Below are 57,671 nucleotides of genomic sequence, written 5' to 3' on the forward strand. Positions count from 1 at the left end.
GATCTAGTTGCGGAAGCAGGCACGGTGACGGTCAACAACATCACTGAAGATGACGTAATCAACGCCGCTGAATCTGCTCAAACCATCGCGGTAACAGGTACGGCAACTGGTGGCGATATCGCAGAAGGCGATACGGTTACTCTGGTCATCAACGATACCGAATACACCACAACAGTTGGTGCAGATGGCACTTGGACCGTTGATGTGGCCGGTTCTGATCTTGCTGAGGATACGGTTTTTGATGCTGTGGTAGCGTCATCCGACACGGCTGGTAATACAGTAGATAGTAAGGCGACATCAACACATTCTGTTGATTTGACATCTAATGCAAGTATTGATGTTGATGTAATCACAGGCGACAAGGTCATTAGTGCAGCGGAAGCAGAAGAAGGAAACTATGTTTCCATTACTGGTTGGGTTGGTGGTGACGCACAACCTGGCGATACTGTGACAATTGAGCTTGAAGGAAATGTCATTGGAACGGCTCAGGTAAGTTCTGAACAAGATTCGAGTGGTAGATATTTATACAGTGTTGAAGTACTTGGTTCTGATCTTGCGAATACAAGTCTTGCAAATCCATACATTACCGCCAAAGTATCGGGAACTGATGAGGCTGGAAATGCGTTTGTTGCTTCTAGTACTGAGATCTACAAAGTCGATCTGGTCGCAGATATTGATGCTTTTGTTCAGGATGAAAGCGGCGATATGGTCATTAATCTTGATGAGCAAGGTAATGTAACCGTCGGTGGTTGGATTGAATTAGGTGGTGATGTGCAATCTATTACCATTACGGACGAAGAGGGTAATAGCGTCACTATTACTGAGGGGATCACTATTGAAGACGATGGCGGCTATGGCTATTTTGAAATTGGAGCGGATGTCTCTAGTTTACTTGATGGTGAATTAAGCGTTGTCGTAAATGCTTCAGATGCAGCCGGTAATACAGTTCAGTCTGAAGTGATGAGCATTGAGAAAGATACTTCTGCTGAGTCCGGTGAAGTAACCGTTAATGCAATTACGTCAGATGACATTATCAACATAACAGAAAGTGAGCAGACGGTAACTGTGTCTGGTAGTGCTTCTGGTGGTGATATTTCAGCCGGTGATATTGTCACCATGACCATTAATGGCACTGAATACTCAACCAATGTTCAGGCAGATGGTACTTGGTCCGTTGACGTTGCTGGTACTGACCTTGCAGCTGATACTGAATTTGATGTGGTAGTTTCTTCTACTGACAGAGCAGGAAATGAAGTTAAGTCTACAGTAAGTTCAACACACACAACTGACTTAAATATCGCTACACCATCTATTAGCTTCGAAAGTACGGGTGACGATGATGTTTATAATGCCGATGAAGTTGGAGATGACGGAACGGTAACGGCGACGATTTCAGTGTCTGGTTCTGAAGTAGGTGACAAAGTTACCTATCAGGTAAACAATAATACGGCTGTTACCATCACTTTGACGGCCGCCCTTATTGAAAGTGGTATTGCGGTTGAAGTGGCGCCAGAAGATAGCATTACTGTGAGTCTCTCTGATGATGCGGGTAACCGTTCAGTTGAAGTCAGTGGTACTGCGCCAGCAGGGGATCTAGAAGCAGAATCGGGAACCGTTACGGTTAACCCAATCACCTCTGATGATCACATTGATGGTACGGAATTGTATGACACTGTGACTATTTCAGGTCAAGCTTCAGGTGGTGATATTACTGTGGGTGACCAAGTCAAGATGGTCATTAATGGTACGGAATACACAACGACCGTTAATGACGACGGCTCTTGGTCGGTGAATGTTGCTGCCAGTGAATTAGCCGAAGATACTGAGTTTGATGTTGTGGTTAATTCCAGTGATGCCGCAGGCAACACAGTAGAAAGTCGAGGTACTTCAACTCACACCGTTGACCTTTCAGCAGAAGTGACCTTGTCAGCTGGTGAAGGTCAGCAGGTTGTGTTAACGGATTTACCAGAAGGCTTCGCTTTCCCTGAAGGAGTAACAGAAGTTACTACCGACTTTGGTGCCACTATTAGTTTGGTTGAAGGTGAGTATCTATACCAAGCGCCAGTCCGAGATCACAGTGACTCTCAGGGCGATCAAGATAGCGTCACAGTGACGCTAGAAGATGGTCGTAGTTTTACCGTCAATATTGATGTAGAAGATTCTGCACCAGTGGCGATTGATGATGAAGCAGACATCTTGGTTCGTCGTGAGACCTTTGAAGTGTCAAATGTTGAAGCTAATTGGGTGAGTTCTTCAGGTGGTAATAACATCAAGAAATTTGATGGTACATCATCAAACGGTGGAACCGATAATGATGATGGTAGAGATCAAATTCGCTGGGGTGAATCCCCAGATGATCATGGACGACAGTCAGGCTACGGTTTTATTGATAATGACTCTGAATTAGACGGTAAATTCGAGCTAAATGAAGACATCATTATAGGAACATTCACTCACTACAATTACCCAGTTTATTCTGGCGGGGCAATTGATGCAGCTTCAATGGAAATTGATTTCTCTGTGACAGACAACTCAGGTGTTTCTGAGCCTGTGAAATTGACGGTGAATTTCTCTCACAATGAAACCACAAACATTGATGGTGATGCTGAAGCTTCTCGTGACATTGTCACAGTGGAAAATACCTTTGTTACCTTTGAGTGGGAAGGCGAAATCTACACCTTACAAGTGGTTGGGTTCCGTGAAGTGGGCAACCCTGATGGTGAAGTAGTTACCTCTATCCATACTTATGAGAATGCATCCACTAGCTATGAGCTTGTGGTTCGAGTTGTTGAAGGGGAGGGCTATAGCCTGCCTGAAACAACTGGTAATGTATTGGATGACAATGGTCTAGGCGCTGATGAGTTAAGTGAAGATGGTGCTATCAGTGTCACTAATGTGGCATCTGGTGACTCAGTCAATAATTCAGATGCAAGTGCAGGCCAATCAGTGAAAGGAACATATGGCAACTTGATCCTTAATGCTGATGGTTCTTATGTCTATCAGGCAACAGCAAGTGTTTCTACCATACCAGACGGTGCTACTGATTCTTTCACCTATATGATTCAAGATGAAGATGGCAGCTCATCTACAGCTACCTTGAGTATTAATGTTGCAGCAGAAGCTCCTAGAGAAGATCCAACTTTCTTTGAGAATGTTTCCGCTAATTTGGACTCTGATCTTCAGTGGTTCGAGACAAATACGGGCGATGAAAGAACAAAATATAGTGATGGTTCTTCGGATTACAGGGATCATAGGGATGATCTTCATATTACAGGTACTTCTAATAATGATCGCATTATTGGTGGCCGTGGTGATGATCATATTGAGGGGGGCAACGCCCAAGATATTTTATATGGTTATGAAGGCTCTGATTGGCTTGAGGGTGGAGAAGGTGATGACACATTGTATGCTGATGGTCGTCGTGCTAGAGACCAAGATGCTGAGGATTCAAACCGTGTAGACGGTGGTGCGGGTCAAGACACCCTTTACGGTAGTATCGGTGATGATTTCCTCTTAGGCGGCTCTGGCGATGATAATCTTTATGGCTTTGATGGCGATGATGTTCTTATCGGCGGTCAAGGTCAAGATACCATGACTGGTGGTGATGGACGTGATTTGTTTATCCTAACGGATTACTCGCAGGGTGTTGATACTATTACTGACTTTAATGCTTCAGATGATGCTTTGGACATTTCCGAATTGTTGGATGTGCCAAGTTCAGCAGCAGAAGAAGAAATTCAGGCTTACCTAAATGAAAACCTAACGTTAACAACGAATCAGGATGGTTCAGGCAAGTTGGAAGTCGCTGACAGTGACAATGCCAATCATACTGTTGCCAATTTTGGCTCGGATTCTCAGTTGGGAAGTGGCAGTATTACCGTCATCTTTAATGATAAGGAATACGACATTAATATCGACGGTTAATAGTGGACAGTCAGAAAGCAAAAAGCCGAGTTTAATACTCGGCTTTTTTCGTTTCAGATGAGTGTTATTTTATGCGTTTAAACACTCAGTCCAATAGGGCAGCTAACGCCTGTACCGTTTAGACCACAATAGCCATTTGGGTTCTTGTGAAGATACTGTTGATGGTATTCTTCTGCCAAATAATAGGTTTTGAGTGGCTCGATTTCTGTGGTGATCATACCATGACCATTTTGGATAAGTGCTTTTTGGAATGCGTCTTTGCTTTGCTCTGCAATGGCTAAATCAGAGTCTTTTGTAGTGTAAATAACCGAGCGATATTGGCTGCCAATATCATTGCCTTGTCGCATGCCTTGTGTCGGGTCATGGTTTTCCCAAAAGGTTTTTAGAATGGTGTCTAAGTTGGTTTGTCTGGTGTCGTAAATCACTTGAACAACTTCGCTGTGACCTGTTTGCCCAGTACAAACTTCTTCATAGGTTGGATTTTTCGTGTACCCGCCAGCATAACCAACAGAAGTGACAAGAACGCCAGGAATATTCCATAACTTTCTTTCCGCACCCCAGAAACATCCCATACCAAGAATGACTTCCGCTTCGTATGTATTTTTTTTGCGGAGAAAACTTTCACCGTTAACTGCATGAATGCCAGTAACTTGAATAGGGGTGTCTCGACCCGGAAGCGCATCGGCTGCGTTGGGAATGGAGGATTTTTTTAATATCTCTTCAGTTGAACTTGTCATATAGGATTCCTTACTAAATCAATTTTGGAATACTTTGACAGACCCACACTCCTGTCTTCAAGTTTTTTCTTGAAAGTCTATGAGGTAAAATGTGCTTAAAGTTTGCAAATTATCTCTTATTCAACATTATCTGAAATAGAGTGTTGACTCTGTATTTAATCTACCTATAATACGCACCTCGTTGTCGCGGGATGGAGCAGTCTGGTAGCTCGTCGGGCTCATAACCCGAAGGTCGTTGGTTCGAATCCGGCTCCCGCAACCAGCAACGAAACTGAAATTGTTAGTGATAGTAGATAAATTAATTTGTCGCGGGATGGAGCAGTCTGGTAGCTCGTCGGGCTCATAACCCGAAGGTCGTTGGTTCGAATCCGGCTCCCGCAACCAGTTTGGTTATTTTCAAGTTAGTTGGTTCACTAAGAAAGTTGTTAACTATATTAATAGTTTATTTGTCGCGGGATGGAGCAGTCTGGTAGCTCGTCGGGCTCATAACCCGAAGGTCGTTGGTTCGAATCCGGCTCCCGCAACCATTTCAGAAAATTCGTTGGTTTTCATTATAGTTGAAAAGTGGTTTATGCAACCAAATAGCATTAATTTTTTGGTGATATGATCTCACTTTAGTTTCTGCATATAGACTATTCAAATAGTTTAATCTGTCGCGGGATGGAGCAGTCTGGTAGCTCGTCGGGCTCATAACCCGAAGGTCGTAGGTTCGAATCCTGCTCCCGCAACCATTTCAGAAAAGTCGTTGGTTTTCATTATAGTTGAAAAGTGGTTCATGCAACCAAATAGCATTAATTTTTTGGTGATATGATCTCTCTTTAGTTTCTGCATATAGACTATTCAAGTAGTTTAATCTGTCGCGGGATGGAGCAGTCTGGTAGCTCGTCGGGCTCATAACCCGAAGGTCGTAGGTTCGAATCCTGCTCCCGCAACCATTTCAATTCTCTCTTTTTTTGAAGACAATAGTCGCTTTTGTTCAAAAAGTAACTCTGCCTCTATTAGCGTTATTCAGCCCCAATTTAATCCTTCAGCCATTTAATGAACGTTTATATATTGCTTTCATCATAAGCTGTTTCAGTCGTAACTCATTATTACTCTTTACTAGGTGATTTAGCGGATTTTTTCATCGAAGTGCAGAATAATCAAAGGGCAGAAGCGTGAATGAGTCGGTAAATTCACCCGGCGAATGATATGTCACTCGCCGAGTAAGGTTAATGTGAAGGGGTTATGCTTACGTTAAATCAACCGTTAGATCAGCAAAAGCTTGGTCGAGTGTTGTTAAAATTTGCTGAATTTGAGCTTCAGTGACACATAAAGCTGGGCTCATGTTCAAAATATTATTGAATTCGGCAAAGCTACGATTGGTTCGTCCGATTAGTAACCCTGCTTGTTTGCATTTAGCAAAAATTCTGATAGCTACGGATTCGTCAACGGGTTGTTTGCTTGTTTGATCGGTGACCAGTTCGATGCCCACTAGTAAGCCTTTGCCTCGCACATCACCGATAATGGGGTATTTTGATTTAAGGACAGCTAAACCCTGTAATAAAATCTCGCCCATTTTAGCGGAGTTATCGATTAAATTTTCCTTTTCAATGATATTCATATTGGCTATGGCCGCTGCTGGGCCAGCTAAGCAACCACCATATGTTGAGATGTCTCTAAAATACCCCAGTTTATCTGTGTTGTCGGACTCTTGAAGGTCTTTATAAACGGCTTCTGTTGTCACAGTGCATGAAATAGCCGCGTAACCTGAAGCAACACCTTTGGCCATGGTGACTATGTCTGGCTGGATATCGTAATGTTGGTATCCGAACCATTTCCCTGTTCTGCCCAGTCCACATACGACTTCATCTAGGATCAAAAGAACATTGTGTTTTTTACAGATCTGCTCAACCGCTTTTAAATAGCCTTCAGGAGGGGTAATGATGCCTCCACCGGCCGTAATAGGTTCAATAATGACGGCGCCTACCGTGTCAGGACCTTCCTGTAGAATGACGTCTTCCATTAATTTTGCTGCTTTTAGACCATAATCTGTACTGTCTTCAAATTGACTACGATATTCAAAGCAGTGAGGAAACTCGACAAAATCTGGCACAAAAGGACCGAATTGATCTCGTCTTTGTGATTGTCCGGTAGCGCTCAAGGCGGCAATGGTGGTGCCATGATAATCTCGTTCTCTGTAGAGAATTTTACTTTTTTTACCTGCGTACTTTTTGTGTGAAATTTGTCTCACCATTTTGAAGGCTTTTTCGTTGGCTTCTGAACCAGAGCTTGAATAAAAAACACGATTCATACCGGGCATTTTATCGATTAAGTGATTCGCAAATACAGCTGCAGGTTTATTACCCATGGCGCTGGCGAAGAAATTCAATTCAAGCAATTGTTCACTAATGGCATCGACGATTTCTTTGCGGCCATATCCAGTGTTGGTAACCCAAACACCGCCTGCTGAGGCATCTAAGTATTGATTGCCATCGATATCCCACAAATCGAGACCTTGGCCTTTTACAAAAACAGGTAAGCCATTGTCAGCGGCGCTACCCGGTGTTAAATGGTGCCACACATGATCTTTATCAAAAGCTTTGATTTCATGGTTGGAGTATTCATTAATTAAAGACATATGTTGTTCCTCAGCATAAAAAAGGTGATTAATGACGGTGTACTGCAAAAGGTGACCAGCTTTGGCTTACTGGCATGATTTCCAACTGATTGATGTTTAGATGAGCTGGGAGTTGAGCAATCCAAAGTAGCGTTTCCGCAATATCATCAGGTTGTATCGCGTCGGTGCCTTTATATAAGGCGTTATAGGCTTGTGTGTCTCCACCTGTTCTCACAAGGGTGAATTCACTTTCGGATAAGCCTGGTGCTAGGCAAGTCACCCGAACACCTGTGCCTGCAAGGTCACAACGCAACGCCAATGAAAATTGCTCGACAAAGGCCTTCGTTCCGCAATAAACATTGCCGCCGGGATAAGGCCATTGACCGGCAATGGAGCCAATGTTAATGATGCTGGCCGATTTACCTGTGCTAATGAGTTGTGGTAACAGCGCATGAGTAACACTGGTTAGGCCTTTGATATTGGTATCGATCATGGTGTGCCATTGAGTTAAATCGGATTCTTGTGCTGGCTCTGTACCAAGAGCTAATCCAGCATTATTAATAAGTAAGTGAATGGCCTGAAATTCGGATGGCAGAGAGTTAAAGGCCGTTTTAACTTGTTCGGTATCACAGACATCTAGTGTCATCGTGAGTATCTTGGTCTGTGATGATAAGGCCGCTTCGATTTGCTCGAGCCGGTCGCTTCTTCTTCCTGTGAGGATGAGATTCCAACCAGATTGAGCAAAGAGCTTGGCGGCTGCTAGGCCAAACCCAGAAGTGGCACCTGTAATAACGGCGGTTTTATTCATATCTCTCTCCTTAATGAACATTGTATAAGTTGAAATAAAGACTCAGTGCAGACAGAGAAATCAGCACTGGTAGGGCGATATGTCGAAACGATTTTGGGGGATTCCGATGGAATAACCATTGGCCGACTAGGACGCCGACAAAAGCTGGCCCCAGTAAGATCAAAGTGGGCAGCCATAGTGAGATGTTAATAACCTTGTTTGCCACCATAAGAGCAACCGATGCTAAATCCGTTGCGCTGAGAAACAGTACGAGCGTGGCGCGTTGCACGTGGGCAACGTATGGGGTTAACAGTAAATAGCAAACCACAGGCAGACCACCAATAGAGGCGGCGGCAGTAAAACCACCAGAAATAGATCCAATCATTCGTGTGAGCCATTTATTCGGTGTTAGATGATTTGAATGCGGTTTTAATAACCAAATCGACATGGCTAACACGCTTAAGCTGACACTCAATTTGAGGAGCTGATCTGGTACTTTAATTAAGATCACAAGACCAATAGGGATGCCAATAAAAGCGCCAATGCTCAATTGCTTTAACAAGTCGATATTTGCGTAACGCCAGGCTTTTCTGATTAAGCCAATTGAACAAATTAAATCCAATATTAAGATCACTGGCACACTCACTTTGGCTGGCCAAATAAAGCTTAATCCTGAGATCGCAATAGCGGCGAAGCCAAAACCGGTGTAACCGCGAATGATGGCGGCCATAAAGATCAGTAACATGGCGAATTCAAAATGAGGCATTCAACTTGTCTCCGTTATCACTGGCCCGAAGTGATATGAAATATGGGCGCAGTGATACGGTATAGGGGAATCGAGATCAGCCTATAGGTCCAGCTGAAAGGGAATATGGTGCCAGCTAGGGAAGGCGAATAAGGTTACTGTCAGAGGTGTTTGAACTTTGTTTGTGTCTTCCCTAGATAAAATGGTCAAAGACGTTTTTCAAGGCGGCTATGCCAGGCTCAATTTTATGAGATTCTATGGCTGAGAAACCTAAGCGGAAATAATTCTGTGGGGGATTTTCGGCCGTAAAATGGACCGCACCGGGTTCCATTAGAATGCTACTTTGTGCGGCTAACCAAGCCACTTCCTCGGTATTGACGTGTTCTGGTGCTTTTAACCAAACAGAGGTGGCGCCTGCACTGACATGTTCGCTGGTGCGCATATTAGGAAGGTGTCGATCAATGGCGGCGTTTATGCGTTGCAGTTTAGAAGCGTTAATGACTCTGAGTTTCCTTAGATAGGTGTCGTGGTAACCCAAGGATAAAAACAGGGAAAGCTGGCGCTGAATGTTCACTGGGGGATGGCGATACATGAGTCGTCTAAGGGCACGAACTTCTGTAATTAATTCCTCATCTGCCACCATAAACCCGACCCTTAAACCAGGGGAAATGGATTTTGACATGCTGCCGATGTAAATCACTCGATTGTTTTTATCGAGTGCTTTTAAGGCCGGTTGCGGATTGTGTTTCATGTTCACTTCGGCATCATAATCGTCTTCAATGATGATGCAATCGTGCTTTGTCGACAGGTTTAGTAGTCGTTGTCTTCTCTCTTTACTGAGCTCGACGCCAGTGGGTACTTGGGTGCTTGGGGTGACGTAGAGGTAATCACACGTCTTTAAGTCGTCATTTACGATGAGGCCATGCTGATCGATTGGTTGTCGGTGAATCTTGGCATTAAAGAGCGAAAAGATGTTCAATGCGTCTCTAAATCCAGGGTTTTCCAATGCCACTTTTGTGGTTTGATTGCAGAGTAAATTGGCCAGTAGGTATAAGGAGTTTTGAGTACCAATGGTGATTAATATTTCACTTGATTCGACGTAAATACCACGCCTTGGTAATAAGCGAGTACGAATTTGCTCGATCAGTAACGGATCATCTGAATCCACCAGATCATTAATCCAATATTTGTTCCATTGTCCAGACATGCTCTTTCTGACGCAGTCACGCCACTGCTCTAATGGAAAGAAGTCTTTTTGTACTTGACCATAGATAAAAGGGTATTCGAATTTCTGCCAATCATAAGGTTTGACGATGTTGATTTCATTACTAGGCTGTTTTTGAAATCGAGCTGACCAGTCAGGCGAGCTGGCGTTTTCCTCTTGCACTAAATTGGTGCTGAGTGCTTCTGTGTTGTGGAAGGTGTGGTTTACAAAGAAGCCTTTTCGGGAACGCGCTTCAATGAAACCACTGTCTACTAGGCTTTCATATATCAATACAATGGTATTTCTAGAGACCCCTAGCATCTTGGATAGGTGGCGAGAGGAGGGGAGCGGTTCATCCAGTGGTAGGCCTCCAGTTAGTATCAAGTTGACGATAAATTCTCTGATCTGATCCTGCAATGTTCTTTCAGGGTCAAACTCTATGTGAAAGTACTGTTCTAACACGATGAACCTCTAAATCATCAATTTGATGCTCCAATCTAATGCAATATTTGCTCCACAAATCACATCTGGACTAATGCTTCTGGGCAACTGGATCTATCGCTTCATTATCGACAACTTTTAATGTGGGAAAGGTAGCAACCAATTCCATCCTCAGGAGAACGAAAATGAACGTGAACCAAATAACCAAACTGGCCCAAAAAAGTCTCGGTTTATCTGTATTAATGAGTAGTTTGTGTCTGTCGCAATTCGCAAATGCTGAAACGATTACTATTGGTTACCAAGGTATGATGAACCCTTGGAAGTCAGTGATAGCGGAGAAAAAGCTAGAGAGTACGACCGGAATGGAAGTGGAATGGCGTCGTTTTGACTCAGGCGCTAAGGTGATTACCGCCATGGCATCTGGTGACATTGACATTGCCACTGCAGGCTCTAGCCCAATCGCTGCTGCAGTTAACCGTGGATTGGACATCGAATTGGTATGGATTCTTGAAAATATTAATGACGCCGAAGCGCTCGTTGTTCGTGATGGTTCTGGTATTGCAGCGCCACAGGATCTAAAAGGTAAAAAAATCGGTGTGCCATTTGTCTCTACAACACATTTCCATATGTTATTTGCTTTAGAACAATTTGGCTTATCGGACAAAGAGGTTAGCCTCATTAACATGCAGCCAAATGCTATTGCGGCAGCCTGGGAGCGAGGAGACATAGATGGTGCTTTTATTTGGGACCCTGCGCTAGGGCGTATTAAAGAGTCAGGTCAAGTATTGATTAGTTCAGGAGAGCTTAGCCGTTGGGGTAAAGCAACCTTTGATGGCATGGTAATCAATAAGTCATTTGGTGAAGAAAACCCTGAGACGGTCGCTCAATTGATCAAGTTAATTGCGGATGCGGATGCGGAATATCGTGCTTCTAAAGGCGCCTTGACTGCTGATTCTCTTATGGTGAAAAACATTGCCAAGATGACGGGAGGACAAGCCGAAAATGTCCCTGGTGTATTGGCTCTCTATGAATTTCCGAGTTTGGCTGAGCAGACTAGCTGTGTCTGGCTTGGATGTGGGAACGAGGGCGGTGCTGCGAAGGCATTAATGTTTACCTCCGAATTTCTTAAACAAGAAGGCAAAGTCCCCGCTCTTGCCGATGACTATAGCGTTTTTGTGAACCCTTCTTTTGCTGAAGCCGCTGCAGAACTTTAATAAAAGCGCTTCCTTTTGGCGATGTTAGATTCAAAAGGAAGCTGCCGTCAGTGTTATATCGTTGGAGAAGAAGGCAATGAGCCGATTACAGATTCATGATGTGTCCGTTCGCTACCCTGGAATGAACGGTGGTGATACGGTCACCGCTTTATCAGGCATTAATTTTCAAATTGAGCCAGGCGAATTTGTCGTCGCACTAGGGGCGTCAGGTTGTGGTAAGACGACCTTGCTCAACTTAATGGCGGGGTTTATTCAACCGAGCGATGGTTATTTAACTCTTGGTGATAGCCAAGTGTCCGGTTTGCCTCGCGTTGCCGTCGGGGTAGAGCTAAATGATCAAATTACAGGTCCCGGCAAAGAGCGTGGCGTGGTGTTTCAAAAGCACGCTTTGTTGCCTTGGCTAAATGTATTGGAGAACACTGCTTTTGGTTTAAAACTACAAGGTGTTTGTTTAAAAGAGCGCCAGGCCAGAGCGAGTGAGTACCTTAAGTTAGTTGGACTAGAAGATTTTCATCATCATCCTGTGTATCAATTATCTGGAGGTATGCAGCAACGTGTTGGGATTGCCAGAGCGTTAACCAATGACCCTAGGATGCTGTTATTAGACGAGCCACTAGGGGCATTAGATGCGTTGACTCGAGAGGTGTTACAGGAGTTGCTATTGGAAGTGTGGCAGCAAACCCAAAAAATGATGTTCTTCATCACTCATAGCGTAGAAGAGGCGTTATTTATGGCTTCCCGCCTCATCATTATGTCACCTCGCCCTGGTCGAATTACTCATGATTTCTCTTTGGATTTTAATAAGGTATTTCTGGAAACAAGAGATGCTCGAAAAGTGAAGTCTATGCCTGAGTTTATTGCCATGAGAGAAAAAGTGTTAGGCATTATTCATGGTGATGAAGCCACAAATGGAGGAGCTCACTAATGACAAAATCATTTGATCCAATGGATTCTGTTGACCAGCTTAGTCGCCGCTCTCAGCAAAATGACAGAGCGAAAACGACGGTGTTGCATCGTTTTGCTAATCTGTTTGCTGCAGGCCCAGTGAAACCGGGTGAGTCATATGGTGCACCGGGGCAAGGAAAAAGCTTGGCGATTAGCTTATTAACGACATTTATATTGATCTTTATATGGTACATCGCGACTCAGTTACAATGGGTGAAGCCTTTATTCCTGCCTTCTCCCGTGGCCGTAGTTCAACGATTTTGGGAAGTTGCAACGCAAGGTTTTGCCAACGCGACCCTAATAGAGCATACCGGCTGGAGTATGATGCGGGTCTTTTCTGCGTTTGTTCTTGCGTTACTCACGGCCGTTCCAATTGGTATTTTTATGGGAGTAAACCGTATTGTTCGCGGGTTATTTGATCCTATTATCGAATTTTATCGCCCATTACCGCCACTAGCCTATTTGCCATTGGTCATTATTTGGCTCGGTATTGGGGAAGTTTCAAAAGTTGTGTTGATATACCTAGCGATTTTTGCCCCTATGGCGCTGAGTGCCAGAGCTGGTGTGAAATCGGTAGCGATAGAACAGATCCATGCCGCTTATTCGATGGGAGCCACACGCTGGCAGGTCATTCGTCATATTATTTTGATTAATGCGCTACCAGAAATTTTAACTGGAATGCGCATCGGGATTGGCTTTGGCTGGACAACACTGGTGGCGGCAGAAATGGTCGCGGCCCAAGCTGGATTAGGCTTTATGGTACTTAACGCAGCGGAATTTCTGGTCACGGATGTGGTCATCATGGGGATTATCGTCATTGGTATTATTGCTTACTTATTCGATCTATTTATGCGTTATTTAGAGCGTAAATTGGTGCCTTGGAAAGGGCGTTAATCGTTTCCGCTACATTTTCTGAATTCGCTAACAAGATAGTTAGGTAACCTAGCTATTTTGTTAGCAATCATTTGATTGATCATAATGCACCGTCAACATATGACATACAGTGATGGTGTATCATAGAAACAGAACCCCAATCACATAACAGGTGTTAGCTCTTCTGATTACTTCTACATCGACACTTCAACAGCAAATCAGCTTGTTCCAATACCTTTCTGCATAGACTCTGTAGCTTCTAAAATAAAAAGAAAGACTGCTAAATTTCTGAGAAAGTCTAGAGAATAGAAACAAATTGTTCTATTTTAAGGGGTGGTTTTTGACTCTCCGTGTTTTGTTAATGGCCCTTAAAAGAAGATAAGGCGAAGGGAATGAAGGCGTTTATTATCAAAGTGATTCGTCATTATCGTCGAGCACTGCTACAGGGTTTTGGCGATAGAGAGTATTCTTATCAACGTTATTTGGCAGCGCTGTTTGGCTTAATTGGCTCTGTTATTGCTCTTGTGATGGGCATTAACTCGATTTTAATTGACTTATATGTTCTGGCAGGGGCTTTATTGGCAGCCAGTTTTCTATTGTTTTTGTCCTTTTCGCTATTAATCTCAGCTAAGTATGTTCGTTATCACAATATGATGAAATACATGGCGTTAACGGCGTTACTGTCTTTGGGTGTATATCTTATTTATTCTGGAGGTGTCAGTAATAGTGGGCCTTTGTGGATATACATTTTTCCATCTGTGATCTTTGCATTTTGTGGTCTTAAGGTTGGGATTATGATCAATTTGATCTTTAGTGTCATTTTGATGGTGATGCTTTATACCCCTAATGGTTATTTCCTAGCAACGCTTTACCCTGTGGCGTTCAAATCAAGATTGGTATTGGCTTTTTTAACAACGGTTGCTTTGTCAGCTTTTTATGAAGCAGCACGTCATAGTTCGTATTTAAACATGGCGCGTTTAAAAGCCAAATTTGAACAAGAGTCTCAGATAGACGAGCTAACACGTTTGCCAAATCGAAGAGGCATGCGTAAAAAATTAAGGGCGGCTTATCATAAAGCCATTACGACCAATCAAGTGTTCACTCTCGCTGTCTTCGATATTGATCACTTTAAAAATGTGAATGATTGTTTTGGTCATGAAATTGGCGATGAAGTGCTGAAGCATGTCAGCGATGTATTGAGAAATGGTCTTCGTAAACAAGATGTCCTCTCTCGTTGGGGGGGAGAAGAGTTTTTACTGCTATTGCCCGATACCAATGGTGAAGAGGCATTTTTATTATTGGAAGAAATGCGTAAGTTAATTGCGGCATCCCATTATGACCAAGCAAATGAGGCCATCACCATTACCTTCAGTATTGGGTATTGTGAAATGTCGGATGCAGCGAGTTTATCTGAGATGATTCATTTGGCGGATATCAGTTTATACAAAGCAAAGCAAACCGGTCGAAATAAAGTCTTAGCGTACGGTTAATTCCCAACTCTTGATACTAAGAAATGAAACGTTGCGAGTTTGACCGGTGAAACTCAGACCAGGAAGGTGACTTCCCCTAAGTTTTATAAAAAAGGCTAAGGCTAAACTAAAAAAGATAATATCCCTCAGAGTGCGATCATTTTACATTCCTTTTACTCCTCTGGAGTTCCTTCATGAATAAAAATAAAAAGGAATGCGAAGATGAAAAGAATCTTATCTGTAAGTTTACTGGCCACAGCTTGTGCAGTGGCATCCATACCAACTTGGGCTGCTGGTGAAAAAATCGGCCTGCTCATGTCTGATTTACGTCTTGAACGTTGGCAAAAAGACCGAGATTTGTTCACGGCTGAAGCTGAAAAGCTGGGAGCAAAAGTCTACACCCAGTCGGCCAATGGCGACGTCAGCACACAAATCTCCCAAGTCGAAAATATGATTTCTCGCGGTGTTGATGTGTTAGTGATTGTGCCTGAGAACGGTGAAGTCTTGAGTAATGTGCTCGCCGAAGCGAAAGCAGAGGGGATCAAAGTATTGGCTTATGATCGCTTGATTAAGTTTGCTGATATTGATCTGTATGTGTCTTTTGACAATATTCGTGTTGGTGAGATGCAAGCCGAAGCATTATTAGAGAGAAAACCAACAGGACGTTACTTTTTGATGGGCGGTTCGCCAACAGACAATAACGCGAAGATGTTTCGTGAGGGGCAAATGAACGTGCTTCAACCTGCTATTGACGCCAAAAAAATTCAAATCATTGGGGATCAATGGGCCATGGGCTGGTCGGCCGAAGCCGCTCTCAATATCATGGAGAATGCTTTAACAGCTAACAGCAATAAGGTAGATGCTGTGGTGGCGTCTAACGATTCCACCGCAGGTGGTGCAATTCAGGCATTAGCAGCACAGGGATTGAGTGGCAAGGTGATCATTTCGGGCCAAGATGCTGACCTAGCGGCCGTACGAAGAATTGTTCAAGGCTCGCAAACCATGACGGTATACAAACCGATTTCGAAGTTGGCGGAGACCAGTGCTGCAATGGCCGTGAAATTAGCTCGCGGTGAGTCTATTCAGGCAGATGGTTATGTGAATAACGGCAAGAAAGAGGTAGAGGCCGTACTATTGACGCCAATTGCAGTGACCAAAGAGAACCTTGACGATACAGTTATTGCGGATGGTTTTCATAGCAAAACAGACGTTTATAACCCGTAATTTATCCAGATAATGGCGCTGTAAGGCGCCATTTGCTTTTCATAAGGTGTTTAAAATGAAGCAAAAACTTTTGGATATGCGCGGCATTGTTAAAAGTTTTTCCGGTGTGCGTGCATTAAATGGCGTGGATATTAGCCTTGATGCTGGTGAAGTGCTCTCTATATGTGGCGAAAACGGATCCGGCAAATCGACTTTAATGAAAGTGCTGAGTGGTGTTTGGCCTTACGGTAGTTATGAGGGGCAAATATATTTTGCAGGTCAACAAATTAAGGCCACCAGCATTCGTGATACTGAAGCGCAAGGCATAGTAATCATTCATCAGGAGTTGGCTTTAGTAAAAGAGTTAACCGTGATGGAAAACATCTTTCTGGGGAATGAGCTGGGTCATGCTTGGCGTATTAATGAAGAAAGCATGTATCGACAAACCTTGGCTTTGTTGTCGCGCGTCAATCTTTCCATTTCACCAGATACTCAGGTAAGTGAGTTGGGAGTTGGTCAGCAGCAACTCGTTGAGATAGCGAAAGCATTGAATAAAGACGTTAAATTGTTGATATTGGATGAACCTACGTCTTCTCTTACCAACCAAGAAATTCAAATCTTACTGGATATCGTTCGCAGCCTTAAAGAGCAAGGCATTGCCTGTATCTACATTTCGCATAAATTGGATGAAGTGTTGGCGCTCTCGGATTGGGTATGTGTTATCCGAGATGGGGATCATATTGCCACCCGTGCTGCCGCAGCGCTCACTCAAAACGACATTATTAGCATGATGGTCGGCCGAGAAATGGATCAGCTTTTCCCGCGTGAAGAGCATGAAATCGGTGAGGTTATTTTAACCGTCAACAAAGCTTTCGCGCGTCTGTCAGGGGCCAGTCGTCCTCAAGTAGACGGTGTAAGTTTTGAGTTGCGTGAGGGAGAAATTTTGGGCATTGCAGGCTTAATCGGTTCTGGTCGGACGGAGTTGATGCAGTGTTTATTTGGGTCTTATCCCGGAGAGTATTCAGTAGAAATCGAATTGGCGGGTCAATCGCAGGTAATCCGTTCACAGCAAGCGGCACTTAAAGCCGGCATTGCAATGGTGCCTGAGGACCGTAAGCGACATGGTATTGTGCCGATTATGGGGGTAGGCCGAAACATGACGTTACCCATATTAGATAAATATCAAACTTGGTTTGGTGCGATCGATGAGCAGCAAGAGCATCAAGATATTGAGCGTTACCTTGAACGATTAAAAGTCAAAACCGCCTCCGCCGATTTGGCCATTAAACATTTAAGTGGTGGTAATCAACAAAAGGCCATCATTGCTAAATGTTTATTAACGCACCCAAATATTTTGATTCTAGATGAGCCAACACGGGGAATCGATGTGGGGGCCAAATATGAGATTTATAAGCTCATGTATGCACTGGTCAAAGACGGTGTCTCCATCATTATGGTGTCGTCCGAATTGCCTGAGGTGATAGGTATTAGTGATCGAGTGTTGGTCATGCATGAGGGGCGTTTAAAAGGTCAATTTGAACATCAAGGATTAACTCAAGAAATGATTATGAACTGCGCGATTAAAGAAGGTGTTTCCAATGCTTAAAACAATAAAAGCGAGTCAGTTGCAATTACTTGCCATGATCGCAGCACTATTACTAATTTTAGTATTCTTTTCCATTGCAACGGAAGGGGCGTTTATCTCGCCACGTAATATTTCCAACCTGATCCGGCAGACGGCCATTGTGGGGATTTTAGCCATTGGTATGGTGTTCGTGATCATTAGTGCCGAAATTGATTTGTCCGTCGGTTCTATGATGGGGCTGCTTGGCGGCATTGCTGCGATACTCGATGTTTGGTTTCATTTTCCACTCATACTGAGCATTGTGATTACCATGTTCGCAGGCTTAGTGTTGGGTTTATTTAATGGTTGGTGGATTGCTTATCAAAAAGTCCCTTCTTTTATTGTTACCTTGGCTGGTATGCTCGCATTTCGTGGAATTTTAGTTGGTTTAACGGATGGTGTTACCGTGGCACCAACGTCCAGCTCACTGGCTATTATAGGTCAGAGTTATTTGCCTTCAGGTTGGGGCATGAGTGTGATTGCGCTGTTATGTTTAGGGCTGATAGCTCGGGTATTTTCGCGCCGACAAGCCAGACAAAAACATGGCGTGGTGAATCATGCTGCCAAGTTTGAATATGGTAAAGCGTTAATTGCAGTAATCGCATTACTGTCTTTACTCGCGATACTGGAAAATTACCGAGGCATTCCCACCCCTATCTTTATTATGGGAGTGTTGATTTTAGTGGCGACCTACATTGCTAAACGAACTGCATTTGGTCGTCGTGTTTATGCGATTGGCGGCAATATTGAAGCGGCTCGTATGTCTGGGGTTAAGGTTGAAAAAACCAAGATGTTGGTCTTTGGTTTTAATGGTGTGATGGTCGCTGTGGCTGCCTTAATATTAACGTCGAGATTAGGTGCTGGTTCGCCTGCGGCGGGTAATATGGCGGAATTAGATGCCATTGCAGCCTGTGTTATTGGTGGCACCAGTCTAGCTGGCGGTATTGGCACTGTCTTAGGCGCCATCATGGGGGCTTTGATAATGGCCAGTTTGGATAACGGTATGAGCATGCTGGATGTGCCGACTTTTTGGCAATTGATTGTCAAAGGTGCCATTCTGTTATTGGCGGTTTGGCTTGATGTGAAAACCAAGAAACAATAATAAAACGAACGATAGAAAACGATGATAATTAAGGTTGTGGCATGTATATAGGCATTGATTTAGGGACTTCTGGTGTAAAAGCTGTGCTAATGAATAAAACAGGTCAAATTGAGGCCACTAGTACAGTATCCCTGTCTGTTTCTCGGCCACAGGCTCTGTGGTCCGAGCAAGACCCTGAGGATTGGTGGCAAGCGACAGATAAGGCCATGCTCGAACTAGGTCAGCAGGAGGATTTATCTGCTGTGGAAGCCTTGAGTTTTTCTGGTCAAATGCATGGTGCGACCTTACTAGATTGTCATGGACAGGTACTAAGGCCAGCCATTCTTTGGAATGATGGCCGTTCTCATCAAGCTTGTTTGTCTTTGCAACATCGCTGCCCCGATATTCAAGCGATTACCGGCAATTTAGTGATGCCTGGATTTACCGCTCCTAAGCTGGTTTGGGTACAGCAAAATGAAGCAAATATTTTCCGACAAATTGATAAAGTTTTATTGCCTAAAGATTATCTGAGATATCGAATGACTGGGGAGTTTGCGACCGATGTATCGGATGCGTCAGGTACTTTATGGTTGGACATGGAGCAAAGGCAGTGGAGCTCGTCTGTTCTTGAGGCGTGTGGTCTGACCATTGAGCAGATGCCAACCTTGTTTGAAGGTACTGAAGTAACAGGTTATCTAAAACCGGCGTTGGCTGCGCGCTGGTCTATTCCGAACGTGGCTGTTGTGGCGGGGGCGGGTGATAATGCCGCTGGTGCGATTGGGATGGGGATTATCCATCCACAACAAACCATGTTATCGCTGGGGACATCTGGCGTTATCTTTTCAGTTAGTGAAGGGTTTGTCGCGAATCCTGCGGTGGCACTGCACAGTTTTGGTCATGCGGTGCCGAATACATGGCACAGTATGTCGGTTATGTTAAGCGCTGCAAGTTGTCTGGATTGGGTCGCTAAATTGACGCAATTTAAGGATGTGCCATCGGCTTTAGCCGCGGTATCAAGTCGGTCTCATGGGGGGCAGGATAGTTTACTCTTTTTGCCCTATTTAAGTGGTGAACGGACACCGCATAATGATGCTAATGCGAAAGGAGTGTTTTGGGGAATGACCCATGAGACAAGCGCGACAGACTTGGTTCAAGCGGTATTAGAAGGCGTGTCTTTTGCATTACTAGATGGCTTGGATGCCGTGCGCTCTGTGCAAAATATTGATTCGACCATTGATGTGGTTGGCGGGGGAGCGCGTAGCGAATATTGGTTACAAATGTTGGCTGATATTTTTATGCAAACTTTGATTTATCGAGAGGGTGGGGAAGTCGGTCCAGCGCTTGGCGCTGCTCGATTAGCCGCTATCGGTGTTTCACCAGAAGAGGCGTTGTCTGACATTTGTCGTAAACCTGACGCGATTAAACGCTTTGACCCTAATCCAGAGCATGCCGAATATTACCAACAAAAGAGAGCAAGATTTCAAACACTGTACCATAGAGTAAAAGGCTTATAATGCTGAGTTCTTATGGGTTGGCATGCCATTTTTGTATTTTTGAGCAAGAAACGCCAATACCAAGTATGCTTTTGTAGCAAATAATAAAAAAAATATAAGGAATGCTTCAAATGTTTGAAAAGCGCTACCACTTAAATTTGGTGTTTAATGCCAATAAGGTCTATGACCGACAGGTTATCGAAGGCATAGGCGAGTATTTACAGGCTGCTCAATGTGATTGGGATGTGTATTTTGAAGACGATTTTCGTAGTCGCTTGGATGGACTCAAGCACTGGAAGGGCGATGGCATCATAGCCGATTTTGATAACCCTGAAGTAGAAGAGATTTTAAAAGGAACTCAAATACCCACAGTAGCCGTTGGTGGTTCTTATCAGCGGCGTGATGATTACCCTCAATTGCCTTATGTCGCGACAGATAATGCCGCTTTAGTAAAAAGTGCCTATCAACATTTAAAGCGTAAAGGTTTAACAGAATTTGGCTTTTATGGTGTTCCAGCCAATAAATACCATCGTTGGTCGAGTGAGCGACAAAATGCGTTTATTGATCAAGTCAGCTCCGATGGTTATCGCCCACATGTCTATGAGGGTTATTTGACCTCCACTCAGATTTGGGAAACAGCACAGCAAGGGTTAGAAAATTGGTTGTCTGATTTGCCTAAACCGGTTGGCATTGTCGCCGTTACAGACTCTCGTGCTCGTCACCTTTTACAAGTCTGTGATCATTTAAACATCATGGTGCCCGAACACGTTGCCATTGTTGGAATCGACAATGAAAATATGGCGCGTTATTTGAATCGTACAGCTTTATCGTCGGTAGAACAGGGGTGTAAGCAAATGGGCTATGAAGCGGCCAAGATCTTACACCGCATGTTACTCGGTTACCAACTGGATAAGAGCTTGGTTTTGGTGGACCCCATTGGAGTGCAAGAGCGTCAGTCATCTGACTATCGAGCATTAAAAGATCCGCACGTTATTCAGGCCATGCATTTTATTCGGCATAATGCCTGTCGTGGTGTGAAAGTAGCGCAAGTGGTCGATTATATTGGCATTTCGAGAACCAATTTAGAGGCGCGTTTTATCGATGAAATGGGCTGTTCTATGCATGAGCAATTGCATATGACAAAATTTTCGCGAGCCTGCGAATTGATCATTTCAACGAACTTGCCATTTGATGAAATAGCACGCACTTGTGGTTATCCTTCCGTACAGTATATGTATACTGTATCGCGCAAAAACCTGGGTATGACACCGGGTGAGTATCGAGTTTCTAGTCGCTTATTAAAAGAAGACTCTTAAGCTAATAGAAATATAGGTAACAAAATAAAAGCGCTCATGGCGCTTTTATTTTGACTTAGGTTTCTGTTTTCTGCGGTTCTTATTTAGCGACGAATATAACCATTCACTAAGTTTTCCAGCATTTCTTGACGACCTGATTCTGGGCTAGGGTTCAGATCATTCGTTTCAACGTACTCAGCAACCTGACTTAACGTCATGTTACCACTGAGAATATTTTGTCCCAGCGTGTCCTGCCATTTCTCGTAGCGTTTCTCTAGTAGGTTATTAAGCGTTTGCTCTTCTAACATGGTGGCGGCTTTTTCCAAGGACAGGGCAAGTGTGTCCATCGCGCCGATATGACCGTGAAATAAATCCTCCAGATCAATGGATTGACGACGTAACTTGGTATCAAACATATAGCCACCGGTTTGGAAACCACCTGATTTAAGAATCTCATAGGTAGCAAGGGTATATTCCTCTACGCTGGTAGGAAATTGGTCGGTATCCCAGCCTAACTGAGGATCGCCCTGATTGGCATCAATGGAACCTAAAATACCCAATGAACAAGCGGTGGCGATTTCATGATGAAAACTGTGGCCAGCTAAAGTAGCGTGATTAGCTTCAATGTTAACCTTGATCTCATTTTCAAGGCCAAACTCTTTTAAGAAACCAAAGACAGTCGCCGTATCATAATCATATTGATGTTTGGTTGGCTCAGCGGGTTTGGGCTCAATTAATAAGGTGCCTTGAAAACCAATGGCATGTTTGTGCTCGACCACCATTTGCATAAAACGACCTAACTGGTTTCGTTCGCGTTTTAAATCTGTGTTGAGCAAGGTTTCATAGCCTTCTCGACCTCCCCACAGGACGTAGTTTTCGCCTTTTAGTCGATGGGTGGCTTGCATCGCGTGGCATACTTGAGTAGCCGCATAGGCGAATATTTCTGGATTTGGGTTGGACGCCGCGCCTGACATGAATCTTGGGTTAGAAAACGCGTTCGCTGTGCCCCATAATAATTTCATGCCTGTGCTGGCTTGCTTAGCCTCCAACACATCGACCATCTCTGAAAAATTATCAATGTATTCGCGGATATTCTTGCCTTCAGGGGCAATGTCGACATCATGAAAACTGTAATAGGAAATGCCCAGTTTGGAAAAAAACTCAAAGGCAGCATCGGCTTTTAATTTGGCTGCCTGCATTTCAGTGTCGGCATTAAACCAAGGACGCTGAAATGTCGCTGCACCAAATACATCACTGCCTTGCCAACAGAAATTGTGCCAGTAACAAGCGGCCATTCTCAAATGCTCGGCCATGGTTTTTCCCATGATTAACTTATCGGCTTGATAGTGTTTAAAGGCAAATGGGTTGGTCGACTCGGGGCCTTCGTATTGTATTGGTTGAATAGTCGGAAAAAACTCGTTCATCTTGAACTCCTAAAGCTTGTTATTTTTGTTAACTTCCTCAAGCATCTTGGTTTTTTAACGACTTAGCTGCAATTACGAAATTTCTTGGTTCTATTATAGATTTTATGGATTGGAGATTGGTTGTGGGGAAGATAATTAATAAAACGATGTTTTGAAAATGTGGTATGATTTTGGCCATTCGTTGATTTATTGGAATTGCCTTGAACGTCGTATCAAAAGATAACCTTATTAAAAATGTTTCTGTGGCTTGGCCATTAGCCCTGAACGCCATTTTAGTCCAATCCATGGTGCTGGTGGACTTGATGTTAATTGCTAATTTAGGGGAAATTTCGGTTGCTGCTTTAGGATTAGTGTCGGCCATTCTGGCGTTTTTCGTTGGTACTCAATACGCTTTGGCTAATGGTACTCAATTAATATTAGCCAGAGCCGTTGGCGGAAATGATCGTCATGCCATGGCCAACGGTTTGGTCATTGGCTGGCTGATTAGCGCTGGCTTCACATTGATCACCAGTGTGCTTTTATTGGTCGGTCTGGATGAACTATTGAGTTGGCTGGTTGATGATCCTTTAGTGTCGAGACAGGCGTATCGTTATTTGCAGGTCAGTGCTTTTATGTTGCTGGTTTCCTCTTTTGCACAAGTTATGATCGCTTTTTTTAATGGTTCAGGTCAGACACGTTTGCCTTTATATGGCTACTTGATCGAAATACCCATGAATGTCCTGATCAGCTTGGTATTGATTTATGGTTATTTCGGCTTCCCTGAATTGGGATTACGAGGTGCTGCCATCGGCAGTTTGGTGGCGGTAAGCATCCGTTTTGGCTATTTAGCATGGCAGCTAAAGCGACAAAGAAATTTACCGATTATGGCGTCGAGAAAAGCGTTAAATGTCGCACAGGTCGTTACGCATTTTCGTGAGATTTTTCCAATAGCCACTAATTTCGTTACACTGGCTTCTGGTGTCATGTTGCACCAAATGCTATTTGCTCAATTGGATGTATATTCCTTTGCTGCCATCACTTTGGTGATGCCTTGGATGCAAATGGGGGCTCAATTCGTCACGTCTTGGGCGTTAGCGACCTCGATTAACATCAGTCAGTTTAGAGGTCGTCAGCAAACGCACCTAATTTCTGAATTTGTCGAGCAAGCGATACGTATTATTTTATTACTTGGGGTGGCATTGTGTTTGGTGTTTGTCGCCTTTGGCGAATTGCTGCCCATCCTTTACCCGAAATTAGATGAGCAAACACAGCAAGCGTTAGCGGCAATTGCCCCCATTTATATCCTGATTCCATTAGTCAGAACCTACAACGGCTTATGTGGTCATTCTTTAAGAGCGTTGGGACAGAGCGTTAAGGTATTGCAAATCCATTTCGTTACTCAATGGGTGATTGGTATTCCTTACCTTATTTTAGTTTTGTACTGCGAAGGCCCTCTGTGGGCGGTGTTTGGTTCTATTCTGCTTGAGGAGTGCCTGAAAGTATTCGCTTTCAGAAAGCATTTGAAGAGAGAACTCACTCTATTAGTATCATCTGACGTCGAAAGGCGCACTAAGAGATAAGACAGGGTTTCATTATGAACCCTGTCAGTTCGTTTATGCGAAACGTTTTTCCAAGTATTGAATAATGTCAGACGACTCGTATAACCATTCTACGTTACCGTTTTCTTCAATGCGCAAACATGGCACTTTGACACGGCCACCTCCGACCAATAAATCCTCACGATATGATGATCCTTCTGACGCACTGCGTTTTTCAATGGGAAGGTTAAGTTTGTATATAGCACGGCGAGTTTTGATACAGAAAGGGCAAGCAAAGAATTGATACAGAGCTAATTGTTTTGTCTCTTCATTTACCTTGGCTTGTTGTTCTGGTGAGCGTTTCAATTTACGTCCGCGAGTAACAAGGTCAATTAGGGCGATAAGACCGCCAAGCAAGTTGCGGATACATTTGATGAGTAATTTCATATAAAGGAAGAAGTCTATGGTTAAGGTGGATTAAATCGTAATGACGAAAGCACAATCATTGTAATCCCAGATGAGGTTTGTTCCTACCTTTGTTTTTATTGGCGCAATACGGAATGCTGTACTAATCTCAATTTAACTTATTAAAATGCCTTTAAAAAGATAGAGTTAGAATATGGAAAAGTCCGCTGAGTTTTTGCGCTTAGTGTTAAATTCGATCGAGGAACATATTGCTGTAATTGATGTTAGCGGTGTGATTTGTTTTGTGAATCAAAGTTGGTCTAGTTATGGCGATCAAAACCAATGTCTAAGCAATGATAAGTGGACCGCCATTAACTATCTTAGTATTTGTGATCAAGCCTCACTGACTGGAGATGAATTTGGTCGTCAAGCTGGAACGGGCATACGTCAAGTAATTTCAGGTCAGACTGCAAGTTATTCATTAGAATACCCTTGCCATAGTGATGAAGAGCATCGTTGGTTTATTATGCATGTTTCGCCATTTGAATTTGATAACGCTAAATATTATGTGATTACTCATCAGGATGTGACAGAGCGAAAATTGGCTGAGTTGGCGGTAGAAAAATTGGCTCGTTTAGACGGTCTAACAGACATTTATAATCGACGAGCCTTTGATGAGTTTTTGCAGCAAGAATGGGAGTTGAGCTCAACATTACAACAACCTATAAGCCTCGCAGTGATTGACCTAGATTACTTTAAGCAGCTTAATGATTGTTATGGGCATTTGGCAGGGGATGATTGTTTAAAGCAAATTGCTCAGCTGCTTAAAGGACTTTCAGACTCTCCTCGACGATGGTGTGCCCGTTATGGTGGGGAAGAGTTTGCTTTGATTATGGGCAACCTTGATGCTGTGAAGGCCAGACAGGTCTGTGAGGAATTCTTTGAACAGATACTGCATTTAAACATTCCGAATATCGGTTCTCCCATTGCGTCATTTATGACAGCGAGTATTGGCCTCGCTGAAGCTTGGCCGACCAACAAAACAAGCGCTACAGATTTATTAAATAAAGCGGATAATTTACTTTATATGGCGAAGGAACAAGGCCGTAATCGTATTGAGGTATCGCGTCAATCTCCAAACTCTGAATGGAGCCAACTGTCTGTAATATAAAATTACAAAAAAAGTGTTCACTTAAATTTCTTTTGGTTTAGATTATTTAACCTATTTTTAAGGCTAGAGGGAATTGCCAGTGAAAAATGGGTTGAAACAGCGGGTTTTACCATGGCTGTTAGGGAGTCGTGACAAACCGTACCAATATACTCACCATGCCGTCTTGCTTATTGGTTCTGTCGTCTACCTTTATTGCGCTGTGGCAAATTACGCATTCCAACTCGCTAGTCTTGCGAATGTATTGGTGCAGCTTGCGCTGGTGCCAATTATTCTTTTTATCTGGTATTTATCTCGCTGGCTTAACTACTTCAAGAGCATGGCCGTGCTCTTCATGTTACTAGTAACCCTAGTGTCTTTGCCCATTAATTGGATTGGAAATGGCGGCTACAGTGGCCCCACCTATTTTTTAAACTTGGGTGTGCTCATCTATATTTCCGTTGCCTTTCGAGATTTAGGTCTCTACCGGCGATTGGGCCAAGCCTTGGCGATTTTAATGCCGGTTCCTTTATTGATGATTGAGCGGCGCTATCCAGACATAATTTTCAATCATGAGACAGCGGATTTACTTCAGCTTGACCTGACTATTAGCTTTGTCGCAACGGGCTTTTTTTTAATGCTGATGATGGAAAATTACTCTCGTCGTTTTAAACTTGAAAGAGATAAAGCCACCAATTTGAGTGTCAAACTGCAATTACTTTCCGAACAAGATCCGCTAACGGGATTGAGTAATCGCCGAGTTCTAGAGCCTTGTTTAGATCGTTGGCGTGCAGAAGGAAGAACTTTTTGTTTAGCATTAATTGATCTTGACCATTTTAAGTCAATCAATGATCAATGGGGTCATAATTACGGTGATGAAGTGTTATGCGCTTTTGCTAAGGTTCTGCATGAAGTTGCTAAACAACAGCATGGCCAAGCCATTCGTCTTGGGGGAGAAGAGTTTGTGCTATTGCTTCCGCTGAACTTACAAACGACATTTGATTGTTTAATTGATCTAGCAAACGAGTTTAAGGCCACTCAGCTGGAAAATGGTGTCACCACCTTTAGTGCGGGTGTGGCTCAAATGCAGGCGCAAGAAGAGAACCAAGCGTTACTGAAACGAGCTGATGATCTTATGTATGATGCTAAAAGAGCTGGACGCGACTGTATTAAAGCCTAGTTCCACATGCAACGATTGACCTGCAGACTAAATCAATAAGGCGATTTCCCTTTTAATTGACTTGCCTTAATCGCGCATTTGAGCAAATCTGGTAGTGTCTGGATTTGCGATAGGGAAATCACCTCGTCATGTCAATTCTATTGTCTGCTTTACCAATATTACTACTAATTTGGGCGATGACTAAGCGTCATTCGGTGCCGTCTCACATAGCTTTACCTAGCACAGCCTTGTTGGTTGCAGCGATTCAGTACGGTTATTTTGAAGCGGATGTGCGTCTAATGCTAGCAAATAGTGTGGCGGGTATCTTGTCTGTCCTGACGCCTATATCCATTGTGGCTGGCGCCATTTTATTGAATCGGGTGTTGTTTTATTCGGGGGCTGAAGCGGTTTTAAGTCGTTGGCTAAAAAGCGTGAGTCAAAATAAAGTGGCGCAGTTGATGATCATAGGTTGGGCGTTTGCTTTTATGATCGAAGGGGCGTCTGGTTTTGGTACGCCAGCAGCAATTGCAGCGCCCATTTTAATTGGCTTGGGTTTTCCTATCTTGCCTGTCGCGGTTCTTACATTAACAATGAACTCCATTCCCGTGTCCTTTGGTGCGGTTGGTACACCCATTTGGTTTGGTTTATCAGGTTTGTCTTTAACCACCCAAAGTTTACATGAGGTGGCTCAACACACAGCCTTGATAAATATGCTGGCTGCCTTTGTTGTTCCTATCATGGCTTTGCGTTTTGTTGTTTCTTGGCAAGACATTCGTTCTAACTTGGTGTTTATTTTGTTAAGCATTCTATCCTGTACTGTCCCTTATGTTTTGGTGGCTCAGTGGAATCTTGAATTTCCAGCCTTGGTTGGTGGTGCTGTGGGCGTTATGTTGAGTGTTATCTTAGCAGCTCGTGGTGTGGGACTGGCAACATCCACAACAGATCAGAATAGCGAAGCGGTATTGGATTCAAAAGAAGTCATGAAAGCCTTATCGCCATTTATGTTATTGATTGCGATTTTGTTGTTAACACGGCTGCCCAGTGTGGGGTTAAAACAGTGGTTAAACTCAACGTTGCCAATAGGGCAATGGACATCGTATATCGGCGAGTTTGAGGTAAGTCGGTCTTTGGTGTTTGGGTTACATAATATTTTAGGAACAGACATAAGCTGGCAATATAAGAGTTTATACGTTCCAGCTTTGATTCCTTTTGTCTTGGTAGTGTTCGTTTGTGTTCCGTTATTTCGTATGTCGTTACAGCAAGTCAAGTTAGCAATAAAGGATACAGGAGGTCGATTGCGTCTGCCTTGTGTGTCTTTGATCGGGGCATTGGTAATGGTGAATTTGATGATGCAGGGAGAGGCATCGTCTCCCATGTTTTTAATTGCTCAAGGGTTTTCCCAAGTATTAGGAGAAAGTTGGGCCTTTACAGCAGCATTGTTAGGAGCGTTAGGCTCTTTTTTTTCAGGCTCCGCGACCGTCTCAAACCTTACTTTTGGCGCTATTCAATTGGAAATTGCGCAATCGGTTGGCTTGCCAGTAGGCTTGATTTTGGCGTTGCAGTCCGCGGGCGCGGCGATGGGCAATATGGTTTGTATCAATAATATTATCGCGGTCTCCACCATCGTTGGCATTAGTAATAAAGAGGGCCTCATTATTACGCGGACTCTGCGGCCAATGTTGGCTTATGCATTGATCGCTGCTTTGTATTCGTATGGATTTCTATGGCTGCTTTAGGAGCAAAAGCATGCAAAAGGTCTTTGTCTTTGGCACCTTGAAAGAAGGTTTTCCGAATTTTAGGCACAATCAAGGACGTCGCTTTCGAACGGAGTTTGTGACCCAAAGAGCATTTCCCTTATATCTGGTGGGAGAACGTTACTCTCCTTGGCTGATATTCACGCCAGGTTTAGGTCATGCCATCAAAGGACAAGTGTTTGAAGTAACAGACAAGGTCTTACGAGAGATGGACTTGCTTGAAAGAGTCAATGAAATAGAGGGGTATCAGCGAGCCGAAATAGACGTTGTTTGCCAGCAAACGAGTGACGTTTTTAGGGTATCTGTTTACGTTAAGCCAAGTCTATCTTTGTCGGTTCATGAGATTAGAATGGAATTGAAAGGCGAGTATTTATTGGAGCATGCGAAATTATATCGCCCTCGATAACCTTATATGTGTTGGGCACTGTGATAAAAAAGGCCAGTCGTATGACTGGCCTTGATGTTTGTCACTATGATTTAACATGACAGTGACGGGACAATATTACTTATCCGCTTCGTTTTTTGCTTGCTGCTTTTCTAGACGTTTTTCCCAGAAATCAGCACCTTTAATACCTAAAGCTTTTGGGTCAAAAGTATAGTCTTTAACGCCATTCGCTTTCTGTTGCTCGTAATCTCTCAATGCTTTCATCGTTGGTTTCGCCATGAAGAAGATTAACAAAATCCCCACGATGTTTAACCAAGCCATCAAGCCAACACCCACATCACCAAGGTTCCAGATGTAACCTGCTGTGTTTACGGTACCGTACGCGACCATAAACATGATCAGTAGTTTCACTAGTGTTAGTGGAATATTGATTTTTAACGCGCGACGTAAGTAAGCGACGTTGGTTTCTGCGATGTAGTAATACGCCAGGATGGTTGTGAAAGCGAAGAAGAACAAAGCAATACCAACAAAGGCGGAACCCGTATGCCCAAATACACTAGCTAATGCCATTTGAGTAAAGGCTGGAGAGGCGATGATGGTTGAAGGATCAACATTTTGTACGATGAATTGACCTTCTGCCAATGCGCCTTGTACGTTGTACTGCTGCGTGATCAAGATCATCAATGCCGTTGCGGTACAAATAAACAGCGTATCAATGTAAACAGAGAAGGCTTGTACTAATCCCTGTTGTGCTGGGTGTTGTACTTCTGCTGCTGCCGCGGCATGTGGACCAGTACCTTGACCTGCTTCGTTAGAGTAAACACCACGTTTTACACCCCAACCAATGGCCGCACCAAAGCCAGCTTGTGCTGTGAAGGCATCAGAAATGATTAGGCCAAAAATACCAGGCACTTTATCAAGGTTTAAGAAAACGATGATTAACGCCATGATGATGTAACCAAACGCCATGAATGGCACGATAACTTGCGTGAAGTTAGCGATACGTTTGATACCACCAAAAATGATAAAAGCCAATACGACGAGAATCACAGCAAGCGCAACTAGCTTAGTTGAGCCGACTTCACCAAAAGAACTGGTGACCATAGTGCCTTCGCCAAATACTTGAGTAACAGCATTACCTACAGAGTTGGCTTGAATGCCAGGTAAGAAGATGCCACAGGCAATGATAGAAGACAGAGCAAACAACACGCCCAACCATTTCCAGCCTAGGCAACGTTCAAAGTAGTAAGCTGGGCCACCACGATACTGACCGTTTTCACTCACTTTGTAGATTTGACCTAAGGTTGATTCCGCGTAAGCCGTGCTAGCGCCTAGGAAGGCTACAACCCACATCCAGAATACGGCTCCAGGACCACCGAAACCGATAGCGGCAGCAACACCGGCAATATTACCAGTACCAACACGACCAGACAGTGACACTGCTAGCGCTTGGAAAGACGAAATGCCTTTATCTGAGGTATTACCGTTGAACAACAGAGTCCACATTTCTTTGAAATGACGAACTTGTGCAAAACGCGTCAGAATTGAGTAGAAAAGACCTGCACCAAGACATAGATAAATTAAGGCAGGGCTCCAAATGATCCCGTTCAGGAAATCAATGAATGCTTGCATAGTGAATCCTCGAGTATAAGCTCTGTGAGCTTTTTTAATTGTTATATTCCTTGTGAAGAAACAAAGCTTGTGGCCTGTTTTCTTCGTACTGAGAATGCGCACTAAAATCCGTAAGTAAGCAACTTAACATTAAGAAAAAAGTGTGCACCTTAGTGGGGCAAATTTATCACGATTCCCTGCATTACGCTATTTAACATAAGCAAAAAAATTGCCTTAATAAAAAAAATCCCGACACCAAAATGGAGGTCGGGATAGGAAGGCGGGAGTGCCTTTTGAATAAATTACAATATGAGCTTAGACAATAAGACGAATCGCATTTAATAGGTATTCGTCAAACATGCCTTCAGGATAATCAACGTGCATCACTCGCCCTAAGGTCACTAAGAAGATGACTAAGCAAACAGCAATAGTGGTGGATTTTATGTAAGAGGCTTTTGCTATCAATCTTAAGAACACCAAAGAAAAGACAAAAGTAGTACAAATAAAACCGAACAAATAATAACCGTAAGCAATACCAAAGAAGCCTGCTATATAGACGAGATTTGGTGTTAAACCCGCGGCAGTCATTTGGTGCTTTTCACGGACGGATTTAAAGATCACCATCACAACAGAGAACAACACAATGGCGATGGCAATGATTGGGAAGGATCTGGTTAATTTCGCCATATCCCATACATCAAACAAAGCATAACCACCGCATACAGCAAAAACAGCAACAATGGCTAGGTCCGCGTAGGACATAGTTTGTTTTTCTTCTGCTGGTGCAACCGCTTTTTCGGCGTCACTGGCGTCTGCCAATTTTGCCTCTTTGCGTTTTTTCAGAATCGGTGGCAATACAAAGCCGATGACAATTAAAGCCGCAATAATGATGACACCTGGACGAGAGAACCAAGAGGTTCCATAGAATTGAATGCTTTGGAAGAAGTAATTTTCAGCACCAGAAGACAGCACGAAACCGATCAGAAATGCTGGTCGAGGCCAGTTTGCGCCTTTCATCAAAATGCCAAGGCTGGCAACCACACCTAGCAGGATAAAGTCACCTAGGCTGCGCGTCGCTTGGTAAGCGGCAAACAGAATAAGGGTTAAGATAATTGGCGTTAAGATAGAAAACTTAATGTAAGTTAGCAAAGAAATAGGGCGGGTAAAACAAATGCAGAAAATAGCGCCCAGAATGTTTGCCATCGCTAATGACCAGATAATAGTGTACGTCAGGTCAAGGTGCGTAGAAATCATCGACACGCCAGGCTGAATGCCTAACAACAGCATACCACCTAAGAAAACCGCAGCAGAGCCTGAGCCAGGTACACCAAACAAAATGGTTGGAATCATACTACCAGAGGCGCAGGCATTGTTGGCGGATTCTGGAGCGATAACACCACGAATCTCACCTTTACCAAACTGCGATGTGTCTTTGCTTGAATTCAGTGCAAAGCTGTAGGTCATCCAGTCAACGACCGAACCACCAAGACCTGGTATCGCACCGATTAAGCTACCAAAAACGGATGATTTTCCGACCAATGGTAAGTTGGCAAAAACGTCTTTAAAGCCTTGGCCTAAACCATGTCCAAGTTTATTTTTAGACGAAGCAATGGCGGTGTCTTTTACCAATAAGCTGACAATTTCAGGTAGGGCAAAAATACCCAAACCAACGATAACCAATGGAATGCCATCGTATAAATAATCAATGTCTAGGGTAAAACGGAATTCACCGGTTGCTGGAGCACCACCAATGGTGCCGACCAACAAGCCAAATCCACAGGCCGCCAATCCCTTGTATAGATTACCTCCAGAAAGCGCCGCAACCACACTTAAGCCCAATAGGGTTAGCATGAAAAGCTCGGCGGATGAGAAGGCTAATACAACAGGGCGTGCGACGAGGATAAAAACGCTGAGCACGATGGCACCAACAACACCACCTATCATGGAAGACAGGAAGGCCGCTGAAAGTGCGCGCGCTGCTTGGCCTTTCTTTGCTAATGGGAAGCCGTCCATCACAGTTGCCTGTGATGAACTGGAGCCTGGTATACCCATTAGGACAGAGGTAAAGGTATCCCCTGTTGGAATTACGGCGACAAGTCCCATCAGCATACCGAGACCAACGGAAGGTTCCATCCCATATAAAAAAGGTAAGAGTAAAGACATTCCGGCAATACCGCCGAGTCCAGGAATAATCCCTACGACTAAACCAACCAATACACCCGTTATTAAATAGGTGAGGTGGCCGATTGACAGTATTTGATCTAGGGCGCTGAGGAACTCAATCATTAATAATAACTCCTAAAACCAGATTACAGAGTGTAATCAAATTTTGTTTTCAACCATTGTGCGACCCATTTGTACAGATCAGGTGAAATATTAAGCGCATTGCTTAGGTGCTGTGCAGCATCGATGCCTTCAACATTGACGTAAGGACCAACTTGTACCGCTGATTCTTTGATGAAAGTTGGGTCTTTCAACATTGCGTTGATACCTTTACGGTAAGCGGCAATGACATCACTTGGAGTGTCAGCAGGAATAAAGATAACTTTCTGGAAAGCGAAACCAGCGGCTAGGAACTTAGAGTAAGCTTCATAAGCTTCGCCAGAAGGCTGCTTGCCGTACTTCTCGAAGTAAACTTCTTGGAAAGTAGGTAGGTCTGGAAACGCAGGGTCGCGAACCACTTTACCTTCTTTGTTAAGTACGCCTAAAGAAAATAATGGTACTGCTTTATCATTGTTCACAAGATCAACAACTGAGTTCAAGTAAGCAGAAGACGTTTGGAAATCAATTTTCGCTTCGCCACGCTCAAAGGCTAGACGACCAGCGCCACGACTCTTCATACCGAATACAGGTTTAACGTCTAAACCTAGCATTTCGAAAGCGATCAATACAGGCAACTCAAGACGAGTTGGGCCTTGAGAACCAAAAGGAAGTGTTACACCATCAAGCTTGTTGATGTCGGCTGCAGATTTAACACCTAGGTTTGGTTGTACGTAAACAACACCGCCAGTTGGGCTCGCCATAAGTGGCAACCATTTGTCGAAGTTATAACGTACACGTTTGTCACCCAACATGAATGGGAACAAGGTAGATGCAGATGTGCCTAGAATGTCTTGACCATTGTCTTTAGCACGCTTGTAGAACAAGTTAGTACCAGTGATAGAACCACCGCCAGGTTGGTTTTTGATCACAACAGTTGGGTTGCCTTCTAGGTTTTTCGTTAGATGAGGAGCAATAAAACGAGCCCAAACATCCGTACCACCACCCACACCAAATGGAATGGTCCAATTAATGGTCGAAGGAACTTGTGTTTCTTCTGCTTGGATTGGGGCCGCAACTAAACAACTGAAAGACAGTAGAGAAGCACCTAATAGCGTAGAAAGTTTTTTCATCGAATTTTTCCTTTCTTGTTTTTATGACGAATCAATACGTTAATTTATCTGTATTGAAATGGTTAATTGAGATATACCGTACCAGACAGTATCTTCTTCGCTGTGCGTATCAGTGATACGCTGTTTAACTCTGATGGATTATCTTCCTTGCGTTGAGCGGTAAGCTCTATCTTCCCTGATGGATGTTCCAAGGTGAAAAACGAAGTATTTTCGTTTTCACCAATCAGTTTTGACGCCACAGTTCCAGGCAAACAACAAGCCGTCACAATGGCAATACTGCCTGTTACAGCTAATGCTTTATGGCATTTGTGTGGCACAAAATAGCGGGCGCAGACCGTGCCACCTTGTGAGGCAGGTGAAAGCAAAATGGGTTTAGGAATAACGGATTCAGACACGTCTCCCATGCCCATTAACTCACCAGCTTGTAAGCGAATATTTTCTAGGCGAGACATAAATTCATGGTCTTCATCTAACTCAGATGGTGCTTCATGCCCAGTTTTACCAAGTTGAGCGGCATTGATAATAACGACAGGGGTTGCTGCATCAATGCAAGTGACTTCAACCGAATCAATCAGATTGGTTTTCTGTCCCGTTGGTAGCAATTTACCTGTTTTCGCGCCTTCTACGTCTAGAAACGTTAGTTCAATTGGTGCGCCAGGTGAGTTGGTGCCACTGATGGTAATATCACCTTTGTATTCTACTTGGCCATTTGGCGTCAGAACGGTTGAGTGAATGATTTTTCCAGTATTTAAATTATGGATGCGCACCGTAGTTTTGTCTTTTTGGGCGGGGAATAAACCGGTTTCAATGGCATAGGGAGCCACTCCCGCAAGCATATTGCCGCAATTTGGCGCGAAGTCGACCTTTTTTTCGATAATGCTGACCTGCGCAAATAAATAATCCACATCCGCATCTGGGTGAGTGGAAGGGCCAACCATCGCAACTTTGCTGGTTAAGCTGTTGCCGCCACCAATGCCATCAAGCTGAAGTTCGTGACCAGATCCCATCACCTTCATCAAAATTTCAGCGCAGGCCTCGCGATCCGAAGGTAAATCAGACATGTTGAAATATGGACCGCGAGAGGTACCGCCACGCATAATCATGCAGGAGATGGTTTGTGACATTGAGATTAACCTTTCTTGTTGTTTGAACTTAGCGCTAAAGTCTCACATTCGCCATTGCTGCATCAAATGCAAAGATAGTGCATAATTGATGCGTAAAACGAATTAATAGGAGTGGCCATGCATCAGATTGAATTTAAGGATTTGGTGATTTTTATCCGTATTGCTGAGACGGGAAACTTCCACGATGCCGCGGAATTAACGCATTTATCTCAGCCGGCGTTGAGTCGTAGGATGCAAAAATTAGAAGGGATTTTAGGAGCGCCCTTGTTTGAACGCACCACTCGAAAAACTTGGTTGACATCAGTTGGTCGAGAATTTTTACCAAAAGCAAGACGCATGGTTGAAGAGTTTGAGTTGTCTGTTTTAGGCATAAAAGACATGGCGTCACAGCAAAAAGGTAAAGTCACCATTGCTTGTATACCCACCGCGGCATTCTATTTTCTACCTAGTGTCATCAATGTGTTTAACGAACGTTACCCGGGAATTCGCATTCAGATCTTGGATGAAAGTGCTAATCATGGGTTGGAATCGGTGATTCGTGGTGATGCGGATTTTGGTATCAATATGGCGATCGCGCAACATCCTGAGGTGTCCTTTACGCCTTTGTTGGATGATCCATTTGTGGTGTGCCTGCGCACAGATCACCCCTTGTGTGATTTGGATGAAGTATCTTGGGAAGACATTGCTCCATATAAGTTAATCAGTGTAGGACGAGCCAGTGGTAATCGTATTTTATTAGATAAATCTCTTGCCCGAGATCAGGTGAACTTGAACAGTTTTTATGAGGTTCAACATTTGTCCACTTCACTCGGTTTGGTGGAAATGGGATTGGGAATATCCATTGTTCCTAAGTTGGCAATGCCACTTAGTACGGCATCCGTGTTAACTTCTCGTCCTTTAAAAGGGCAACAAATTGATCGATCGATTGGCCTGGTAAAGCGTAGTTCAACATCGCTTTCGCCTGCGGCGGATTTGTTTATCAATATCTTGCTAGAGCGCTGGTCTGTGGTCAGTAAAGATCCTATTTAGTTCTATGTGTTTTTACTGAAAATAAGCGCTTTTAGACCACTTTCTATGTAAATGTCGGGGAATTCTGGTGGGTTCTCCAGACGACATTGAAATTGCAATTCAGGTGCTTCGGTTTGCATACTTTCGATTAAGAATTGAGCCGGTAAGTTTGGGTCATTAATGCAGGCTAGAACCTGACCTTTTGCATTCAGTAAGTCTGGCAGTCGACGTAAAATTTTCTGATAATCTGTGGTCAGCGCAAAGCTGCCTTTTTGGAAACTAGGCGGATCAATAATGATAAGGTCATACTGTCCATACTTTTTGATTTTTCCCCAAGATTTAAAAATATCATGAGCAAAAAATTTTACCTTATTGAGATCGTGGCCATTTAAGCGGTGGTTATCTCGACCTCGACTGAGAGCACCTTTAGCCATGTCCAAGTTGATTACCAGATCTGCTTGTCCTTTCATGGCGGCGACGGAAAACCCGCAAGTGTAGGCAAATAAATTTAAGACACGTTTATTATGGCTATTTTCAGCGACCCATTGACGGCCATAACGCATGTCCAAAAATAGCCCTGCGTTTTGGTTTCGTCCTAAGCTAAGTTGAAACTTTAAACCTTCTTCATCGACCACAAGATCCTTTTCGCCTTCTCCCCAGATGACTTGGGTTGGATGATTAGGTTGATAGCGATATTGAATAACAATGGCGTTGACATGACTGGAAGACCATATTTCTTGCTGTGTCCAAGAGATAATTTCCTCAATAAGGCATTGCTCATCGATCGGGGGCATTTCCTTGAATAGGGTAATCAATAATTGCCCAGCCATAAAATCGACGGTAATTTGCTCTAGGCCTACAAAGCACCGACCTCGACCATGAAACAGTCTTTTCACTTGGTTTGGTGTTTGTGGTAATTGAGTAACAATATGCTGGGTTAGGGTGTTGAGAATAGCAGGGGTCATGGTGGCCGTTTCTTACTTTCTGAAGGGCGTATTGTACTGCTTAGAGAATTCTTTACCATCATGAATTGAGGTACGTAAGTAGACCGAGCTGATGGGCTCGGCCAATCACCCTTAGGCGGCTTTTTTCCAGCGCCATGCATCAATTAATAAGAAGACAATCAGGCTTACTCCCATAACAGGCATACTCAGGCCTAGTGCCAGTGCTACGCCGAACGTAATGATTTTTTGAATGCCTGTCAGTTTGTGCCATGCTTGCAATAAAGGCTTTGACGTCGAGCCTGCATTTGGACGTCGAATCCACCACATTTTGTAACCCCAAATGATCATCAGACAAGTTGATAATCCGAACAGCGTTAACAAAATCTGATTGGGAATGCCAAATAAGACTCCCATATGAGCATCAATTCCCCAACGAATTAACTTAGCCACTAGAGGGAAGGTCTCGAAGTCGGCACGACTGGTCACCGTCATGGTATTTGTGTCTACCGCCACACTGTCTACCTGTGTTGGCCAAGAGCGATCAATCTCACGAACAAACCATGCTTTATTACCGGTACGATCGGGTTTGATTTCGATTTTGTTTGCATCAATGCCAGCTTCACGAGCTGCTTTTAGAACACCATCAAACAGCAAGTCAGCATGGTGATTTGCGGCGTCTGGCGCTGCCATTTGCGATGAGCTGTGATGGGCATGGTTGGCGTGTTCATCTTGTTGTTGAGTGGGCTGCTGCGGTGACAAACTAAGATCAACGGATGGGGTAACCCAACCAATGGAGGCTCTCAAACTGCCGATATTACTACCGGCCCATTTCGACCAAGTTAAACCGGTTACAGAAACGAAAATGAGCCCCACAAAGATCCATAAGCCAAGTTGATAATGGCGACGGCGTTTTCGCAAATGTTCTGTCTTAGCAGCGACTTCCGCACGATTTTTCTTACCGCCTTTGTACCACAAAAATAGACCACCAAGAGCTGCAATCCATAGCCAAGAAGCAGCTAATTCACTGTAATAACGTCCCACTTCACCGAGTAATAATTGGCGGTGAAAAAAGTCAATGGTGGTACGAATTGGTAATACGCCACTGGTGCCATAGACAGGTAAGTTGCCTTTCAAATCTAGAGTAACAGGATCGATAAACAATGCTCTTGCACCTGTTAAGCGAGCGGTTGGGTCTAAAAACATTACACGTGTGTTATCACCCACTTCCGGTGCTGGGCGTACTGCGAATAAGGTTAAATCACTGTTTAGGTGGGACCGAGCCGCTGCAATTTGATTAGCTAACGGCTGATAATCACCACGGCTTTGAGTCGTTAACGCCTCTTTATAGACAGCGTGTTCAATCTGTGGCGACAGTATGTATAAAGTGCCGGTTAGGGCCGCAATAAAAATAAATGGACCGACAAACAGGCCGACATAAAAATGCAGGCGTGTGATAAGAAGCAACAGCGCATTCGATGTGGCTTCGTTTTTAATTTGACTAGACATAGTTTCTCTCATTTTACTTGGCACAAAGGTGCCCCTGAACATCATGTTCACGATTGTTTTTTAAAGGGCTGTAAAGCGAGAGTGTCGTGGTGGTGCGCGAGGAATAAGAGGGGTGAAGATGGCCAGGTATTTACGGACAAGAGTGGCGTAAATAATACTGGGGTATGGTTCTTTTTCTAATGGAACAATGGTAAAGGTTTGCGCTTTTAGCCAGCTCAAATGAAACAGCAATGAGCAGTATCCACATGCTTCTAATAGGTTTGTTCTGCCTTCAATTTGGTTATGATGCCCATGATGTTCCATGGTATTTGCACTGACAGACTGAGGTGGGCTTTTATGGTCTGTTGAAGGCTTAGTGGAAACAGGGTGATGTTGAGCAGAATGAGAATGCTCTGTTGCCGTTGCTACTCTGTCTTGCAATGTGTCGGCTAATTGGGAGTAGAGTGGGCCAAAATAGATTAAAAACACGCAAAACAAAGCCAAAAAGACACCGAAGTGTGTTTTGGCTTTGTGGATGGATTGGCTGGGCGTGAAGACAGTCAGCATACTTTCTTGACGATTAATAAGCTAAACCGTTAAGCCGTTTTAATATCGTGGCCATGTTCTTCAGCAGAAGAGACAATGCATTCTCCAGCCATATTTGGTGCAGCGCCAACGGAATATTTATCTTCAGTCATGCCTGGAAGCCACTTTTCTAACCAGTCAGCAGCCGAGATTTCTAATCCTTTAAAGTCAGGGTAGTCTTTTTCGGCCCAATGCAAAGCCATCGCTTCGTCAGGCCAAACGGGAAGCACTTGGTCTGCGTTAAGAGGAATAACCAAACAGCCCTGTTCGTCAGCCAAGGTCCAAATGGAGTGGCCTTGCTGAACTCTTTGGACCATTTTGCTATAACGATCATTACTGGTTAAACGAAAAAAAGTATCGTCGAATTGTGTGTCAGACATGAAATACAACCTGATATGTAAAATTGTCGGCGATCATATCACATTGCTTTGGGCTTGATAAAAGTTTTCGCCTTCCGTGGCGAATCAATCAAAACGCGGTTTATTGATTAAAAAGTGTGTCGATTTGCTGTAAGTGCTTTTGCTTATCGGTCGGAGACATCCAACTGCCTTCGATGCCATTACAAGCCAATTGATATAGCTCTTGTTTGCTAATCTGTGTTCGCTCAATTAATGCTTGGTAGTTGTCATTCATATAGCCACCAAAGTAGGCTGGATCGTCTGAATTAACCGTGGCTTTTAAACCCAATTTCAACATAGTGCGTATTGGGTGTTCTGTCATGTCGTTCACCACACACAGTTTGAGGTTGGACAATGGGCAGACTGTCAGAGTCAGTTGTTGCTTGGCAATTTCAGCAACAAGGTCGTCATCCTCAAGGGCTCGATTACCATGATCGATACGCTGAACTTTAATCAAGTCCAATGCTTGCCATACATACTCTGGTGGTCCTTCTTCGCCAGCGTGAGCGGTAATTTTTAAGCCTAAATCTCGACAGGCGGCAAAGACATTAGCGAACTTCTCTGGTGGGTGTCCTACTTCTGAGCTGTCTAAGCCAACGCCATCAATCCAATTTAGAAAGGGTTTGGCTTCTTCTAAGGTTTGAAAAGCGCTGTCTTCACTCAAGTGACGCAAGAAAGACATGATGAGTTGATAGGTCATGCCCCAACGTTGTTTGGCATCCTCTAGAGCGCGACGAATGCCAGTGATTTGAACTTCAAACGGAATACCACGTTCAGTGTGACCTTGTGGATCAAAGAAAATTTCTACGTGAACCACATTTTCACTGTGTACTTTTTCTAAATACGCCATAGTAAGGTCGTAGAAATCAGCTTCGTGAAGTAATACAGACATGCCTTGATAGTACAGGTCTAAAAAGTCTTGTAAGTTGGTAAATTGGTAGGCCTCTTTGAGCGCGTCAACCGTGTCATATTTAAGAGCAACTTGGTTGCGTTGAGCAATGGCAAACATTTGCTCAGGCTCAAAAGTGCCTTCAATATGAAGATGCAATTCGGTTTTGGGCATGGCTTGCGAAAGAGCCACCAATGACGCTGTATTATCCATGATATTACCTTTCAAACTTTGTGGTTGCGATTCATACAATAAACTATAACGAATATCGCAATACTTTACGCGCCATCTGCCGCGCAGTGAGATGATGAATTTAAAAATGGGGGGAATATACAGCCAGCAGAGCTGGCTGTATAGGGATTTTAGCGAGGAATTTCGTCTGTTATACCTTCCACATACCAATTCACTTGAGCAAGCTCTTCGTCGGTCAGTGAGTGGCCTTCAGGAACAACAGTATTACCTTTATTATCCTTAATAGGTCCGGTAAACGGCTTCAGTTCACCTGATTTGATCACAGCGTATGTTTCTTCGATTTTAGCTTTAACATCCGCCGGAAGGTTTGGGTTGATGGATTCAATGGTTAGCATGTCTTCTTTGAAGCCACCCCAGTAATCACTTGGTTTCCAAGTGTTGTTCATTACTGCTTCAGCAACGCTGACATAGTAAGGTGTCCAATTATCTCGAACAGAGAACATGTGAGCTTCAGGTGCGAATTTGCTCATGTTCGACGCTTGGCCAATAGAGCGCATACCGCGTTTTTCTGCTGCGATTTGTGGTGCAGGGCTGTCGGTGTGTTGAATCAAAATATCGACACCTTGGTCCATTAGAGCATTGGCTGCATCCGTTTCTTTACCTGGATCGTACCAAGAGTTCACCCAAACGATTTTAATTTTAACGTCCGGATTGACCTTCTTCGCTGCCATGTAAACCGTATTAATATCACGGATTACTTCTGGGATTGGGAAAGAAGCAATGTAACCAATAGTGTTGGTTTTGGTCATCATACCCGCGGCCACACCAGAGACGTATCGACCTTCATAGGTACGCAATACATAGGTGCCCACGTTACGAGAACGTTTGTAGCCAGTGGCGTGCTCGAAGGTGACTTTTGGAAAGCGCTTGGCGACTTTCACGGTAGGGTTCATAAAGCCAAATGAAGTCGTGAAGATCAAATCATTTCCTGCTTTTGCTAATTGTGTAATTACACGCTCAGCATCAGCACCTTCAGGTACGTTTTCAACATAAGTGGTTTCGACCTTGTCGCCAAAATGCTCTTCAAGACCGATGCGACCTAAATCATGTTCATAACTCCAACCTAGATCGCCAACTGGACCTACGTATACAAAGCCGACTTTTAATGGGTCTTCCGCTTGAACGGCACTGGCACCCGCCAGAAGTCCCAAGCTAAGCAGTAACGATTTCATTTTCATGTTTTGCTCCTATTGTGTGCCCTAAGGGCTTATTGCTCTTCGTAGTTAAAGTGATTAATTAAGGCCTTACGCCATGTTTCTAGGGTCAAATGGCTTCCCTAGAGACCGAGGCGCAAGCAGTTTTTCTTTAAAGTGATCCGCGCTAATGATGACCATAACAATGACGGTAGCCATGTAAGGCAGCATCGCCAATAAGTTTGGTGAGATTGACCATCCCAAGCCCTGTAAAACCAAATGCATAATGCTGGCCAATCCGAATAAATAAGCTCCGAGCATGATGCGCCCAATGCGCCATGAGGCGAATACCACCAAAGCAAGGGCGATCCAACCGCGTCCGGCGGTCATGTTTTCAACCCACATAGGGGTATAAACCAGCGACATATAAGCGCCGGAAATGCCAGCCATGGCACCACCAAACATAATAGCTAAATATCGAACTTGTAATACTTTAATACCAATGGCGTTAGCAGCATTGGGGTTTTCTCCGACGGCTTTTAGTGTCAGTCCAACGCGAGTTTTATTGACCACAAAGTAGAGGGCAATGGTAATGGCAAAAGACAAATAAACGAGGATGTCATGTTTGAACAAAATCTCACCGAGATAGGGGATATCGGATAACAAAGGAATGGCTATCGGTGTAAAGCCTTGAATGGTTTGCCCAACCACGCCAGAACCTACAAATGCACTTAACCCTGTGCCGAAAATAGTTAATGCTAATCCTGTGGCGACCTGATTCGCACCGAGTTGAAGAACGAGAACGGCAAAGATTAAGCTCATAAATGAGCCCATTATCATTGCCGCAAGAACACCGAGTCCCATACTGCCAGTTGTATAGGCAGCTAAGAATCCGAGGACAGCGCCCATCAGCATCATGCCTTCTTGTCCTAAATTAAGGATGCCGGACTTCTCGCAAATCACTTCTCCTAAAGCAATAAACAATAATGGGGTGCCTGTTTTAATGGCGGCGAACAAAATTTGAGTGATTAGATCTGCGTCCACAGTGAGCTCCTAGTTCGTCGCTTGGTGAGAAAGCGTAAGACGGTTATTAATAAAGAAATCGCAGGCCAATAAGAAAAACAGCAGAACCCCTTGGAACATGCTGACAACCGCGACAGGGATGCCCATTTCAATTTGTGCCAGGTCACCACCCATATAAAGAATGGCCATAAACACCGCGGCTAATATTGCTCCAATCGGATGAAGGCGGCCTAAATAGGCGACAATGATGGCGGAGTAACCGTAACCGGGTGATACATTGGGCACCAGTTGTCCGATCGGTCCAGTGGTTTCGCTTACGCCTGCTAAGCCAGCTAATGCGCCTGCGAACAGCATGACAAACCAGCTGAGTTTCTTGCTGTTGAAGCCGGCATATTTCGCCGCTGGTTCGTCGGCACCTAATACTCTTATTTGGAAACCCAAATGAGTTTTAGTAAGAATGAACCAACCAATAAATCCCGCCAGGATAGCAAACACAATACCAAGGTGAATGCGGCTGAACTCAAATAAAGTCGGTAATAAGGTGGCATCAGAGAATAGGGCCGACTCAGGAAAGCCAAATCCTTGAGGGTCACGCAAAGGCCCGTGAACGGCCCAAATTAGTAGATATAAGGCAATATAGTTGAACATGATGGTGGTTAATATCAGGTTTGAATTAAAGCGCAGCTTTAAAAAGGTTGGGATAGCAGACCACAACATGCCTGATACGATGCCCGCTAGCAATGTAATGGGCAGGGCGAAGACAGAATCAGAATCGATAAAGTACAGTGCCATGGCAGAGCCACCTAAGGCACCAGCTAATAATTGTCCTTCTGCGCCAATGTTCCACATATTGGCGCGATAGCATATGGCTAGACCTACGGCACAAAGTAACAGAGGCCCCATTTTAACGAACATTTCACCAATGTTATAACTGTCCGATAAAGGCGCTATTAGTAACACATGCAATGCTTGAAGTGGGTCTTTGCCAATGGCTGAAAATAATAAGCAGCCGAATAATAAGGTCAGTACAATCGCAATTAACGGAGAAGCGATTTTCATTAATGTACTTGGCTCAGTACGAGCTTGAATGCGGATCATGATTGTGTCTCTTGTGTTAATTCGCGTTGAGTGTCAATAAAAGTCCCTGCCATCCATTGACCAATTTGATCTATGTTGGTGTCTTGGGTTTTGACTTGAGGCGATAAATGACCGTCACAGATAGCAGACATGCGATCCGCAAGGAGAAACAGCTCATCGATGTCTTCTGAGATCAAGAGAATGGCTGCGCCTTGATCACGTAAGTCTAATAAAGCTTGGTGAATGGCGAGTGCGGCACCAACGTCAACGCCCCATGTTGGGTGAGCGCATATAAGCACTTTAGGGTTTTGACCTATCTCCCGACCCATGATGAATTTTTGTAAGTTGCCTCCGCTCAAGCTCTTGGCTTCTGAGAATTCACCATGACACTTCACTTTGTATTTCTTGATTAAACGACTGGCATAGTCTTTCGCTTCTTGCCATTGCACTAAACCATTTTTGATAAAGCCTGTGCTGTGAGTTAGTAAGGTGTTTTCCGTCAAGCTCATATCTGGTACTGCGCCACGCCCCAGTCGTTCTTCTGGTACATAAGCCATACCAAGTTTACGTCTGTCTCCTGCATGTAGATGACCAATGTCCATCTGATCAAGGCTCAAACTGCTTTTGTTAGTCCGATTGTCTTCGCCACTAATAATGGCCATTAGTTCATCTTGGCCATTCCCTGCGACACCCGCAATACCAAGAATCTCACCCGCTTTAAGTTCAAATTGAATGTTCTTTAAACTGGTGCCAAAAGGTTGTTTTGAGGGCAGGGATAAGTTATTGGCACTGAATAGAGTGTGGGTGCCTTCTTTTTTAGTGTACTGAGTGTCTTGCTCGGCTAGATCTCCGACCATCATTTTGGCGATCGAAGCGGGTGTTTCTTCACTTGGTACGCAAGTGTTAACAACCTTACCGCCACGCAAGATGGTGGCTTGATGACAAATTTCAGTCACTTCGTGCAATTTATGACTGATAAAGAGAATACTACAGCCTTCTTTGGACAGGGTCCTGAGGACATCAAATAAACCTGATACTTCTTGCGGCGTCAGCACTGAGGTCGGTTCATCCAGAATAAGAAGCTTTACTGACTGAACTAGACAACGCATGATTTCAACCCGTTGACGTTCACCAATCGAAAGAGAGTGAACGTATTTATCTGGATCAACGTTTAACCCATATTCTTCAGAGAGTTGGCGTATTTTTTCGGCCAAGTCATCAATATTGGCAAGGTGTTTTTGACTTAAGCAAAGTTCGATGTTTTGGCTGACAGTTAAGGTTTCAAACAAGGAGAAATGCTGAAAAACCATGCCAATGCCTAGGTCCCTTGCGGTAGAAGGGGATTTTATGGTCACTTCTTTACCATCCCAAAGAATATCGCCTTTGTCTGGCGCAACAACGCCGTAGATGGTTTTTACGAGCGTGCTTTTACCGGCACCATTTTCTCCTAATAAAGCATGAATTTCCCCTGGTTGTAGACATAAATTGATGCTGTCATTCGCTAGACAGCCAGGGTATTGCTTAGTGATGTCGATTAATTCTAAGCGTGAAGCAATTTGTTGTGTATTCAAGGTACTGGCACCATTTTGTCTAAGCCATTTATTGGCTTGTAAGAGCATCTTCTAGTGTAGTGCATACTTATGAAGCTGTTTTGGTGTTGCGCACCATTTTAGAGCTCTGTATGTACATTACTTGTGCGCTTACAAGGCTAAATGCGGTTATTTGACCGATTAGTTAAACTTTGTTGCGTTCTAGGCTAATCCATATCAATATTCGTGCCAAATAAAGGGGTGAACGCGAGTGGTTTAATGAGAATCAGAACTCCTTGTCTTAGCTCATATTAATAAATGAACAAGAGTCAACTGGCAGTAGGAAAAACCTCATGCATTCTGTAGAATGTTGTAATTGATTGTTAATAGAGGTGGGATCTAGTGCTTCTGTAATGATTCAGAACCGCTTTAGATTGGGAATTCCGTGTTTTCTTCGCTTAAAAAAATAATACATACGATTTTGCATTTTGGCTTTAAAGACGATTATGCCAATGATGTAAACCAGAAGCATGTGGTGAATTTCTCCTACTTGGTTTTCTGCTTTGCCAGTGTTTTTTTGATCGTCATGTTTTCCCAGCCCTTTTCCCCTCTGGTTGTGATCGTCTCCATCTTGAGTCTAATATTGGCTTGTTTAGGATTGCGCTATAATTATCGCGGACAGTTTTCTCGTGCCCAGATCCTAATGCCGGTATTAAAAATGGCTCAAGTGACTATCTTGACGCTGTTTTATTTTGGTTCAGATAGCGGCTTTCATTTTCTCCTTGTGCATGTCATTGCTTATTCTTTTATTGTCTTTCGCGCTGATCAAAGGTTTGTCAAAGGCCTCATTGTTGTCATTGCGGCCTTGTTGTTTTTAATGTGTGAGTACTTGAGTTTAAAAGGCTTATATCTGACTGAGTCTAAGCAAAGCTTTATGCTGGTTTCGGTATTCTTTTTTATTGCTTTGTATTTTTCCATTGTCATCAATTTAGTGATGAGCCGTTTAAAATCCGTTAATCAACATTTAAGAGTGTTGGCAGAAAAAGACGAATTAACAGGCTTGTCGAATCGCCGTAAAGTCCTAGCGGATGCTGTGAATATTTTTGCTGATTGTGTGATTAATCATGATACCTGTGTATTTGCTATTGTAGATTTGGATCATTTTAAAAAAATTAACGATACTTATGGCCATGAGGCGGGTGATTTTGTCTTGGCGAAAGTGTCTGCAAAAATGCAGTCCGTTATTCGTACTACAGATAAAATTGGGCGTTATGGCGGTGAAGAGTTTATTATATTGATGCCGAAGACCAAACTGGCGCAAGCGGAATTGGTGATGGAGCATTTGCGACAAACGATCGCGGGTTTAACCATTGAAACTGAAAAAGGAATTATCATTCCTGTGACAATCAGTATTGGTTTAGCGCCTATCACGCCTGAGGTTACTCGTTACGAAGAGATTCTGGCGTCTGCCGATAAGGGGTTGTACGCTGCGAAAAGAAGCGGCCGTAACCGAGTTTCTGTCTCCCCAGATTTTCAAGATTGAAATTGTTCGTTTTCTATTGACATATGAGTTGTCCACTTTCTCTGTGGATAAGCTTGTTGGCTAAATTCTTAATTCCCTATGAATACTGAGAGAGGTCTTTCTTGCTCAAAATAATACATACTTGTGTGGATTACTGGGTGATCGAAAAACCAGCCGGAATGAGTTTTCATGCTGAGTCTGAATCCATGGGTGTTATGGAATCCTTGCATAAGGATTATCCAGATTGTGATTTTTACCCTGTTCATCGGCTGGACAAAATGACATCGGGAATATTGCTGGTGGCTTGTACTAAAGAAGCCGCGACGCTGTTTGGAGAATTATTTCGCCAACATAAAATGGAAAAACGCTATCTTGCCTTGTCACTGCGCAAACCAAATAAAAAACAAGGTACAATTAGCGGCGGTATGCAGGTCAGTCGTAGAGGTCAGTGGAAACTGACAAAAGAAAAAAATAACCTCGCTGTAACCCAGTTTTTTTCGAGTTATGTAGAAGGCAAAAGACTGTTTTGGCTTAGACCCCTGACGGGGAAAACACATCAGATTCGTGTGGCATTAAAAAGTGTTGCAGCGCCTATTCTAGGTGATGAACGATATGGTGGTGGTGCGTCGGATCGAGGGTATTTGCATGCTTATTCGATCGCATTTGAATGGCGTGGCGAGTCTGTTTGTTATCAAGTGGCTCCTTCTCTAGGAGAGCACTTTAGTCCGATTTTATTGGATCACGTGGTGAATCACTTTGTTGAAGCTAAACTGAAGTGGCCACAAACCAAACATTAATTAAGACTTGGTTAGACTTGTCTGACCGAGAAGGAAGTTGAATGAAAAATATTATTGCCTATTGCCGATCTGGTTTTGAGAAAGATTGTGCTGCTGAGTTGTCTGATCTGGCTGCCAGTAAGGGCTTTTATGGTTACGCTAAATTAGAAGCAAATTCTGGCTATGTGGTGTTTTGCTTCGAACAAGAAGATGCTGGTGAAAGCTTGATTCAGCAGTTGAATTTTAATCGTATTATATTTGCCCGCCAGATTATCGCGGCAAATGATCTTATTTCTTTAGAGCAGGGTGGTCGAGTCGAATCCTTACTGGAGGCTGCTAGAGAGCTGCCTTTGGCTGAGGAAATTTGCATCGAGACGGCAGATACGAATGAAGCTAAGTCACTCTCAGGGCTCATTAAGAAATTGGATAAGCCTTTACGAGAAGGTTGGAAGCGATCAGGTGTATTGAGAAAAAAAGCCGTTGGTGTTCGTCATCATGTGTTTATGTTAGATGGGCAATCCGCTTACCTCGGGGTGTCTTATGCGGCTTGCCGTAGCGAGTTTCCTATGGGCATTCGACGTTTGCGTTTTCCGGCGGCAGGACCAAGTCGTTCAACCCTAAAGTTAGAAGAAGCTTTTCTTCAATTTGTGCCGCAACAGACGCTTCAAGATGATCTGATCGAAGGTATGACGGCGGTGGATCTTGGGGCGGCACCCGGTGGCTGGACTTATCAATTTGTGAAACGTGGTATTCATGTTATCGCGGTTGATAATGGTCCGATGCAAAAAGAGCTCATGTCGACTGGTTTGGTGCAACATGAAAAAGCAGATGGTTTTAAGTTTGAGCCACCGCAAACAGTCGATTGGTTAGTATGTGACATGGTGGAAAGGCCAGTCAAAGTAGCGGATTTGATGGCCAATTGGTTGGCAAAAGGCTTTACCCGTCGTGCGGTTTTCAATTTAAAATTGCCAATGAAAAAACGTTACCAAGAAGTCAGTTTGTGTTTAGCTAATATGGAATCTTTGTTGAAAAAGGCCAAGGTTAGATATGAATATCAAGTTAAGCATTTATATCATGATCGTGAAGAGGTGACGGTCTGCGTCATGGTAAAGTAGCGCGACGTTGGTGTAGTAGAATAAAAAAACGCGAGTAAGGGTTGCTTCTTACTCGCGTTTTTTTTGATTAGATGGATTCGTTCGCTTGAAAAGCAACGTAGCCCATTGCTTCTTCCATTAGGTCGTCTCGTTGATATACATCGTTGCGGAATTCCGGCATGCCATTGGCGTTTGGTACAACGGTAAAGTACACCAGATAAACCGGAATGTAGCTTGGTAATGACACCACACTGTTTGAGTTATTTTTCAGCTTGTTGAGCATTTCATTATAAGACTTGGAGCCTTTAGTGATTTGCTTGGCGAACTCGTGTGGGTCTTCTAGGCGAACACAGCCTGAGCTAAAGGCTCTGTTTCTTTCTCTAAACAAGTGTTTTGCTGGCGTGTCATGCAAGTAGATTTCGTTTTTATTTGGGAACATAAACTTGAATTGGCCCAGCGCATTGCCTTCGTCTGGTTCTTGTTCAAAGCGATATGCGAGTTTTTCCGGATTAATGTTTTTCCAATCGATTTTTGTAGAATCCAACTCTTTTGCGCCAATACCCCAGCTTGAGTAGAGTTTATAGCCATGCTTGATCAGATAATTCGGATCTGATTGCAGTTTAGGTAATAAGTTTTCTCTGGCGATGCGGTGGGGCACTCGCCAAGTTGGATTGGTTACCATATAGGTCATTAGGCCTTTAAAGACAGGTGTTTTTCGCTCTGCTTTACCAATGACTACCTTCATCGATGTTAGCTCACCATTAAGATGCATATCGACAGTGTAATTGGTTAAATCAACCCAGATACGATTGGCTTCTAATTCGCTTGGTAGCCAGCGCCATCTTTCTAGGTTGTAAGCAATCTGTTTGGCGCGAGTAGTCAATGACACATTGAGCATTTCAATGGTTTTTGACCCAGCGGCCCCATCTGCGATCAGGTGATGACGACGCTGGAAGTTTTGTAGCGCTTTTTTCAATCGAGAGTCAAACCTGTCTTCCTGTACTTTACGAGTGGAAAAGCGAATGTCACCGAGTTGAACCAGTCTGGCTCTCAGTTGGGCAACACGCGGTCCTTCGTCGCCAAGTGAGAGTGGCACACCAGCTTCCACTAGGATGTCTTTTTCTTTGGCGGCCAAGTCTTGATAATACACTAACCATTTCTGTAACACTTGATACTGTGGACTGCGTGGCGCGAGCAAGGGCAAAGAATTGACCATGCTGGCAGCGGAATCAAGATACAGTAAATCTTTCCAATTGTTGTTTGGGGCGTCTAGTTGCCAGTTTGGATCAATTAATAGAGGTTCATAGCGGCCATTGCTTAAATCATGAGCATAACTGGTGAGAGCAATGGTGGCGATGACGTCCATTTCAGCAAGTTGTTGTGAGCTTGGCTGCTTCAGTTCAAGGTAGTTTTTGATGATATCGGTATGGTAATGAATCGGATTAAGACCGTGTGTATGGGAATCTTGTAGAATGTCGACTAGTTTATAGATGGACATGTCGATGGTCTTATCTTTGATCCAAACAGGTTCATAACCTCTCGCTTTATAAGCGGTTAACACGGTGTTGTTAGGTAACGCTTGACCAGCAACAGGTGTAAAAGCATTGAGTGTTAAAGAAACTTGCTCTTTGACACTGGTGGCAATTTGCGCCTCGCTGGGAGGTTCTATTACGAATTGTGGTTTGTTGCTTTGAGAGGAGCAAGCGCTTAAAAGTAAGCCTAGGCAGAAAACAGGAACAAACTGCTTTAGGGATTTCATATGGTTTTCCTTGACGGTGAACTCTTTAAATAAGCGGTATCATTTTCTAAGATGGAGATAATGGTTAACGCCTCTTCTCTTGAATTGCCACAAATGTCTTCATCGGGCATAAAACTAGCGCAAACTTTTGGTCTGGCTGGATCATTAAAAATGGCGCAGCGGAAATCCTCTAGGAGTTGGACGCAGGTTTCACCTGCCGCTTTGCCATTTGGCATGCCGGGTATGGCTGAGCTAATAGATGGTGCTGTGCAGCAAGCACCGCATCCAGACCGACATTGCATGTTTAGCATCCTGTATTGTAACTGGATAGTGTAAAGATATGGGAGTGTTTACAAATTGATACCCTGTACCACTATTTTAGAGTATCGCAATGTCGGGTCATAGGGGATAATCAAAAAATTAAGTGAAAATTTGTGTGTCGTTTGGAGTAGGTAGATTGATGATGTCCGATGAGTTCAAGGTGTTAGTGGTAGAAGATAGCCCCGTTGTCTTAAAGGTACTGAATCATTTGTTGTCTCAAACCCCTAATTTCATACCTGTACTGTGCTCAAATTATCAAGAAGCGCAGGCAAAAATTGAAGCGTCGGAGGGGGAGTTTTTTGCGGCCATAGTTGATTTGAATTTGCCTGATGCTGAAAATGGCGAAATTGTCGATTTGGTTCTGTCCCATCATATTCCTTGTGTTGTATTAACGGGTAATTTTGATGACGATCAACGATTAAGTTTGCTGAATAAAGGGGTGTTGGATTACATCACCAAAGACAGTCGTTATTCGTTTAATCATGTTATCAAGGTGGTTGAGCGGCTAAGAAAAAATCAAAATGTAAAAGTTTTGGTGGCGGAAGATTCTTCGACCAGCCGACTGTTTATTAAGATATTGCTAGAGCAATATCGCTTTAATGTCATAGAAGCTGAAGATGGGCAAGAGGCGTTGGCGAAATTGGAGTCAGACGACAGTATTCGTATGCTCATCACAGATTATAATATGCCGCATATTAATGGCTATGATTTGGTGCGTATGCTTCGTCATAATGCGCGCTTCCAAGATTTGGTGATTATTGGGTTGTCAGCGGAAGGAGACAATTCATTGTCGGCTAAGTTTATTAAAGCCGGGGCGAATGACTTTCTGAAGAAGCCGTTTTACCATGAAGAGTTCCATTGCCGAGTAGTGCATAACCTGGAAGCTCAAGAAATGTTAGAAACCATTCGTGAGTTAGCGAACATCGATCCTCTGACCAAGTTAAAAAATCGTCGTTACTTGTTTGATGATGGTGAAAGAATGTTCCGTAAATCCATTCCCAATGCTTCTCTCGCTATGTTGGATTTAGATCATTTTAAACAAGTTAATGATACCTATGGTCATGTGGTAGGAGACGATCTGTTGAAAGCGGTTGGTCAGGAGGTGATGACGCACTTTCCGGGGTTGCTTGCATGTCGTTTTGGTGGCGAAGAGTTTTGTATTGCTGCCAATGAGTCGGTGGCGGAATTAATGCCTAAGCTAGAGCGTTTCTTACAGGAAATTCGTGAAAAAGAGTTTACCGAGGCTAAGATTAAAGTGACATGCAGTATTGGTGTGTGTGGAAAGGATTTTGACTCGTTAGAGAAGGCGATAAAAATTGCCGATGACAATCTGTATGAGGCGAAACGTCTTGGGCGTAATCAAATCGTCACAGATTAATATTACAAGCGAGCAATAAAAACGCCGCTCATTATGAGCGGCGTTTTTGTTTTTAAAGTAGGGTGAAATATTACCCTTTCAGCATTTTGGCCAAGATAGGGTTGACGATCCCTGGGTTGGCTTTGCCTTGCGAAGCTTTCATGACTTGACCAACAAAGAAGCCAATCATTTTCTTCTGTTTGTCTTCATCTGCAGCACGATATTGCTCCACCTGAGCTTGGTTGGCATCCATAATAGTTTGGATCATGCTTTCAATGGCGCCTGTGTCGGTGACTTGTTTTAGACCTTTGGCGTCAATGATTTGATCTGCAGAGCCTTCGCCTAGCCACATCGCCTGAAAGACGTCTTTGGCTGTTTTACCATTGATTGTATTGTCTTTAATGCGAATCAATAGTTCACCAAACGCTTCCGCTGACACTGTGGATTGTGCGATATCAAGCTGTTCCTGGTTAAGGGTTTTGCTGAGCTCACCCATTACCCAGTTGGCCGTTAATTTCGCATCTTTAACTTGGCTATTAGCCGTTTCGAAGTAATCGGCCATAGCGCGTGAAGAGGACAGAACATTTGCATCGTATTCACTCAATTTGTATTCACTTTGGAAGCGAACCGCTTTTTGAGAGGGTAGCTCTGGTAATGTCTGTCGAATTTCTTCAACGTAGTCTTCTGTTAATTCAATCGGTAGCAAATCTGGGCAAGGGAAGTAACGGTAGTCGTTAGCGTCCTCTTTTGAACGCATGCTACGAGTTTCGTTTTTCTCAGGATCGTACAGGCGTGTTTCCTGAACGATCTTGCCGCCATCTTCTAAGATGTCTGATTGGCGCTCGATCTCTGTGTAGATGGCTTTTTCGATAAAGCGGAATGAATTTACGTTCTTTATTTCCGTTCGAGTGCCATACTCTTCTTGGCCTTTAGGGCGCAGGGACAAGTTGATGTCACAACGCATTGAGCCTTCTGCCATGTTGCCATCGCAAATGCCCAAATAAGTGACGATAGAGTGAATCATTTTGACATAAGCCACGGCTTCTTTGGCAGAGCGAATGTCTGGCTCAGAAACAATCTCCAACAAAGGTGTGCTGGAACGGTTCAAGTCGATCCCTGTCATGCCGTGAAAGTCTTCGTGCAAAGATTTACCCGCATCTTCTTCTAAGTGTGCACGGGTGATACCAATACGTGAGGTAGTACCGTCATCAAGCGTAACGTCTAAGTAACCTTTGCCAACAATTGGGTGGTCCATTTGGCTGGTTTGGTAACCTTTAGGAAGGTCAGGGTAAAAGTAATTTTTACGAGCAAAAACGGACGTCATACCAATTTCGGCATTGATCGCATGGCCAAACATAACCGCCATGCGCAATGCTTCTTTATTGAATACTGGTAGTGCGCCTGGCATGCCGAGATCAACTAGCGTGGTTTGGGTGTTTGGTTCTGCACCAAAGCCTACCGCGGCACCAGAAAACAATTTCGATTTGGTTGAGAGCTGGGTATGAATCTCAAGACCAATAACAACTTCCCAATTCATCTTTATGCTCCTTTTGCCATGTCAGGTGTTTGTCGATGCCAGTCGGTGTTTTGCTGGTATTGATGTGCTACGTTCAATAGCTTGGCTTCGGCAAAGTAGTTGCCCATGATTTGTAAACCAACAGGCATATTATTTGAGAAGCCTGCCGGAATAGACATGGCAGGAATGCCTGCTAGGTTGACAGACAAGGTGTAGATATCTTCTAAGTACATGGCGACAGGGTCGTTCGTTTTGCTGCCTAGGCCAAAGGCAGTTGTTGGTGCAACTGGGCCCATGATGACATCGACTTCCTGTAGAGCATTGGTGAAGTCTTGTTTGATTAGGCGACGAATCTTTTGTGCTTTCAAATAGTAAGCATCGTAATAGCCCTCAGACAAAGCATAGGTGCCAACCATGATGCGCTTCTGAACTTCTTGACCAAAGCCTTCTGCTCTTGAGCGCATGTACATATCAAGCAAATCTTTCGGGTCTTCACAGCGGTGGCCGAAACGGACACCGTCAAAGCGTGAAAGGTTGGAAGAGGCTTCAGATGGTGCAATCACATAGTAAGATGGAATGCTCAAATTAAGATTTGGTAGAGAAATCTCTTTGACTTCTGCACCAAGTTTTTCGAACTCTTTCACAGCGGCCATGATGACATCTGCCACGCCAGCATCTAATCCGTCACCAAAATATTCTTTTGGTAAGCCAATTTTTAAGCCAGTTAGCGGAGCATTCAAGTTGCTTAGGTAATCATCGTTCGGCGTTTCAGATGAGGTTGAATCTTTATCATCGAATCCGGCCATAGCCTGCATAATATGTGCGCAGTCTTCAGCGCTTTTAGCCATTGGGCCAGCTTGGTCGAGGCTGGAAGCGTAAGCAATCATGCCGAATCGAGATACACGACCGTAAGTTGGTTTCAAGCCTGTGATGCCGCAGAATGACGCCGGTTGGCGAATGGATCCGCCAGTGTCAGTGCCTGTTGCAGCAATGGCTAAGCCCGCAGCTACAGCTGCAGCAGAGCCACCAGAAGAGCCTCCAGGAACGGTGTCTAGGTTCCAAGGGTTTTTAACCGCACCGTAATAGCTGTTTTCATTTGAAGAGCCCATGGCAAATTCGTCCATGTTGGTTTTACCCAGCATGACTGCGCCAGCATTCTGTAATCGGCCAGTAACCGTTGACTCGTATGGCGGAATGAAGTTGTTAAGCATTTTTGAGCCGCAGGTGGTTAGCGTGCCAGCGGTACAAAATAAGTCTTTGTGAGCAATCGGGATGCCGGTAAGTAAGCTGGCATCGCCGTGTTGAATTTGTGTATCCGCATGAGCGGCTTGTTTTAGTGCAACGTCTTCACTGAGCGTGATGTAGCTATTAAGCTGAGGATCAAGCTTAGCGATACGGTCTAAAAAGTAGCGTGTTAATTCAACGCTGGAAATGTCTTTATTGCGCAATTGCGCGGCTAAAGTCGAGATGCTTTGGTCAAACATGCTTGTCTCTCTTAATCAATCACTTTAGGTACAAGGAATAAGCCCGCTTCAGTTTGCGGTGCATTCGCTAAGAAATCGTCACGACGATTCTCTTCTGTTACCACGTCATCACGTAAACGCTGCGTCATTTCAAGGGGATTGGATAAAGGTTCGATACCATCTGTATTGACGGATTGCATCTGTTCAACGAGAGATAAAACGCTGGAAAGTGATTGCTGATATTGTTCGGCATCTGCCTCCGTTAAGGCAAGGCGAGCCAAGTGTGCTATTTTCTGCACGTCTTGTTTGTCTATGGACATGTTCCACCTGATTCTTTCGATTGTCGTAAATGCTCTGATTGTATCCTTTAGTTGCATGCCTATAAAGCTAACTCAGTGAAAAACCGAGTTTTATTTGAAAACATGGGGGGATAAAGCGGTTTTCGATTGATTCATCAGAAGTTTTTTATTATTTGACGGGAATTACTTGCCCATTGGTCGAGTGATTGTTACATTTTGTAGCTGTTCGTATCGTATTTATTAGGGTGTAATAATTCATGTTTAAGAAAATCAGGGGAATGTTTTCAAGCGATTTGTCTATTGACCTAGGAACGGCAAATACCCTTATTTACGTTCGTGATCGCGGAATTGTTTTGGATGAGCCTTCCGTGGTTGCTATTCGTCATAACGGAAACCAAAAGACAGTTGCTTCTGTGGGAACGGATGCTAAGCGCATGTTAGGTCGTACGCCTGGTAACATTACTGCGATTCGCCCTATGAAAGATGGTGTCATTGCAGATTTCCATGTAACAGAAAAAATGTTGCAGTACTTTATTTCAAAAGTACACGAAAATAGTTTTTTGAAACCAAGTCCACGTGTATTGGTTTGTGTACCTTGTAAATCTACTCAAGTAGAGCGACGCGCCATTAAAGAATCTGCGTTGGGTGCAGGTGCTCGTGAAGTTTATATTATTGAAGAGCCAATGGCTGCGGCGATTGGTGCTGGTCTTCCTGTTGCAGAAGCATCAGGTTCTATGGTCATTGACATCGGTGGTGGTACCACTGAAATTGCCATTATTTCCCTAAACGGTATCGTAACATCGGAATCTATTCGTGTTGGTGGTGACCGCTTTGATGAGGCGATTACAACTTATGTACGTCGTCAGTATGGTAGCTTGATTGGTGACGCTACGGCTGAGCGTATCAAGAAAGAAATCGGCATGGCATATGCGACTGGTGAAGAGTTGCAGATTGATGTTCGTGGCCGAAACCTTGCAGAAGGTATTCCTCGTTCATTCGTTCTAAACAGCAATGAAATTTTGGAAGCACTACAGGAGCCATTGGCGCAAATCGTTCAAGCCGTGAAAGGTGTGTTAGAGCAATCTCCACCAGAATTGGCTGCTGATATTGGCGAAACGGGTTTGGTATTAACCGGTGGTGGTGCTTTGCTTCGTGAGCTAGATCGTTTAATCAGTGAAGAAACTGGTTTGCCTGTGATTATTGCGGATGATCCATTGACTTGTGTTGCCCGCGGTGGCGGTATGGCAATGGAATTAATGGATAAGCATGCCTCTGAACTATTTACTGCTGATAACGAGTAAAGGTTAGGAGCTTCACATTAATAATTCGCTTCTTTTTGGCGGTAAGATATCAAGTGCTCGATTTGTAGTGCTTGTTATCTTATCTATTGTCATGATTGTTGCTGATGTCCGCTATGCTGTATTTTCTCAGGTTAGGCCGTATTTGAGCCTAATTGTGACGCCGATACAGGAAGTGGTAAACGCGCCAAAGAAAATTTTTTACTGGGCTGGTGAACACCTAGAAAGTCGTGAAGGTTTAGTAAAAGAAAATCAGGCGTTATTGTCTGAGATTTTGGTGTTACGCAGTAAGCAACAGCGACTTGAGTCATTACAAGCTGAAAACGTGCGTTTGCGTGAACTGCTTGATGCGTCGCAACGAGTCGATGAAAAGATTGTCATGGCTGAGGTAATTGGTTTCGATCAGAATGCC

At 43.8% G+C, this 57,671-nt stretch carries 47 protein-coding genes and 5 tRNA genes (1 of these 52 running past the window's edge); 27 read left to right on the forward strand and 25 right to left on the reverse strand.

Going from position 1 to position 57,671, the window contains the following annotated elements:
* The coding region (locus tag DFP76_RS16770) for an Ig-like domain-containing protein (RefSeq protein WP_113875714.1) at window positions 1-3,924 on the forward strand (3,924 nt) is incomplete at its 5' end.
* 77 nt (window positions 3,925-4,001) lie between these two features.
* Here DFP76_RS16770 and msrA read toward each other — a convergent pair.
* Window positions 4,002-4,661: a peptide-methionine (S)-S-oxide reductase MsrA gene (msrA, locus tag DFP76_RS16775; protein WP_113875715.1), complete on the reverse strand. Its 660-nt coding sequence runs from the start codon at window positions 4,659-4,661 to the stop codon at window positions 4,002-4,004.
* A gap of 185 nt (window positions 4,662-4,846) precedes the next feature.
* Between msrA and DFP76_RS16780 the strand changes: the two genes are divergently transcribed.
* The 5 genes from DFP76_RS16780 to DFP76_RS16800 all read left to right on the forward strand — a co-directional run bounded on the left by DFP76_RS16780 (window position 4,847) and on the right by DFP76_RS16800 (window position 5,596).
* Window positions 4,847-4,923 (forward strand) — tRNA-Met (locus DFP76_RS16780).
* Window positions 4,924-4,968: 45 nt separating this feature from the next.
* Window positions 4,969-5,045, forward strand: a tRNA-Met gene (locus DFP76_RS16785).
* Window positions 5,046-5,111: 66 nt separating this feature from the next.
* Window positions 5,112-5,188: transfer RNA gene (locus DFP76_RS16790), tRNA-Met, on the forward strand.
* A gap of 127 nt (window positions 5,189-5,315) precedes the next feature.
* Window positions 5,316-5,392: transfer RNA gene (locus DFP76_RS16795), tRNA-Met, on the forward strand.
* A gap of 127 nt (window positions 5,393-5,519) precedes the next feature.
* Window positions 5,520-5,596, forward strand: a tRNA-Met gene (locus tag DFP76_RS16800).
* 296 nt (window positions 5,597-5,892) lie between these two features.
* Here DFP76_RS16800 and DFP76_RS16805 read toward each other — a convergent pair.
* The 4 genes from DFP76_RS16805 to pdxR all read right to left on the reverse strand — a co-directional run bounded on the left by DFP76_RS16805 (window position 5,893) and on the right by pdxR (window position 10,458).
* Window positions 5,893-7,281: an aminotransferase family protein gene (locus DFP76_RS16805; protein WP_113875716.1), complete on the reverse strand. Its 1,389-nt coding sequence runs from the start codon at window positions 7,279-7,281 to the stop codon at window positions 5,893-5,895.
* Window positions 7,282-7,309: 28 nt separating this feature from the next.
* Window positions 7,310-8,068: an SDR family oxidoreductase gene (locus tag DFP76_RS16810; RefSeq protein ID WP_113875717.1), complete on the reverse strand. Its 759-nt coding sequence runs from the start codon at window positions 8,066-8,068 to the stop codon at window positions 7,310-7,312.
* A 10-nt stretch (window positions 8,069-8,078) separates the two neighbouring features.
* Window positions 8,079-8,813, reverse strand: a complete 735-nt coding sequence (locus DFP76_RS16815) for a sulfite exporter TauE/SafE family protein (RefSeq protein WP_113875718.1) — start codon at window positions 8,811-8,813, stop codon at window positions 8,079-8,081.
* 172 nt (window positions 8,814-8,985) lie between these two features.
* Complete coding sequence (pdxR, locus tag DFP76_RS16820; protein WP_113875719.1) at window positions 8,986-10,458, reverse strand: MocR-like pyridoxine biosynthesis transcription factor PdxR; 1,473 nt, start codon at window positions 10,456-10,458, stop codon at window positions 8,986-8,988.
* Between the two features lie 164 nt (window positions 10,459-10,622).
* On the opposite strand from pdxR, the gene tauA reads away from it, so the two are divergent.
* The 9 genes from tauA to DFP76_RS16865 all read left to right on the forward strand — a co-directional run bounded on the left by tauA (window position 10,623) and on the right by DFP76_RS16865 (window position 21,655).
* Window positions 10,623-11,651 carry a taurine ABC transporter substrate-binding protein gene (gene tauA, locus DFP76_RS16825; RefSeq protein WP_113875720.1) on the forward strand — a complete coding sequence of 343 codons (1,029 nt, stop codon included), beginning with the start codon at window positions 10,623-10,625 and terminating at the stop codon, window positions 11,649-11,651.
* A gap of 76 nt (window positions 11,652-11,727) precedes the next feature.
* Window positions 11,728-12,576, forward strand: a complete 849-nt coding sequence (locus DFP76_RS16830; RefSeq protein WP_113875721.1) for a taurine ABC transporter ATP-binding protein — start codon at window positions 11,728-11,730, stop codon at window positions 12,574-12,576.
* Window positions 12,576-13,490, forward strand: coding sequence for an ABC transporter permease subunit (locus DFP76_RS16835; RefSeq protein WP_113875722.1), 915 nt, complete (start codon window positions 12,576-12,578; stop codon window positions 13,488-13,490). The genes DFP76_RS16830 and DFP76_RS16835 overlap by 1 nt, the downstream gene beginning before the upstream one ends.
* 371 nt (window positions 13,491-13,861) lie before the next feature.
* Window positions 13,862-14,959, forward strand: coding sequence for a GGDEF domain-containing protein (locus DFP76_RS16840; protein WP_113875723.1), 1,098 nt, complete (start codon window positions 13,862-13,864; stop codon window positions 14,957-14,959).
* 201 nt (window positions 14,960-15,160) lie between these two features.
* The gene (gene xylF, locus DFP76_RS16845; RefSeq protein WP_113875724.1) at window positions 15,161-16,162 is read left to right on the forward strand and encodes a D-xylose ABC transporter substrate-binding protein; all 1,002 of its coding nucleotides are present in this window, start codon (window positions 15,161-15,163) and stop codon (window positions 16,160-16,162) included.
* A 55-nt stretch (window positions 16,163-16,217) separates the two neighbouring features.
* A complete protein-coding gene (locus DFP76_RS16850) occupies window positions 16,218-17,747 on the forward strand; it encodes a xylose ABC transporter ATP-binding protein (RefSeq protein ID WP_113875725.1) in 1,530 nt (509 codons plus the stop codon).
* Window positions 17,740-18,867 carry a sugar ABC transporter permease gene (locus DFP76_RS16855; RefSeq protein WP_113875726.1) on the forward strand — a complete coding sequence of 376 codons (1,128 nt, stop codon included), beginning with the start codon at window positions 17,740-17,742 and terminating at the stop codon, window positions 18,865-18,867. Before DFP76_RS16850 ends, DFP76_RS16855 begins: the two co-directional genes overlap by 8 nt.
* 41 nt (window positions 18,868-18,908) lie before the next feature.
* A complete protein-coding gene (gene xylB / locus DFP76_RS16860) occupies window positions 18,909-20,360 on the forward strand; it encodes a xylulokinase (protein WP_113875727.1) in 1,452 nt (483 codons plus the stop codon).
* 110 nt (window positions 20,361-20,470) lie between these two features.
* Window positions 20,471-21,655 (forward strand): XylR family transcriptional regulator, encoded by a 1,185-nt coding sequence (locus tag DFP76_RS16865; RefSeq protein WP_113875728.1) that lies wholly within the window; start codon window positions 20,471-20,473, stop codon window positions 21,653-21,655.
* An 83-nt stretch (window positions 21,656-21,738) separates the two neighbouring features.
* On the opposite strand, the gene xylA is transcribed toward DFP76_RS16865, so the two are convergent.
* The gene (gene xylA, locus DFP76_RS16870) at window positions 21,739-23,058 is read right to left on the reverse strand and encodes a xylose isomerase (RefSeq protein ID WP_113875729.1); all 1,320 of its coding nucleotides are present in this window, start codon (window positions 23,056-23,058) and stop codon (window positions 21,739-21,741) included.
* 200 nt (window positions 23,059-23,258) lie between these two features.
* On the opposite strand from xylA, the gene DFP76_RS16875 reads away from it, so the two are divergent.
* On the forward strand, window positions 23,259-24,617 hold the full coding sequence (locus tag DFP76_RS16875; RefSeq protein ID WP_113875730.1) for an MATE family efflux transporter: 1,359 nt from the start codon (window positions 23,259-23,261) through the stop codon (window positions 24,615-24,617).
* A 33-nt stretch (window positions 24,618-24,650) separates the two neighbouring features.
* On the opposite strand, the gene DFP76_RS16880 is transcribed toward DFP76_RS16875, so the two are convergent.
* On the reverse strand, window positions 24,651-25,022 hold the full coding sequence (locus DFP76_RS16880; RefSeq protein ID WP_113875731.1) for a glutathione S-transferase N-terminal domain-containing protein: 372 nt from the start codon (window positions 25,020-25,022) through the stop codon (window positions 24,651-24,653).
* Window positions 25,023-25,194: 172 nt separating this feature from the next.
* Between DFP76_RS16880 and DFP76_RS16885 the strand changes: the two genes are divergently transcribed.
* From DFP76_RS16885 to DFP76_RS16900, 4 genes are all read left to right on the forward strand, one after another.
* The gene (locus DFP76_RS16885) at window positions 25,195-26,151 is read left to right on the forward strand and encodes a sensor domain-containing diguanylate cyclase (protein WP_113875732.1); all 957 of its coding nucleotides are present in this window, start codon (window positions 25,195-25,197) and stop codon (window positions 26,149-26,151) included.
* Window positions 26,152-26,230: 79 nt separating this feature from the next.
* On the forward strand, window positions 26,231-27,307 hold the full coding sequence (locus tag DFP76_RS16890) for a GGDEF domain-containing protein (protein WP_113875733.1): 1,077 nt from the start codon (window positions 26,231-26,233) through the stop codon (window positions 27,305-27,307).
* Window positions 27,308-27,435: 128 nt separating this feature from the next.
* The gene (locus tag DFP76_RS16895; RefSeq protein ID WP_113875734.1) at window positions 27,436-29,022 is read left to right on the forward strand and encodes an L-lactate permease; all 1,587 of its coding nucleotides are present in this window, start codon (window positions 27,436-27,438) and stop codon (window positions 29,020-29,022) included.
* Window positions 29,023-29,032: 10 nt separating this feature from the next.
* Entirely contained in the window at window positions 29,033-29,446 is a 414-nt protein-coding gene (locus DFP76_RS16900; RefSeq protein ID WP_113875735.1) for a gamma-glutamylcyclotransferase family protein, read from the forward strand.
* Between the two features lie 96 nt (window positions 29,447-29,542).
* Here the strand turns inward: DFP76_RS16900 and DFP76_RS16905 are convergent, their stop codons facing one another.
* The 4 genes from DFP76_RS16905 to DFP76_RS16920 form a co-directional block, all read right to left on the reverse strand.
* A complete protein-coding gene (locus DFP76_RS16905) occupies window positions 29,543-31,057 on the reverse strand; it encodes an alanine/glycine:cation symporter family protein (RefSeq protein ID WP_113875736.1) in 1,515 nt (504 codons plus the stop codon).
* Between the two features lie 294 nt (window positions 31,058-31,351).
* A complete protein-coding gene (locus DFP76_RS16910; RefSeq protein WP_113875737.1) occupies window positions 31,352-33,322 on the reverse strand; it encodes a tripartite tricarboxylate transporter permease in 1,971 nt (656 codons plus the stop codon).
* 23 nt (window positions 33,323-33,345) lie between these two features.
* Window positions 33,346-34,428: a Bug family tripartite tricarboxylate transporter substrate binding protein gene (locus DFP76_RS16915; protein WP_113875738.1), complete on the reverse strand. Its 1,083-nt coding sequence runs from the start codon at window positions 34,426-34,428 to the stop codon at window positions 33,346-33,348.
* A gap of 62 nt (window positions 34,429-34,490) precedes the next feature.
* Complete coding sequence (locus DFP76_RS16920; protein WP_113875739.1) at window positions 34,491-35,552, reverse strand: 4-oxalomesaconate tautomerase; 1,062 nt, start codon at window positions 35,550-35,552, stop codon at window positions 34,491-34,493.
* A gap of 117 nt (window positions 35,553-35,669) precedes the next feature.
* Between DFP76_RS16920 and DFP76_RS16925 the strand changes: the two genes are divergently transcribed.
* Window positions 35,670-36,581, forward strand: a complete 912-nt coding sequence (locus DFP76_RS16925; protein WP_113875740.1) for a LysR family transcriptional regulator — start codon at window positions 35,670-35,672, stop codon at window positions 36,579-36,581.
* A 2-nt stretch (window positions 36,582-36,583) separates the two neighbouring features.
* On the opposite strand, the gene DFP76_RS16930 is transcribed toward DFP76_RS16925, so the two are convergent.
* The 9 genes from DFP76_RS16930 to DFP76_RS16970 all read right to left on the reverse strand — a co-directional run bounded on the left by DFP76_RS16930 (window position 36,584) and on the right by DFP76_RS16970 (window position 45,917).
* The gene (locus DFP76_RS16930; protein WP_113875741.1) at window positions 36,584-37,525 is read right to left on the reverse strand and encodes a class I SAM-dependent methyltransferase; all 942 of its coding nucleotides are present in this window, start codon (window positions 37,523-37,525) and stop codon (window positions 36,584-36,586) included.
* 111 nt (window positions 37,526-37,636) lie between these two features.
* On the reverse strand, window positions 37,637-39,010 hold the full coding sequence (locus tag DFP76_RS16935) for a PepSY-associated TM helix domain-containing protein (protein ID WP_113875742.1): 1,374 nt from the start codon (window positions 39,008-39,010) through the stop codon (window positions 37,637-37,639).
* Window positions 39,011-39,070: 60 nt separating this feature from the next.
* On the reverse strand, window positions 39,071-39,556 hold the full coding sequence (locus DFP76_RS16940; protein WP_113875743.1) for a DUF2946 domain-containing protein: 486 nt from the start codon (window positions 39,554-39,556) through the stop codon (window positions 39,071-39,073).
* A gap of 29 nt (window positions 39,557-39,585) precedes the next feature.
* On the reverse strand, window positions 39,586-39,954 hold the full coding sequence (locus DFP76_RS16945) for a DUF2750 domain-containing protein (protein WP_113875744.1): 369 nt from the start codon (window positions 39,952-39,954) through the stop codon (window positions 39,586-39,588).
* A gap of 100 nt (window positions 39,955-40,054) precedes the next feature.
* Window positions 40,055-41,074 (reverse strand): adenosine deaminase, encoded by a 1,020-nt coding sequence (locus DFP76_RS16950; RefSeq protein WP_113875745.1) that lies wholly within the window; start codon window positions 41,072-41,074, stop codon window positions 40,055-40,057.
* A gap of 149 nt (window positions 41,075-41,223) precedes the next feature.
* Complete coding sequence (locus DFP76_RS16955; RefSeq protein WP_113875746.1) at window positions 41,224-42,291, reverse strand: BMP family ABC transporter substrate-binding protein; 1,068 nt, start codon at window positions 42,289-42,291, stop codon at window positions 41,224-41,226.
* A 66-nt stretch (window positions 42,292-42,357) separates the two neighbouring features.
* Window positions 42,358-43,290 (reverse strand): ABC transporter permease, encoded by a 933-nt coding sequence (locus DFP76_RS16960; RefSeq protein ID WP_113875747.1) that lies wholly within the window; start codon window positions 43,288-43,290, stop codon window positions 42,358-42,360.
* A gap of 9 nt (window positions 43,291-43,299) precedes the next feature.
* Window positions 43,300-44,367: an ABC transporter permease gene (locus tag DFP76_RS16965; RefSeq protein ID WP_113875748.1), complete on the reverse strand. Its 1,068-nt coding sequence runs from the start codon at window positions 44,365-44,367 to the stop codon at window positions 43,300-43,302.
* The gene (locus DFP76_RS16970; RefSeq protein WP_425451763.1) at window positions 44,364-45,917 is read right to left on the reverse strand and encodes an ABC transporter ATP-binding protein; all 1,554 of its coding nucleotides are present in this window, start codon (window positions 45,915-45,917) and stop codon (window positions 44,364-44,366) included. The genes DFP76_RS16965 and DFP76_RS16970 overlap by 4 nt, the downstream gene beginning before the upstream one ends.
* 403 nt (window positions 45,918-46,320) lie before the next feature.
* Here DFP76_RS16970 and DFP76_RS16975 point away from each other — a divergent pair, with 403 nt between their 5' ends.
* From DFP76_RS16975 to rlmM, 3 genes are all read left to right on the forward strand, one after another.
* Complete coding sequence (locus DFP76_RS16975) at window positions 46,321-47,418, forward strand: GGDEF domain-containing protein (protein ID WP_113875749.1); 1,098 nt, start codon at window positions 46,321-46,323, stop codon at window positions 47,416-47,418.
* A 137-nt stretch (window positions 47,419-47,555) separates the two neighbouring features.
* Window positions 47,556-48,194 carry a pseudouridine synthase gene (locus tag DFP76_RS16980; RefSeq protein ID WP_245931964.1) on the forward strand — a complete coding sequence of 213 codons (639 nt, stop codon included), beginning with the start codon at window positions 47,556-47,558 and terminating at the stop codon, window positions 48,192-48,194.
* Window positions 48,195-48,235: 41 nt separating this feature from the next.
* The gene (rlmM, locus tag DFP76_RS16985; RefSeq protein ID WP_113875751.1) at window positions 48,236-49,288 is read left to right on the forward strand and encodes a 23S rRNA (cytidine(2498)-2'-O)-methyltransferase RlmM; all 1,053 of its coding nucleotides are present in this window, start codon (window positions 48,236-48,238) and stop codon (window positions 49,286-49,288) included.
* 67 nt (window positions 49,289-49,355) lie between these two features.
* On the opposite strand, the gene DFP76_RS16990 is transcribed toward rlmM, so the two are convergent.
* Complete coding sequence (locus tag DFP76_RS16990; protein ID WP_113875752.1) at window positions 49,356-51,026, reverse strand: L,D-transpeptidase family protein; 1,671 nt, start codon at window positions 51,024-51,026, stop codon at window positions 49,356-49,358.
* On the reverse strand, window positions 51,023-51,316 hold the full coding sequence (locus tag DFP76_RS18300) for a YkgJ family cysteine cluster protein (protein WP_425451764.1): 294 nt from the start codon (window positions 51,314-51,316) through the stop codon (window positions 51,023-51,025). The genes DFP76_RS16990 and DFP76_RS18300 overlap by 4 nt, the downstream gene beginning before the upstream one ends.
* A 149-nt stretch (window positions 51,317-51,465) precedes the next feature.
* Here DFP76_RS18300 and DFP76_RS17000 point away from each other — a divergent pair, with 149 nt between their 5' ends.
* Window positions 51,466-52,704: a GGDEF domain-containing response regulator gene (locus DFP76_RS17000; protein WP_113875754.1), complete on the forward strand. Its 1,239-nt coding sequence runs from the start codon at window positions 51,466-51,468 to the stop codon at window positions 52,702-52,704.
* A gap of 70 nt (window positions 52,705-52,774) precedes the next feature.
* On the opposite strand, the gene gatB is transcribed toward DFP76_RS17000, so the two are convergent.
* From gatB to gatC, 3 genes are read right to left on the reverse strand one after another with little or no spacing between them, the layout of a single operon-like run.
* On the reverse strand, window positions 52,775-54,220 hold the full coding sequence (gatB, locus tag DFP76_RS17005; RefSeq protein ID WP_113875755.1) for an Asp-tRNA(Asn)/Glu-tRNA(Gln) amidotransferase subunit GatB: 1,446 nt from the start codon (window positions 54,218-54,220) through the stop codon (window positions 52,775-52,777).
* Window positions 54,221-54,222: 2 nt separating this feature from the next.
* The gene (gene gatA, locus DFP76_RS17010) at window positions 54,223-55,683 is read right to left on the reverse strand and encodes an Asp-tRNA(Asn)/Glu-tRNA(Gln) amidotransferase subunit GatA (RefSeq protein WP_113875756.1); all 1,461 of its coding nucleotides are present in this window, start codon (window positions 55,681-55,683) and stop codon (window positions 54,223-54,225) included.
* Window positions 55,684-55,694: 11 nt separating this feature from the next.
* Window positions 55,695-55,982 (reverse strand): Asp-tRNA(Asn)/Glu-tRNA(Gln) amidotransferase subunit GatC, encoded by a 288-nt coding sequence (gatC, locus tag DFP76_RS17015; protein ID WP_113875757.1) that lies wholly within the window; start codon window positions 55,980-55,982, stop codon window positions 55,695-55,697.
* Window positions 55,983-56,218: 236 nt separating this feature from the next.
* Between gatC and DFP76_RS17020 the strand changes: the two genes are divergently transcribed.
* Window positions 56,219-57,262, forward strand: coding sequence for a rod shape-determining protein (locus tag DFP76_RS17020; RefSeq protein WP_063333319.1), 1,044 nt, complete (start codon window positions 56,219-56,221; stop codon window positions 57,260-57,262).
* Between the two features lie 67 nt (window positions 57,263-57,329).
* Window positions 57,330-57,671, forward strand: partial view of a rod shape-determining protein MreC gene (gene mreC / locus DFP76_RS17025; RefSeq protein ID WP_245931965.1) — the 5' portion only. 441 nt of this gene lie beyond the right edge of the window; the window shows 342 of its 783 coding nt (coding positions 1-342); its start codon is at window positions 57,330-57,332; the stop codon falls past the right edge of the window.

This window comes from Marinomonas aquiplantarum (assembly GCF_003314975.1).
Lineage (GTDB): Bacteria > Pseudomonadota > Gammaproteobacteria > Pseudomonadales > Marinomonadaceae > Marinomonas > Marinomonas aquiplantarum.

Excerpts from the sequence above, each read along its gene's own strand:
- msrA (WP_113875715.1), bottom strand. The coding sequence starts at position 4,661 with ATGACAAGTTCAACTGAAGAGATATTAAAAAAATCCTCCATTCCCAAC.
- DFP76_RS16805 (WP_113875716.1), bottom strand. The coding sequence starts at position 7,281 with ATGTCTTTAATTAATGAATACTCCAACCATGAAATCAAAGCTTTTGAT.
- DFP76_RS16810 (WP_113875717.1), bottom strand. The coding sequence starts at position 8,068 with ATGAATAAAACCGCCGTTATTACAGGTGCCACTTCTGGGTTTGGCCTA.
- DFP76_RS16815 (WP_113875718.1), bottom strand. The coding sequence starts at position 8,813 with ATGCCTCATTTTGAATTCGCCATGTTACTGATCTTTATGGCCGCCATC.
- tauA (WP_113875720.1), top strand. The coding sequence starts at position 10,623 with ATGAACGTGAACCAAATAACCAAACTGGCCCAAAAAAGTCTCGGTTTA.
- DFP76_RS16830 (WP_113875721.1), top strand. The coding sequence starts at position 11,728 with ATGAGCCGATTACAGATTCATGATGTGTCCGTTCGCTACCCTGGAATG.
- DFP76_RS16835 (WP_113875722.1), top strand. The coding sequence starts at position 12,576 with ATGACAAAATCATTTGATCCAATGGATTCTGTTGACCAGCTTAGTCGC.
- DFP76_RS16840 (WP_113875723.1), top strand. The coding sequence starts at position 13,862 with ATGAAGGCGTTTATTATCAAAGTGATTCGTCATTATCGTCGAGCACTG.
- xylF (WP_113875724.1), top strand. The coding sequence starts at position 15,161 with ATGAAAAGAATCTTATCTGTAAGTTTACTGGCCACAGCTTGTGCAGTG.
- DFP76_RS16850 (WP_113875725.1), top strand. The coding sequence starts at position 16,218 with ATGAAGCAAAAACTTTTGGATATGCGCGGCATTGTTAAAAGTTTTTCC.
- DFP76_RS16855 (WP_113875726.1), top strand. The coding sequence starts at position 17,740 with ATGCTTAAAACAATAAAAGCGAGTCAGTTGCAATTACTTGCCATGATC.
- xylB (WP_113875727.1), top strand. The coding sequence starts at position 18,909 with ATGTATATAGGCATTGATTTAGGGACTTCTGGTGTAAAAGCTGTGCTA.
- DFP76_RS16865 (WP_113875728.1), top strand. The coding sequence starts at position 20,471 with ATGTTTGAAAAGCGCTACCACTTAAATTTGGTGTTTAATGCCAATAAG.
- xylA (WP_113875729.1), bottom strand. The coding sequence starts at position 23,058 with ATGAACGAGTTTTTTCCGACTATTCAACCAATACAATACGAAGGCCCC.
- DFP76_RS16880 (WP_113875731.1), bottom strand. The coding sequence starts at position 25,022 with ATGAAATTACTCATCAAATGTATCCGCAACTTGCTTGGCGGTCTTATC.
- DFP76_RS16885 (WP_113875732.1), top strand. The coding sequence starts at position 25,195 with ATGGAAAAGTCCGCTGAGTTTTTGCGCTTAGTGTTAAATTCGATCGAG.
- DFP76_RS16895 (WP_113875734.1), top strand. The coding sequence starts at position 27,436 with ATGTCAATTCTATTGTCTGCTTTACCAATATTACTACTAATTTGGGCG.
- DFP76_RS16900 (WP_113875735.1), top strand. The coding sequence starts at position 29,033 with ATGCAAAAGGTCTTTGTCTTTGGCACCTTGAAAGAAGGTTTTCCGAAT.
- DFP76_RS16905 (WP_113875736.1), bottom strand. The coding sequence starts at position 31,057 with ATGCAAGCATTCATTGATTTCCTGAACGGGATCATTTGGAGCCCTGCC.
- DFP76_RS16910 (WP_113875737.1), bottom strand. The coding sequence starts at position 33,322 with ATGATTGAGTTCCTCAGCGCCCTAGATCAAATACTGTCAATCGGCCAC.
- DFP76_RS16915 (WP_113875738.1), bottom strand. The coding sequence starts at position 34,428 with ATGAAAAAACTTTCTACGCTATTAGGTGCTTCTCTACTGTCTTTCAGT.
- DFP76_RS16920 (WP_113875739.1), bottom strand. The coding sequence starts at position 35,552 with ATGTCACAAACCATCTCCTGCATGATTATGCGTGGCGGTACCTCTCGC.
- DFP76_RS16925 (WP_113875740.1), top strand. The coding sequence starts at position 35,670 with ATGCATCAGATTGAATTTAAGGATTTGGTGATTTTTATCCGTATTGCT.
- DFP76_RS16930 (WP_113875741.1), bottom strand. The coding sequence starts at position 37,525 with ATGACCCCTGCTATTCTCAACACCCTAACCCAGCATATTGTTACTCAA.
- DFP76_RS16935 (WP_113875742.1), bottom strand. The coding sequence starts at position 39,010 with ATGTCTAGTCAAATTAAAAACGAAGCCACATCGAATGCGCTGTTGCTT.
- DFP76_RS16940 (WP_113875743.1), bottom strand. The coding sequence starts at position 39,556 with ATGCTGACTGTCTTCACGCCCAGCCAATCCATCCACAAAGCCAAAACA.
- DFP76_RS16945 (WP_113875744.1), bottom strand. The coding sequence starts at position 39,954 with ATGTCTGACACACAATTCGACGATACTTTTTTTCGTTTAACCAGTAAT.
- DFP76_RS16950 (WP_113875745.1), bottom strand. The coding sequence starts at position 41,074 with ATGGATAATACAGCGTCATTGGTGGCTCTTTCGCAAGCCATGCCCAAA.
- DFP76_RS16955 (WP_113875746.1), bottom strand. The coding sequence starts at position 42,291 with ATGAAAATGAAATCGTTACTGCTTAGCTTGGGACTTCTGGCGGGTGCC.
- DFP76_RS16965 (WP_113875748.1), bottom strand. The coding sequence starts at position 44,367 with ATGATCCGCATTCAAGCTCGTACTGAGCCAAGTACATTAATGAAAATC.
- rlmM (WP_113875751.1), top strand. The coding sequence starts at position 48,236 with ATGAAAAATATTATTGCCTATTGCCGATCTGGTTTTGAGAAAGATTGT.
- DFP76_RS16990 (WP_113875752.1), bottom strand. The coding sequence starts at position 51,026 with ATGAAATCCCTAAAGCAGTTTGTTCCTGTTTTCTGCCTAGGCTTACTT.
- DFP76_RS18300 (WP_425451764.1), bottom strand. The coding sequence starts at position 51,316 with ATGCTAAACATGCAATGTCGGTCTGGATGCGGTGCTTGCTGCACAGCA.
- DFP76_RS17000 (WP_113875754.1), top strand. The coding sequence starts at position 51,466 with ATGATGTCCGATGAGTTCAAGGTGTTAGTGGTAGAAGATAGCCCCGTT.
- gatB (WP_113875755.1), bottom strand. The coding sequence starts at position 54,220 with ATGAATTGGGAAGTTGTTATTGGTCTTGAGATTCATACCCAGCTCTCA.
- gatA (WP_113875756.1), bottom strand. The coding sequence starts at position 55,683 with ATGTTTGACCAAAGCATCTCGACTTTAGCCGCGCAATTGCGCAATAAA.
- gatC (WP_113875757.1), bottom strand. The coding sequence starts at position 55,982 with ATGTCCATAGACAAACAAGACGTGCAGAAAATAGCACACTTGGCTCGC.
- DFP76_RS17020 (WP_063333319.1), top strand. The coding sequence starts at position 56,219 with ATGTTTAAGAAAATCAGGGGAATGTTTTCAAGCGATTTGTCTATTGAC.